General features: G+C 69.8%; 48 protein-coding genes, 2 pseudogenes and 1 riboswitch (1 of these 51 only partly in view). Of the genes and pseudogenes, 17 read left to right on the plus strand and 33 right to left on the minus strand.

The annotated features are described in order from the left end of the window. From QZW52_RS01685 to QZW52_RS01695, 3 genes are all read left to right on the plus strand, one after another. A partial coding sequence (locus QZW52_RS01685) for an NAD(+) synthase (RefSeq protein WP_293994451.1) occupies positions 1–1,403 on the plus strand: 1,403 nt, incomplete at its 5' end. A gap of 77 nt (positions 1,404–1,480) precedes the next feature. After that, complete coding sequence (locus QZW52_RS01690) at positions 1,481–4,282, plus strand: zinc-dependent metalloprotease (RefSeq protein ID WP_293994453.1); 2,802 nt, start codon at positions 1,481–1,483, stop codon at positions 4,280–4,282. A gap of 264 nt (positions 4,283–4,546) precedes the next feature. Then, a complete protein-coding gene (locus tag QZW52_RS01695) occupies positions 4,547–5,899 on the plus strand; it encodes a methyl-accepting chemotaxis protein (protein WP_293994455.1) in 1,353 nt (450 codons plus the stop codon). A 36-nt stretch (positions 5,900–5,935) separates the two neighbouring features. On the opposite strand, the gene QZW52_RS01700 is transcribed toward QZW52_RS01695, so the two are convergent. The 3 genes from QZW52_RS01700 to rarD are packed head-to-tail and all read right to left on the minus strand — an operon-like array spanning position 5,936 to position 10,077. Next, a complete protein-coding gene (locus QZW52_RS01700) occupies positions 5,936–7,780 on the minus strand; it encodes an aminopeptidase P family protein (RefSeq protein ID WP_293994457.1) in 1,845 nt (614 codons plus the stop codon). Positions 7,781–7,792: 12 nt separating this feature from the next. Next, complete coding sequence (locus tag QZW52_RS01705) at positions 7,793–9,208, minus strand: TAXI family TRAP transporter solute-binding subunit (protein ID WP_293994459.1); 1,416 nt, start codon at positions 9,206–9,208, stop codon at positions 7,793–7,795. Continuing rightward, positions 9,205–10,077, minus strand: coding sequence for an EamA family transporter RarD (rarD, locus tag QZW52_RS01710; protein WP_293994461.1), 873 nt, complete (start codon positions 10,075–10,077; stop codon positions 9,205–9,207). The genes QZW52_RS01705 and rarD overlap by 4 nt, the downstream gene beginning before the upstream one ends. A 136-nt stretch (positions 10,078–10,213) precedes the next feature. Here rarD and QZW52_RS01715 point away from each other — a divergent pair, with 136 nt between their 5' ends. Continuing rightward, positions 10,214–11,302 (plus strand): S1C family serine protease, encoded by a 1,089-nt coding sequence (locus QZW52_RS01715; protein ID WP_293994463.1) that lies wholly within the window; start codon positions 10,214–10,216, stop codon positions 11,300–11,302. A 3-nt stretch (positions 11,303–11,305) separates the two neighbouring features. Here the strand turns inward: QZW52_RS01715 and QZW52_RS01720 are convergent, their stop codons facing one another. The 19 genes from QZW52_RS01720 to QZW52_RS01810 all read right to left on the minus strand — a co-directional run bounded on the left by QZW52_RS01720 (position 11,306) and on the right by QZW52_RS01810 (position 27,288). After that, positions 11,306–11,593: a GNAT family N-acetyltransferase gene (locus tag QZW52_RS01720; RefSeq protein WP_293994465.1), complete on the minus strand. Its 288-nt coding sequence runs from the start codon at positions 11,591–11,593 to the stop codon at positions 11,306–11,308. Positions 11,594–11,604: 11 nt separating this feature from the next. Then, positions 11,605–12,603: a cell envelope integrity protein TolA gene (gene tolA, locus QZW52_RS01725; RefSeq protein WP_293994467.1), complete on the minus strand. Its 999-nt coding sequence runs from the start codon at positions 12,601–12,603 to the stop codon at positions 11,605–11,607. Between the two features lie 6 nt (positions 12,604–12,609). After that, entirely contained in the window at positions 12,610–13,071 is a 462-nt protein-coding gene (locus QZW52_RS01730) for an ExbD/TolR family protein (RefSeq protein WP_293994470.1), read from the minus strand. 1 nt (position 13,072) lies between these two features. Continuing rightward, positions 13,073–13,819 (minus strand): protein TolQ, encoded by a 747-nt coding sequence (tolQ, locus tag QZW52_RS01735; RefSeq protein ID WP_293994473.1) that lies wholly within the window; start codon positions 13,817–13,819, stop codon positions 13,073–13,075. Further along, complete coding sequence (gene ybgC, locus QZW52_RS01740) at positions 13,816–14,223, minus strand: tol-pal system-associated acyl-CoA thioesterase (protein WP_293994476.1); 408 nt, start codon at positions 14,221–14,223, stop codon at positions 13,816–13,818. Before ybgC ends, tolQ begins: the two co-directional genes overlap by 4 nt. 29 nt (positions 14,224–14,252) lie before the next feature. Then, positions 14,253–15,584, minus strand: a complete 1,332-nt coding sequence (locus QZW52_RS01745; protein ID WP_293994481.1) for a serine/threonine-protein kinase — start codon at positions 15,582–15,584, stop codon at positions 14,253–14,255. 31 nt (positions 15,585–15,615) lie between these two features. After that, a complete protein-coding gene (locus QZW52_RS01750) occupies positions 15,616–16,797 on the minus strand; it encodes a pyridoxal phosphate-dependent aminotransferase (RefSeq protein ID WP_434738253.1) in 1,182 nt (393 codons plus the stop codon). Positions 16,798–16,826: 29 nt separating this feature from the next. Next, positions 16,827–17,348: a transcription antitermination factor NusB gene (nusB, locus tag QZW52_RS01755; protein WP_293994487.1), complete on the minus strand. Its 522-nt coding sequence runs from the start codon at positions 17,346–17,348 to the stop codon at positions 16,827–16,829. Continuing rightward, positions 17,345–17,809 (minus strand): 6,7-dimethyl-8-ribityllumazine synthase, encoded by a 465-nt coding sequence (gene ribH, locus QZW52_RS01760; RefSeq protein ID WP_293994490.1) that lies wholly within the window; start codon positions 17,807–17,809, stop codon positions 17,345–17,347. The genes nusB and ribH overlap by 4 nt, the downstream gene beginning before the upstream one ends. A 15-nt stretch (positions 17,810–17,824) precedes the next feature. Next, the gene (gene ribBA, locus QZW52_RS01765) at positions 17,825–18,916 is read right to left on the minus strand and encodes a bifunctional 3,4-dihydroxy-2-butanone-4-phosphate synthase/GTP cyclohydrolase II (protein WP_293994493.1); all 1,092 of its coding nucleotides are present in this window, start codon (positions 18,914–18,916) and stop codon (positions 17,825–17,827) included. An 18-nt stretch (positions 18,917–18,934) separates the two neighbouring features. Beyond that, positions 18,935–20,083 (minus strand): bifunctional diaminohydroxyphosphoribosylaminopyrimidine deaminase/5-amino-6-(5-phosphoribosylamino)uracil reductase RibD, encoded by a 1,149-nt coding sequence (ribD, locus tag QZW52_RS01770; protein ID WP_293994496.1) that lies wholly within the window; start codon positions 20,081–20,083, stop codon positions 18,935–18,937. Positions 20,084–20,093: 10 nt separating this feature from the next. Then, positions 20,094–21,293 carry a type IV pilus modification PilV family protein gene (locus tag QZW52_RS01775; protein ID WP_293994498.1) on the minus strand — a complete coding sequence of 400 codons (1,200 nt, stop codon included), beginning with the start codon at positions 21,291–21,293 and terminating at the stop codon, positions 20,094–20,096. Continuing rightward, complete coding sequence (locus tag QZW52_RS01780; protein WP_293994499.1) at positions 21,290–22,549, minus strand: serine/threonine-protein kinase; 1,260 nt, start codon at positions 22,547–22,549, stop codon at positions 21,290–21,292. The genes QZW52_RS01775 and QZW52_RS01780 overlap by 4 nt, the downstream gene beginning before the upstream one ends. Next, the gene (locus QZW52_RS01785; protein WP_293994501.1) at positions 22,533–23,270 is read right to left on the minus strand and encodes a hypothetical protein; all 738 of its coding nucleotides are present in this window, start codon (positions 23,268–23,270) and stop codon (positions 22,533–22,535) included. Before QZW52_RS01785 ends, QZW52_RS01780 begins: the two co-directional genes overlap by 17 nt. Further along, complete coding sequence (locus QZW52_RS01790; protein WP_293994503.1) at positions 23,267–23,746, minus strand: type IV pilin protein; 480 nt, start codon at positions 23,744–23,746, stop codon at positions 23,267–23,269. The genes QZW52_RS01785 and QZW52_RS01790 overlap by 4 nt, the downstream gene beginning before the upstream one ends. Next, a complete protein-coding gene (locus tag QZW52_RS01795; protein WP_293994507.1) occupies positions 23,740–24,306 on the minus strand; it encodes a GspH/FimT family protein in 567 nt (188 codons plus the stop codon). The genes QZW52_RS01790 and QZW52_RS01795 overlap by 7 nt, the downstream gene beginning before the upstream one ends. Positions 24,307–24,412: 106 nt before the next feature. Then, complete coding sequence (nrdR, locus tag QZW52_RS01800; protein WP_293994510.1) at positions 24,413–24,862, minus strand: transcriptional regulator NrdR; 450 nt, start codon at positions 24,860–24,862, stop codon at positions 24,413–24,415. 28 nt (positions 24,863–24,890) lie between these two features. Further along, on the minus strand, positions 24,891–26,144 hold the full coding sequence (glyA, locus tag QZW52_RS01805) for a serine hydroxymethyltransferase (RefSeq protein WP_293994513.1): 1,254 nt from the start codon (positions 26,142–26,144) through the stop codon (positions 24,891–24,893). Positions 26,145–26,207: 63 nt separating this feature from the next. Next, a riboswitch (ZMP/ZTP riboswitch) is annotated at positions 26,208–26,342 on the minus strand. 7 nt (positions 26,343–26,349) lie between these two features. After that, positions 26,350–27,288, minus strand: coding sequence for a lytic transglycosylase domain-containing protein (locus tag QZW52_RS01810; RefSeq protein ID WP_293994516.1), 939 nt, complete (start codon positions 27,286–27,288; stop codon positions 26,350–26,352). Between the two features lie 257 nt (positions 27,289–27,545). Between QZW52_RS01810 and QZW52_RS01815 the strand changes: the two genes are divergently transcribed. Continuing rightward, a complete protein-coding gene (locus QZW52_RS01815) occupies positions 27,546–29,114 on the plus strand; it encodes a UbiD family decarboxylase (RefSeq protein WP_293994519.1) in 1,569 nt (522 codons plus the stop codon). Here QZW52_RS01815 and QZW52_RS01820 read toward each other — a convergent pair. Both QZW52_RS01820 and pdxH read right to left on the minus strand, forming a co-directional pair. Then, positions 29,101–29,889, minus strand: a complete 789-nt coding sequence (locus QZW52_RS01820) for a YdcF family protein (RefSeq protein ID WP_293994522.1) — start codon at positions 29,887–29,889, stop codon at positions 29,101–29,103. The two genes, QZW52_RS01815 and QZW52_RS01820, sit on opposite strands and share 14 nt — an antisense overlap. Before the next feature lie 92 nt (positions 29,890–29,981). Beyond that, on the minus strand, positions 29,982–30,620 hold the full coding sequence (gene pdxH / locus QZW52_RS01825) for a pyridoxamine 5'-phosphate oxidase (RefSeq protein ID WP_293994524.1): 639 nt from the start codon (positions 30,618–30,620) through the stop codon (positions 29,982–29,984). Between the two features lie 189 nt (positions 30,621–30,809). Between pdxH and QZW52_RS01830 the strand changes: the two genes are divergently transcribed. Next, entirely contained in the window at positions 30,810–31,466 is a 657-nt protein-coding gene (locus QZW52_RS01830) for a nucleotidyltransferase family protein (protein ID WP_293994527.1), read from the plus strand. On the opposite strand, the gene QZW52_RS01835 is transcribed toward QZW52_RS01830, so the two are convergent. Next, positions 31,407–32,063, minus strand: coding sequence for a gamma-glutamylcyclotransferase (locus QZW52_RS01835; RefSeq protein ID WP_293994530.1), 657 nt, complete (start codon positions 32,061–32,063; stop codon positions 31,407–31,409). The genes QZW52_RS01830 and QZW52_RS01835 overlap by 60 nt on opposite strands. 121 nt (positions 32,064–32,184) lie before the next feature. Here QZW52_RS01835 and QZW52_RS01840 point away from each other — a divergent pair, with 121 nt between their 5' ends. From QZW52_RS01840 to QZW52_RS01855, 4 genes are all read left to right on the plus strand, one after another. After that, on the plus strand, positions 32,185–32,709 hold the full coding sequence (locus tag QZW52_RS01840; protein ID WP_293994533.1) for an OmpA family protein: 525 nt from the start codon (positions 32,185–32,187) through the stop codon (positions 32,707–32,709). A 201-nt stretch (positions 32,710–32,910) separates the two neighbouring features. Beyond that, positions 32,911–34,728 (plus strand): phosphogluconate dehydratase, encoded by a 1,818-nt coding sequence (edd, locus tag QZW52_RS01845; protein ID WP_293994536.1) that lies wholly within the window; start codon positions 32,911–32,913, stop codon positions 34,726–34,728. A gap of 63 nt (positions 34,729–34,791) precedes the next feature. Continuing rightward, positions 34,792–35,415: a bifunctional 4-hydroxy-2-oxoglutarate aldolase/2-dehydro-3-deoxy-phosphogluconate aldolase gene (locus QZW52_RS01850; protein WP_293994538.1), complete on the plus strand. Its 624-nt coding sequence runs from the start codon at positions 34,792–34,794 to the stop codon at positions 35,413–35,415. Between the two features lie 80 nt (positions 35,416–35,495). Next, positions 35,496–36,437, plus strand: coding sequence for a cation diffusion facilitator family transporter (locus tag QZW52_RS01855; RefSeq protein ID WP_293994541.1), 942 nt, complete (start codon positions 35,496–35,498; stop codon positions 36,435–36,437). Between the two features lie 111 nt (positions 36,438–36,548). Here QZW52_RS01855 and QZW52_RS01860 read toward each other — a convergent pair whose 3' ends face one another. Beyond that, positions 36,549–37,139 carry a YiiX/YebB-like N1pC/P60 family cysteine hydrolase gene (locus QZW52_RS01860; RefSeq protein WP_293994543.1) on the minus strand — a complete coding sequence of 197 codons (591 nt, stop codon included), beginning with the start codon at positions 37,137–37,139 and terminating at the stop codon, positions 36,549–36,551. A gap of 203 nt (positions 37,140–37,342) precedes the next feature. Here QZW52_RS01860 and QZW52_RS01865 point away from each other — a divergent pair, with 203 nt between their 5' ends. The 4 genes from QZW52_RS01865 to QZW52_RS01880 are packed head-to-tail and all read left to right on the plus strand — an operon-like array spanning position 37,343 to position 40,233. Beyond that, positions 37,343–37,603: a PepSY domain-containing protein gene (locus QZW52_RS01865; RefSeq protein WP_293994546.1), complete on the plus strand. Its 261-nt coding sequence runs from the start codon at positions 37,343–37,345 to the stop codon at positions 37,601–37,603. Positions 37,604–37,620: 17 nt separating this feature from the next. After that, positions 37,621–38,172 (plus strand): cytochrome b/b6 domain-containing protein, encoded by a 552-nt coding sequence (locus tag QZW52_RS01870; RefSeq protein ID WP_293994549.1) that lies wholly within the window; start codon positions 37,621–37,623, stop codon positions 38,170–38,172. 28 nt (positions 38,173–38,200) lie between these two features. Then, a complete protein-coding gene (locus tag QZW52_RS01875) occupies positions 38,201–38,866 on the plus strand; it encodes a response regulator (RefSeq protein WP_293994552.1) in 666 nt (221 codons plus the stop codon). Beyond that, complete coding sequence (locus QZW52_RS01880; RefSeq protein ID WP_293994556.1) at positions 38,863–40,233, plus strand: sensor histidine kinase; 1,371 nt, start codon at positions 38,863–38,865, stop codon at positions 40,231–40,233. Before QZW52_RS01875 ends, QZW52_RS01880 begins: the two co-directional genes overlap by 4 nt. Here the strand turns inward: QZW52_RS01880 and QZW52_RS01885 are convergent. The 4 genes from QZW52_RS01885 to QZW52_RS01900 form a co-directional block, all read right to left on the minus strand. Next, positions 40,175–41,833: a hypothetical protein gene (locus tag QZW52_RS01885; RefSeq protein WP_293994558.1), complete on the minus strand. Its 1,659-nt coding sequence runs from the start codon at positions 41,831–41,833 to the stop codon at positions 40,175–40,177. The genes QZW52_RS01880 and QZW52_RS01885 overlap by 59 nt on opposite strands. A gap of 20 nt (positions 41,834–41,853) precedes the next feature. After that, positions 41,854–42,480 (minus strand): SCO family protein, encoded by a 627-nt coding sequence (locus QZW52_RS01890; protein ID WP_293994560.1) that lies wholly within the window; start codon positions 42,478–42,480, stop codon positions 41,854–41,856. Beyond that, positions 42,480–44,327: a multicopper oxidase family protein gene (locus QZW52_RS01895; protein WP_293994563.1), complete on the minus strand. Its 1,848-nt coding sequence runs from the start codon at positions 44,325–44,327 to the stop codon at positions 42,480–42,482. Before QZW52_RS01895 ends, QZW52_RS01890 begins: the two co-directional genes overlap by 1 nt. A 127-nt stretch (positions 44,328–44,454) precedes the next feature. Further along, complete coding sequence (locus QZW52_RS01900) at positions 44,455–45,312, minus strand: 23S rRNA (adenine(2030)-N(6))-methyltransferase RlmJ (protein ID WP_293994566.1); 858 nt, start codon at positions 45,310–45,312, stop codon at positions 44,455–44,457. An 86-nt stretch (positions 45,313–45,398) separates the two neighbouring features. On the opposite strand from QZW52_RS01900, the gene QZW52_RS01905 reads away from it, so the two are divergent. After that, positions 45,399–46,697 carry an acetyl-CoA hydrolase/transferase family protein gene (locus QZW52_RS01905; protein WP_293994568.1) on the plus strand — a complete coding sequence of 433 codons (1,299 nt, stop codon included), beginning with the start codon at positions 45,399–45,401 and terminating at the stop codon, positions 46,695–46,697. Between the two features lie 132 nt (positions 46,698–46,829). Continuing rightward, positions 46,830–49,027, plus strand: a pseudogene (gene katG, locus QZW52_RS01910) (catalase/peroxidase HPI). Between the two features lie 255 nt (positions 49,028–49,282). Here katG and QZW52_RS01915 read toward each other — a convergent pair. Beyond that, a pseudogene (locus tag QZW52_RS01915) lies at positions 49,283–49,450 on the minus strand (FitA-like ribbon-helix-helix domain-containing protein); the annotation flags it as partial. 82 nt (positions 49,451–49,532) lie between these two features. Beyond that, positions 49,533–53,816, minus strand: coding sequence for a DEAD/DEAH box helicase (locus QZW52_RS01920; protein WP_293994571.1), 4,284 nt, complete (start codon positions 53,814–53,816; stop codon positions 49,533–49,535). 361 nt (positions 53,817–54,177) lie between these two features. Between QZW52_RS01920 and QZW52_RS01925 the strand changes: the two genes are divergently transcribed. Further along, positions 54,178–55,173 carry a glycosyltransferase family 2 protein gene (locus QZW52_RS01925; RefSeq protein ID WP_293994573.1) on the plus strand — a complete coding sequence of 332 codons (996 nt, stop codon included), beginning with the start codon at positions 54,178–54,180 and terminating at the stop codon, positions 55,171–55,173. Positions 55,174–56,249: 1,076 nt separating this feature from the next. Here the strand turns inward: QZW52_RS01925 and QZW52_RS01930 are convergent. Continuing rightward, positions 56,250–56,724, minus strand: partial view of a transglutaminase TgpA family protein gene (locus tag QZW52_RS01930; protein WP_293994575.1) — the final stretch only. It continues 1,691 nt past the right edge of the window; only the last 475 of its 2,166 coding nucleotides appear in the window; the start codon falls outside the window, past its right edge; it ends in the stop codon at positions 56,250–56,252.

Below are 56,724 nucleotides of genomic sequence, written 5' to 3' on the forward strand. Positions count from 1 at the left end.
ACCGCCACGCCCTGGTGGCGCAGCAGTCGGCCCGCTGCATCGCCGCCTACCTCTACACCTCGTCCGGCCACGGCGAATCGACCACCGACCTCGCCTGGGACGGGCAGGCGCTGGTCTATGAAAACGGCTCCCTGCTGGCCGAGTCCGAGCGGTTCAAGCTCGACGCCCAGCTCGTCACCGCCGACATCGACCTCGAACGCCTGTCCCGCGAGCGCATGCGCCAGACCAGCTACGCCGCCACCGCCGCCCGCCACCGCGCCGAAGTGGCCGCGTTCCGCACCGTGCGTTTCGCGCTGAAGCGGCCGGACGATGCCGTGCTGCCCTTGAAACGCTGGGTGGACCGCTTCCCCTACGTGCCATCCGACCCGCGCAGCCGGGACGCCCGTTGCGAGGAGGTCTACCAGATCCAGGTGCAAGCCTTGGTGCAGCGGCTGCAGTCGTCGGGCGTGAAGAAGCTGGTGATCGGCGTGTCGGGCGGGCTGGACTCGACGCAGGCGCTGCTGGTCTGCGCGAAGACGATGGACCGGCTCGGCCTGCCGCGCAGCCACATCCTCGCCTACACGATGCCCGGTTACGCCACGAGCGGGCGCACGCTGGACCAGGCGCTGCGGCTGATGGCGTCGATCGGCTGCACGGCCGAGACGATCGACATCCGCCCGAGCTGCCAGCAGATGCTCGACGACATCAATCACCCCTTCGCTGACGGCCAGCCGCAGTACGACATCACCTTCGAGAACGTGCAGGCCGGCGAGCGCACCAGCCACCTGTTCCGCCTCGCCAACCACCACGGCGCGATGGTGGTGGGCACGGGCGACCTGAGCGAGATGGCGCTGGGCTGGTGTACCTACGGCGTGGGCGACCACATGTCGCACTACAACGTCAACGGGAGCGTGCCCAAGACGCTGATCAAGCACCTCGTGCGCTGGGTGGCGGCGCAGGGCGGCTTCGGGCCGGTGTGCAGCCAGGCGCTGATCGACGTGGTGGACACCGAGATCAGCCCGGAACTCGTGCCCGGCAGCGCGGACGGCCAGACGCAGCAGAGCACGGAGAGCAGCGTCGGCCCCTACGAGCTGCAGGATTTCCACCTCTACTACACGCTGCGCTTCGGCTTCGCGCCGTCGAAGGTGGCCTTCCTCGCGCTGCACACCTGGGGCGACGCGCAGACCGGGCGCTGGCCGGACGGCATCGGCGCACACAACGCCTACCCGCTGCCCGAGGTGAAGCGCCACCTGCGCACCTTCCTGTGGCGCTTCTTCAAGACGAGCCAGTTCAAGCGGTCGTGCGTGCCGAACGGGCCGAAGGTGGGTTCTGGTGGGTCGCTGTCGCCACGCGGGGACTGGCGGGCGCCGAGTGATGCAGAAGCCACGGTCTGGCTCGGCGATCTCGACCGCGTGCCCGGCTGAGGTTCGGCCCGCGGACACAATCTGCGGGTTCTGGTTTTCCGTGTTCACCTCTGTCGCCTTTGTCGCACTGGATCTGCATGTCGCCGCATTCCCTGATTTCCCTGGCGGCGGCATTGGCCGCGCTGACTGGCTGCGCCCACCAGGCTGCCGCCCCGACGACGACGGCCGCCGCCGCGCCGGCCCCTGCAGCGGCTGCGTCGGCGGTTCGCCCCGCCAGCGCCGCCAGCGCGCCAACCGGTGCAGCGCCGGCAGCCGGCGCCCCGACCGCCGCCGCCGCGCTGCCCCCCGTGGTCAACCCGCTGCCGCCGTTCGCGCTGCTGACCCGTGATGCCAAACGCTTCGGCGGGATGATCACCGCGTGGCAGAAGGACGAGAAAGTCTGGCTGGAGTTGTCGGAGCAGGATTTCAACGTGCCGTTCTTCCTGTCGCCGAAGATCGCGGGCGGCATCGGGGAGGGGAGCGTGCTCGGTGGTCTGATGGGCGGGCGCACAGGGGCCGGGCGGGCGCAGTGGGTCGAGTTCCGCCGCGTGCATGGGCAGGTCCAGCTCATCGCCCGCAACGCCCAGTACGTCGCCAAGGCCGGCACGCCCGAGGCCCGCGCCGTCGCCGCGGCGTTCTCGCCCAGCCTGCTCGCCAGCACCCCCGTCGCCAGCCAGCCGCACCCCGATCGCAAGACGGTGCTTATCGATGCCAACGCGCTGTTCATGGGCGACCTGCTCGGCATCGGCGCCCAACTGCAGCGCACCTACCGCCAGGGCTACGGACTCGACCCACGCAACTCCGCCATCACCTCGGTGCGCGCCCAGCCGGACTTACTGGTCGTGCAGGTGCAGAGCCATTTCGCCACCGCCTCGCTCAGCGAAGGCCAGCCCGGCATGCCCGTCAGCCCGAGCGTGCCGCAGACGCTGCCCGATGCCCGCAGCCTGTTCGTGCAACTGCACTACTCGCTGTCGCGCCTGCCCGACAAGCCGATGCCGCCCCGCGCCGCCGACGCCCGCATCGGCCATTTCCTCACCACCGTCGATGACTACAGCGACGACATCGCCCGCAGCCCGCGCCTGCGCCACATCCACCGCTGGCGCCTGGAGAAGAAAGACCCGGCCGCCACGTTGTCCGAGCCGGTCAAGCCGATCACCTACTGGATCGACCGCAGCGTGCCCGAACGCTACCGGGCGCCGATCACGGCCGGCATCCTGGAGTGGAACAAGGCGTTCGAGCCGCTCGGTTTCAAGGACGCCATCGCCGTCAAGGTGCAACCCGACGACGCGGGCTTCGACACGCTCGACACCGGCATCGCCTCGATCCGCTGGATGACCAACGCGAGCGCGATGTTCGGCGCGGTCGGCCCGGTGCATGTCGATCCCCGCAGCGGCGAGATCCTGGACGCCGACATCGCCATCGAGAGCCTGAGTTCGCGGGCCATCCGCACGCTGCAGTCGCAGATCCTGGCGCACCCCGGCGTGGACGACTGGCTGGCGCTGATGCAGGCGCGGGATGCGCAGCGCGAGCGGCCGGCGACGGCGGCGTTCGCCAAGCCGTTCAGCCTGACCGACCTCTGCCAGCACGCGGACCTGGCCGGCGAGCAGTTGAGCTACGCGCTGGACGTGCTGGCGCTGCGTGATGGCGCCGACCCGGCCGGTCCCGAGGCCCAGGCATTCGTTACCGCTTACCTCAAGGATGTGACGATGCACGAGGTCGGCCACACGCTCGGCCTGCGCCACAACTTCCGCGCCTCGCACGTCTACAGCGAGGCGCAGTTGTCCGACCCCGAGTTCACCCGCACCCACGCCCTGTCCGGCTCGGTGATGGACTACTCGGCGGTCAACCTGCCGGGGCGCGGCCAGCCAGCGGTGGCGCCGTTCCTGACCACGCTCGGCCCGTATGACCTGTGGGCGATCGAGTACGCCTACCGCCCGCTGCCCGCCGAGCAGGAAACCGCCGAGCTGGCGCGCATCGCCAACCGCAGCAGCGAGCCGGAACTCGCCTACGGCACCGACGAGGACAACCTGTTCGGCCTCGACCCGGAATCGCTGCAGGGCGACCTCGGCAGCGATCCGGTGGCCTTCGCCCGCAAGCGCATCGCCATCGCCCGCGACCTGCTGCGCCGGCTGGAAGCCCGGCCCGCCGCCGAGGCCGACTACGCGACGCTGCGCCGCGGCGTCAACTACGCGCTGCGCGACGTGGCCCGCGTCAGCGGCACGCTGCTGCGCCAGATCGGCGGCCTGCGCACGCTGCGCGACGCCCCCGGCACCGGCCGCGATCCGCTGACTCCCGTGTCCGCCGCACAGCAGCGCGCGGCACTCGACACGCTGGCCGCCGAGGTGCTGTCACCCGACAGCCTGAGCGTCTCGCCCGGCCTGCAGCGCCGACTCGGACCCGATTACCTGGACCGAGCCGATGCGCTGTTCGGCGGCAGTGCGGCGGTCGCCACCGACTTCACGCCACAGATCCAGCTCTCCGACCTGCAGCGCGGCGTGCTGGCGCAGCTCATGAGCGAAGGCGTGGCCTTGCGCCTGCTCGACGGGGCCACCAAGGTCAGCGATCCGGCGCAGAGCCTCACGCTGGCCGAGCTGAACCGGCGCATCGACGCCGAGGTCTGGGCCGATCTGGCGCCGGGCCGTGCTGACATTCCCGCCCTGCGCCGGGCGTTGCAGCGGGAGCACACGACACGCCTGATCGCCGGGCTGATGCAGCCCGCGCAGCTCGGTCGCGTGGAATTGCGCACGCTCCTGCGCCAGAGAGCGGAGCGTCTGCTGGCGCGGCTGCGCTCGGTACGTTATCGTTCCGATTGGTCGGCAGAGACGGCTTCGCACCTACAGGACAGCATCCAGATGCTGCGCGAAGCCCTGCAGGCCAAGGTGGTTCGACCGAATGTGTGAACAGTGAAGCGATCCGAGGTCGCCACGCGGGGCTTGCGACCTTGGATTGCAGGCCCCTGCGACCTCCAGATGCAGGTTCACTTTTGCACTATCCGGCGCCACAGGGCGCGTTCAGGGGCAGATTGCGGGATCTGACTCCCTCGCTCGCAGGCACACCATGCAAGCTCTTGCAGTTCGGTGTGAGTGTGACGAGACGTGATGTATTTCGCAAAACGTAGACCTTGAACAGAATCGGGGCATCGACCAGACCGGAGCCCGTCCCCGATGCTTTCCTTCCACCACACCCGCCGCCTGCTTGCCGAGCTGACCGTGGCGACCCGCCTGGGGCTCGGCTTCGGCGCCCTGATCGCCCTGATGCTGGTGCTGACGCTGTTTGGCGTCTACGCGCTCCAGGACAACCAGTTGCAACTGCTGCAACTGGGCAACGTGTCTGTGGCCCAGCTCACGCGGCTGCAATCCGATCAACAGCAGTGGACCCTGCTGCTCGGCTCGCTCGGGGCGCTGGCGCTGCTGGGCGGTTCGGTGGTGGCATGGACACTGGTGGACAGCGTCACGCACCCGCTGGACCGGGCGGTGGACATGGCCGAACGGCTCGCCGATGGCGAGGACCACGACCTGATCGACACGCACCAGCAAGACGAATTCGGGCACCTCCTTCGGGCGATGACCGACATCCGCCGCCGCTTGCAGACCGCCTCCCGCGACGCGGTACCGGTCTCGATCGAGGCGATGGCCAACGCCCCCGCGGCACCGGTCGATGGCTGGGCGGACACGGCAGGGGCGGTGGCGCTGGTCGATGGCGATCAGCCGCTGCAGGTTTCTGTCCGCACCGCGCAGGAGATGCTCGGCGTGGCCGTGACGGCGGCGCAGCGGGGTGGTGAAGTGGTGTCGCAGGTCGTGGCCAACATGGACGACATCCGCGCCTCCAGCCGCGAGATTTTCGAGATCATCGGCAAGATCGACAACATTGCCTTCCAGACCAACCTGCTGGCGCTGCACGCGGCGGTGGAAGCGGCCCAGGCCGGCGAGAAGGGCAAGGGCTTTGCGACGGTGGCCGGCGAGGTGCGGGCGCTGGCGGTGCGCGCGGCGAATGCGGCCAAGGAGATCAAGACGCTGGTCCACGCGTCGGCGGAGAAGGTCGAGTTCGGTGGCCAGCTCGCCCGCGACGCGGACCTGACGATGGACGCGATCGTCATCTCGGTGCAGCGCATGACCGACTGTCTGGAGCAACGCCGCCAGCACCCGCAGCTCGGTGGCAGCCCGCAGGCGTCGCTGCCCGAGCAGGACGTGGCTCTGCTGGACCGCCTGACCGCCAGCAACGCCACGATGGCCGCCGAGAGCGCCTCCACCGCCGAAGCTCTGCGCCTGCAGGCCGAGCGGCTGCAGAAGGTGGTCAGCGCCTTCCAGATGCTCCAGCAGACCCAGGAAGCCGCCTGGAACGCCCACCATGCCATCGCCAGCGCCCGCCAGCGCGCCAAGGGGGAGCAGCCCTCGCCAACACCGCCGTTCCCGTCCGCCGACTGGGGCACGCTGGACGAGAACCGCCAAGCCGCCCGCCTGCGCCGCCGCACGGACGACCGTGGCGACGGCAGCGGTGGTGATTCGACGACCTACTGACCGGCTGGCCCGGTCCTGCTGAACCGCCGAGCCCGCTCAGACGGGTGCAGTGCGGGCCACCAGCCAGTCCAGCGCCGCACCCGACAGCCGCGGCGCCAGACGGCGGCAGACCTCGGTGTGGTACTGGTTGAGCCACTGCCGCTCATCCTCGCGCAGCAGGCCGAAGTCGAGGCAGCGCGTGTCGATCGGGCACAGCGTCAGGGTCTCGAACGCCAAATACTCGCCAAACTCGTCGGGTTCGCCGACCGAGACAGTCAGCCCCAGGTTCTCGATGCGGATGCCCCAGCGGCCGTCGCGGTACAGCCCCGGCTCGATCGAGGTGATCATGCCCGGCCACATCGCCATCGAGGCGTCCGGGACCGCCCGCGAGATGCTCTGCGGCCCCTCATGCACGTTCAGGAAGTAGCCCACGCCGTGCCCGGTGCCGTGGCCGAAATCCAGACCGGCCTCCCACAGCGGGACGCGGGCCAGCGTGTCGAGGTGCGGCGACAGTGTGCCGGCGGGGAAGCGGGCGCGTGACAAGTTGATCGTGCCCTTGAGGACGCGGGTGTAGTCGGCCTTCTGCGCCGTGCTCGGGGTGCCGATCGGCCAGACGCGGGTGATGTCGGTGGTGCCGCCCAGGTACTGCGCGCCGGAGTCGATCAGCAGCAGTCCCTCCGCCACCAGCCCGTCCGGCGTCGAGATCCAGGCGAACGATTCAGGCGTCGCCCGGTAATGCGGCATTGCGCCGTTGGCGTTGAAGCCGGCGATGGTCGGGAAGCTCAGCGAGACGAAGCCCGGCTGGCGCGCCCGCTCTGCGCTCAGGCGTTCGTCGATGGTCAGCTCGCTGATGGCTTCATGGCCGAGTGCCGCTTCGAACCACGCATAGAACGCGCACATCGCTGCACCATCCGCTTCCATCGCCTCGCGCACGAAGGTGGCCTCGGCGGCGGTCTTGCGGCTCTTGGCCAAGGTGCTCGGGTTGATCGCCTCGACCACGCGCACGCCCGCCGGCACGGCCTGCCGCAAGCCCAGCGTGATGCGCTTCGGATCGACCAGCAGCGTGGCACCCGCCGGCAACCGGGCGAGCGCCGGGGCCGCGTCGGCGTAGTCGCCCAGTGCGACACCGTCCGCTGCCAGCCGGGCCTGGAGGTCCGCGTCGATCTTGCCGGCACCGACGAAGAGCGTGGCTTGCGGTGTCGTGGCGGTGGTGTCGATCAGGACGTGGGCGAGGAAGACCGGGTTGTAGTCCACGTCCGCGCCGCGCAGGTTGGTGAGCCACGCCACGTCGTCCACGGTGGAGACGAGGTGGTGCGTGGCGCCGACCCGCAGCATGGCGGCATGCACGGCGGCGAGCTTGTCGGCGCGGGACACGGCGGCGTGCGGCGCACGGTGTTCGTAGACCGCCGCGGTCGGCAGCCCCGAGCGATCCGGCCACGCTTCGTCGAGCACGTCCAGGTCGGTGCGCAGCACGGTGCCGCGGGCCGCCATCGCCTCGCCCAACTGCTTGGCCGCGGCCAGCCCCAGCACGGCCGCATCCACCGCCAGCACCTCGCCCGCCGCCAGCGTCTGGGCGAGCCAGTCGAGGTGGTGCGTCGCGGCGCCGGTCGGGATCTTCACCAGCTCGACCGTGGTGCCGGCGAGTTCGGCCTCGGCCTGCGTCCAGTAGCGGCTGTCGGCAAAGACGGCGGCGCGGGTCGGCGTGACCACCAGCGTGCCCATCGAGCCGGTGAAGCCCGAAAAGCGCACGCGGCCCTGCCAGCGTTCGGGCAGGTACTCGGACAGGTGCGGATCGGCGGACGGCACCAGCACGGCGGCCAGTCCGTGGTGGCGCAGGCGCTCGCGCAGCAGGGCGAGGCGTTCGGGGATCGGTGAGAGGGGGGCGATCGGGGCGTGCGTCATGGCGGTGTGGGTTCAGGTCGGAGAGGTCACGGGCGCATCCGGCGTGCCGGGCATCCCGTCGAGCCGCTGGCGCACCAGCGTGATGTGGCTGCGCAGCGAGTACAGCTCGTCCGCATACGACAGCGGTACCGGCAGGCGCTCGACCAGCTCCTCGATGCGGTCCAGGTCGCTGGTGAGCAGGGTGCGGCTGCGGGTGCGATCGGTGATGTGCTGCTCGATTTCGCGCAGGCTGCCGTACCAGCGGAAGATGCGCGAGCGGATGCGGAAGTTGTAGAGCGGCGGCACCACCCGGGACAGCGGGATCAGCACCGCGATGATCGACACCAGCACCACCCACATCCGGTCCACCAGATTCGCCATCCAGAAGCTCACATGGCGCTGCAGCACCGGCTCGCCGCTGGTGTAGAACCGATGGGCCTCGGGCGCCAGCGGGTAGTCGCCGCCCAGGCCCTTGGGGAACTCGCCCTTCGCCTGGAACCAGTTCGGCTCGCCGTGGATCTTGCGGGCGGCCTGCACCAGCAACTGCTGGAGGGCGGGATGCGTGTCATCGCGCACCACCAGCATCGCCGTCGCCGCCACCAGCCGCACGTCCTGCGCCGGCAGATCCTTCGCCAGATCGACCACGCCCCGCGGCAGCCCGACCGGCGTCACCTGCGGCACGCGCCGGGCATAGGCTTCCGCCTGCGCAAAATCCAGCAGCCGCACGCCCGGCGTGATCAGCAGCATCCGCACCATCGGCGACTCCGGCGCCGAGACCATCGCCATCGCGTCGATCTCGCCCGCCAGCAGCGCGACGACCGCAGGCGTCGTGGCCAGCCGGGTCAGCGGCATCGAGGCGGTGTCGAGTCCGTTGGCGTCCAGCAGCCGGCGCATCAGGTTGGTCACGCCGCTGCCGTCCTGCCCGACGTTGAGCCGCCAGCCGGCCATCTGCGACAGGCTGTCGAGCGTCTCGCGGCCGAGTTTGGCCTTGGCGGTGTCGTCGCGGTAGAACACCCAGACCGGCTCGCGGAACAGGCTGCCCAGGCTCAGCAGCTTGTCGTCCGGGGCTTCGTCGCTGAGCTGCACCTCGTCGGAGCCGCCTTGCACGAAGGCCGCGTCCACCTCGCCGCTCTTGAGCAACTGCAGGTTTTCCAGCGAACCTTGCGTTGGCCGGAGCACCACCTCGATGCCGTGCTTGTCGAGCGCCTGCTGGTAACGCTGTCCGAAGGCGGCGTAGGCCCCTTGCGCGGTGCCGGTGGCCAGGACCATGCGCCGCGGCGGGTTCGGGTCGAGCATCACGTAGGCCATCCACACCAGCCCGACCGCCAGCAGCAGCACCGGCCCGCCCGTGATGAGCATCTCCTTCAGCGAGATCAGGGCGGAGCGCACCCGCAGCAGCGCGGCGCTGGTGTGGCGGGTCAGGGGTTTGGGTCTGGACAGGGTGGTCATGGTGTCCTTCGGCTGCGCCACCAGAGTTCGGCGCTGAACAAGGCGCAAGCGGCCCAGATGATGGCAAATCCCTGTGCCCGCGCACCGGCAAAGGGTTCGTGGAACAGCCACACGCCCAGCGCGAGCTGGATCGTCGGCCCGATGTACTGCAGCATGCCCAGCAGGCTCAGCGGGATGCGCCGCGCTCCACCCGCGAACAGCAGCAGCGGCACGGCGGTCAGCGGCCCGGTGAGCAGCAGCAGGCCCTGCAGGTCGAGTGTCGCACCGGGGAAGGTCGCCTGTCCTTGCGTGATCGCCCAGCCGAGTCCCGCCAGCGCGACCGGCCCGAGCAGCAGCGTTTCCAGTGTCAGCCCTTCGAGGGCGCCCAGCGTGGCCGTCTTGCGCAGCAGGCCGTAGGTGGAAAAACTCGCGGCCAGCACCAGCGCGATCCACGGCGGCGTGCCCTGCGCCCAGGTCAGCCATGCCACGCCGAGTGCCGCCGTCGCCACCGCCAGCCACTGCACCGGCCGCAGCCGCTCCTTCAGCACCAGCGCGCCGGTCAGCACGTTGACCAGTGGCGTGATGAAGTAGCCCAGGCTCGCGTCCACCACGCGGCCGTGGCCGATCGCCCAGATGTAGACGTACCAGTTGGTGGCGATCAGCACCGACGACGCCAGGAACAGCCCGAGCACGCGGCGGTTGCGCAGCGCCGGCCCGAGCCACGCCCACTGCCGCCGCACGGTCAGCACGCCCAGCAGGAACACCAGCGACCACACGACCCGGTGCGCCAGCACTTCGAGCGCGACGACGCCGTGCAGCAGCCGGAAATACAGCGGGAACAGTCCCCAGATCACGTAGGCGAGCGACGCCTGCACGATGCCGCCGCGCATCAGAGGGAGTGGGGCGCCGAGGCCCGGACAGGTTTGGACATGGGCTGAGGATACTTCCTTGGGGTGGTGACAGAATGCAAGGGAATGGCCCATCACTGGACGCACCATGACGACCCATGCAAACAATCCGTCCGACATGAACCCGAGCCTTGGCCGGAGGAAGGCGCTGGAACGGGGGCTGTTGCTGGCGCTGACGCTGGCCTGCCCGCTGACGGCGTGTGGCCGGGAGGAGGTGTCGGCACCGCGCCCGGTGGCCACGCGGGGCGCGCTGCTGGCGGACGAGCAGGCGGTGGTGAACCTGTTCGAGCAGTCCGCGCCGTCGGTCGCCTACATCACCACCGAGACGGTGCAGCGCGGCAGTTTCGGGGGCGCCGAGGTCAGCCAGGGGGCGGGATCGGGCTTCGTCTGGGACAGCGCCGGCCACATCGTCACCAACTTCCACGTCGTCAAGGATGCCCGCAAGGTCTTCGTGCGGCTCGACGCCGGCAAGCCGATCGAGGCCGAGCCGATCGGCGGTGCAGCCGAGTACGACCTCGCCGTGCTGCGCCTGAAGGTGGTGCCGAAGAACCTGCGCCCGGTGCCGGTGGGCACGTCGCGCGACCTGCGCATCGGGCAGACGGTCTACGCGATCGGCAATCCCTTCGGCCTGCAGCGCACGCTGACCAAGGGCCTCGTCAGCGCGCTCGACCGCGAATTGCCGACGGCGAATTTCCGTGAAGTCGCGGGCGTGATCCAGACGGATGCGGCCATCAATCCGGGCAACTCGGGCGGGCCGCTGCTGGACAGCGCGGGGCGGCTGATCGGCGTGAACTCGGCGATCCGCTCGGCCAGCGGCAGCTCGTCGGGCATCGGGTTCGCGATTCCGGTGGATCTGGTGAACCGGGTGGTGCCGTCGCTCATCAACCGGGGCCACGCGCCGCTGCCGGGGATCGGGGTGACGCCGATCTCGCCGGACCAGGTGGCGCGGGCGGGGATCACGGGCGTGGTGCTGGGCGCAGTGGGGCGGGGAACACCGGCCGCGTCGGCCGGACTGGTGCCCTACAACCCGCAGACCGGCGACCTCGGGGATGTCATCGTCGGCGTCAACGGCAAGCCGGTGCAGACGCTGTCCACCTTCGTCGGCGAGCTGGAGCGGGCGGGGATCGACGCGACGGTGGAGCTGACGGTGCGGCGGGGGGACAGGGAGCGGGCGGTGCGGGTCAAGGTGATCGACCTGCGCGCCTGAACCTCAGCCGGCTTGCCGCACCGCCAGCTCGGGATGCCGGCGAATGAAGACGCGCACATACGAACACGAGGGACGCACCGCCAGTCCTTCCTCCGCGGCCCACCCCAGCGCCTCGCGCACCAGCGCCGCCGCGATGCCCCGCCCCTCCAGTGCCTGCGGCACTCCCGTGTGGTGGAAGTCCACCACCCCAGGGCTGTGCCGGTAGGCGGCCACGCAGAGCAGCCCGTCCACCGTGGTCTCGAAGCGGGAGGCGCAGGCGTTGTGAACCACCAGGATGGGTGCAGTGGTCATGTCGTCAGCCGTCATGGTTTCCAGGGGATGTCGATCTCTGATGGCACCCGGTTGTCGGTGTCACGGGGCAGGATGCCGGCTTTGTCGATCGCGTTGAGCACCGCCTGGTCCCAGTCGGCCTGACCGCTGGACTGGACCAGTTCGCGCGAAAGGATCGTCCCGTCGGGTGCCACCCGGACCCGCACGATGGTGGGTCGGGCGACGCTGACGGTGCGGTCCGGGTAGAACAGCTTGGGCAGAAGGTAGGCACGCAGGCGACCCGCGTAGCCGGCGGACTGGCCGGAGGACTGGGCGGCGGTGCCCGTGCCGCCGGGCGGTGTGGCAGGTCGGGCGGGTGTGGTCGCGCCAGCGTCACCGCCGTCACCGAGCTGCTTTTGCAGGCGCTTGAGGTTGTCTTCGCGGGCCTTGGCGGTCTTCTCCTGCTGGGCGGCTTCCTTGGCCTTCTCGGTGGCGGCGGCTTTCTCTGCGGCCTTGGCCTCGGCTTTTTCCGCTGCCTTGCGCTCGGCGGCTTTCTGATCGGCTTTGTCCTTGGCGGCTTGTTCTGCCCGCTCCGCTTTCTCTGCCTTCTCCGCCTTGTCGAGCTTGGCCTGCTTTTCCGCCTGTCTGTTGGCTTCCTCGGTGTCACGGCGGCGCTTGTCCGCCTTCTCGCGGGCAATGTCGGCGTCCCGTGGTGCCGGGGGTGGCTCGATCACCTTGGGTGTCGGGGCCGGTGGCGTGGGGACTTTGACCACTGGCGCGGGCGGCGGTGGTGGTGGCAGTGGTGGCGTCGGGGTGGCGGGCGCCCTGGGGACGGGGGCTGCCTGCTGCGGCACGGCCGACCACAGCTCGGCGCTGACCGTGGCGATTTCCTGGCGCTTCCACGCCACGCCAAACGCCAGCGCGGCGATCAGCCCGGCGTGTGCGATCAGTGCCACCGTGGTGCCCAGGCGCAGGCTGTCCGCCGAGGGCGGGTTGCGCACGGGGTCGTGCGGCGGTGGGGCGGGTGAGGGCGTCGGGCGGGCCATCGTCATCGCCGCTCAGGAGCCTGTCGTGCGAACCGCCAGCCCGACCCGCGCCACGCCAGCCTTCTGCAGCGTGTCCATGACCTTGACCACCGCCTCGTATTTCACGCCCTTGTCGGCGGAAATGACCACCGGCGTCTGCGCCGCACTGGCCGCATCGCCCTGCAGCGCCTGGATGCGCTTGGCGAGCTGCGGCAAGGCGATGCGCTCGCCTTCGGCGTCCGGGTTGCCGCTGTCGGCCTTGCCGTTGACCTTGATGCGCAGCAGCTCGCCCGCGTCCAACTGCACCTCGACGATGCGGTCCGGCTGGCGCTGGGCCTTGCCGACGGTGGGCAGGTCGATCACGCCCGGCGTCATCAGCGGCGCGCTCACCATGAAGATGATCAGCAGCACCAGCATCACGTCGATGAACGGCACCATGTTGATCTCGTTGATGGTGCGGCGGCGGCTGGCGCCGCGGTGGCTGACGGCGGGCATGTCAGAACCGCCCCGTCGCCGCACCGGGCACAGGCGCGGGCGCTTGTGCTGCAGCCCCGGCCGAGGGTGTCTGGTTCTGGTTCGCGTTGCGGGCCAGGATGTTGGAGAACTCTTCCATGAAGTTGTCCTGCTGCATGGCGATGCGGTCGATGTCGCGGGCGAAGCGGTTGTAGGCGATCACGGCGGGGATGGCGGAGAACAGGCCGATCGCGGTGGCCACCAGCGCCTCGGCGATGCCCGGTGCGACGGTGGACAGCGACACCTGCTGCAGGTTCGCCAGCCCGGTGAAGGCGTGCATGATCCCCCAGACCGTGCCGAACAGGCCCACATACGGCGACACCGAGCCGACGGTGGCGAGGAAGGACAGGTGCGACTCGACGACATCCAGCTCGCGCTGGCAGCTCGCCCGCATCGCCCGGCGTGCGCCGTCGAGCAGCGCGCCCGCGTCGCTCACCCGGCGTTCGCGCAGCTTGAGGAACTCGCGCATCCCTGCCGTGAAGATGCGCTCCATCGGGGCGGCGTGCTGGGCGTTGCGTTCGCTTTGCTGGTAGAGGTCGTTGACGTGGCGGCCGGACCAGAAGTCGCGCTCGAACTGGTCGTTGCCCTGACGGACCTTCTTCAGGCCGACGATCTTGCCGAAGATCACCGCCCAGCTCGCCAGCGACACGGCCAGCAGGATGGCCATCACGAGTTGCACCACCACGCTGGCGTGGAGGATCAGTTGCAGGATGTTGAGGTCCTGGTTCATGCGGTTCCGATCGTGTCGAGGAGGTGGGGGGGAATGCGGCGCGGGCGCAGCGTGTGCGCGTCCACGCAGCCGATGCGGATGCGGCCTTCGGCGAGCACGTCCGTGCCCCGCAGCGCCTGCTGGTCGAGCACGAGGCTGGCCTTGCCCGACTCGGCCAGCCGCACGGTGACCGTGACTTCATCGTCCAGACGCGCCGGGCGCAGGTAGCGCACTGCCGTGTCGCTGACGACGAACTGCAACCCGTCGTCGCGGCGCAGGGCTTCCTGCGACACGCCGAAGCTGCGCAGCCACTCGGTGCGGGCGCGCTCGAAGAACTTCAGGTAGTTGGCGTAGAACACGACGCCGCCGGCATCCGTGTCTTCCCAGTAGATGCGCAGGGGCCAGTGGAACAGCGTGTCGGCCATGTCGGTGTCGTGTCTCCGGTGCTCGGGTCTCAGTTCAGCCACAGCATGGCCACGACCAGCAGCAACAGCACCAGCACGCCCGCCAGCAGCGCGCTGAGCACCCAGCTCGGCCGCTCCTGGGCCAGCGGGGCCTCCTCGTAGGGTCCGGATGGCTCGGCAGGACGCACGGTGTCTGGCGCATCGGGAGCGGTCGTCAGCAGCACCGGGCCAGGAGCGGTGGCCGTGGCGGTGGTGATGGATGCGGCGCCGGGTGCCGCGGGTGTCTGCGTGGCCAGCCAGGCGCGCAGCGCGCGTGCGACCGTGCCGGCGGTGCGCTGGCGCTGTTCCGGGTCGATGCTGATGGCCTGCAGCGCGATGGCAGCGAGCGCAGCGGGCACGTCGGGCTGGTGCTCGCGCGGCGGCCGTGGGCGGGCGGCCCGCACGGCGGCGCGGATCTCCGCCAGCGAGGTGCCGCCATAGGGCCGCTGGCCGGTGAGCAGCTCGTAGAGGACGACGCCCAGCGAGTACACGTCGGTGCGCGCATCGCACTCGCGGCCCTCGAACTGCTCGGGCGCGGCGTAGAAGGGCGAACCGAGCGCCGGCCCGCCGATGGCCTCGGTCTGGTGCAGCAACTGCGCGATGCCGAAATCGAGCACCACCGGCCGCGTGCGCCCGACCATGAAGATGTTGGCCGGCTTGATGTCGCGGTGGACCACGCCCTTGCCATGCGCGTAGCTGAGCGCGTCCGCCACCCGGCGCACGATCAGCGCGGCCTGCTCCGGCGTCGGTCGCCAGCCCGAGCGCAGCATCTGCGACAAGTCCTTGCCGCGCAGCAGCTCCATGGCGATGTAGGCGCCGTCCGGGCTGACCCCGGCGTCGTGGACCGTGACGATGTGGGCGTGGCTGAGGCGGGCGGCGGCGCGGGCCTCGTCGAGCACGCGCTCGGTCAGGCGCGCGCGTTCGTGTTCCGGCACGGCCAGCGGCAAGGTCTTCACCGCCACGCGCCGCGCCAGCACGGTGTCGTAGGCCGCCCAGACCGTGCCGAGTCCGCCCGCACCCAGCGGGCGCTCCAGCACGTAGCGCCCCATCTCGCCACTGCCCGCCTCGGCCACCATGGCGGTGGCGTCACCCGGCCTGTGCAGGGCCGGCGGCGCCGCGGTGTGCAGCAGTTGGGTGGATTCGTCCGCGTGTACGGTGCGCCGGCGGGGCGCCGCGTGCAGGGCCTCGTCGATCTGCAGCTCGAACGGCAGGCTGTCGGGTGCATCAGGCCCGTCCGGTGCATCGGGCAAGTCGATCAGGTCGCCAGGACGGGTCGGCAGCCACAGGCCGAGGGATCCGGTGTCGTGGGGCGTGCGGGTCGGCGGGGACATCAGGCGGGTCATGGGCGGGAACGCTGGGCAGGCCCGCAGGCCGTCAGCGCCCGAGCACGCGCTGCAGGCGCCGCACGGCTTCGTGCAGATCGTCCACCGCGCTGGCGAAGGACAGCCGGGCGTAGCGGCCCGTCTCGGCGTGGCCGAAATCGCGGCCGGGCGTGAGGGCGATGTGGGCGCGCTCCATCATGTCGAAGCAGAACTGCCAACTGTCGGGCGCGTGGGCGGTCACGTCGAACCAGACGTAGAAGGCGCCGTCCGGCTGCACCGGCACCGCCAGCCCCAGGGCGTTCAGCGCGGGCACGATGAAATCCCGGCGGGCCTGCATCGACGCCCGGCGCGCTTCGCAGACGGCCAGCGTCTCGGGGGTGAAGCAGGCCAGCGCCGCCTGCTGCGCGATGGCGGAGGCGCAGATGTAGAGGTTCTGCGCCAGTTTCTCGACCGGTGCCACCAGGGCCTCGGGCAGCACCAGCCAGCCCAGTCGCCAGCCGGTCATGCCGAAGTACTTGGAGAAGCTGTTGACCACCAGCACGTCGTCCCCCAGCGCCAGCGCAGTGCGGGCGTCGCCGCCGAAGCTCAGGCCAAGGTAGATCTCGTCCACGATGGTGATGCCGCCGCGGGCACGCACCGCGGCGACGATCTCCGCCAGGGTGTCGGCGGGGACGGACGTGCCGGTCGGGTTGGACGGCGAGGCGAGCATCACGCCGCGGGTGTTCGGACCCCAGGCGGCGGCGACCGAGGCGGCGTCGAGCTGGAACCGCTGCGCCGCGGTGGTCGGGATCAGCCGGGCCGTGCCGCCTGCCGCGGTGACGAAGTGGCGGTTGCAGGGGTAGCACGGGTCCGGCATCAGGAACTCGTCCCCCGGCTCGACCAGCGCGGTACACAGCAGTTGCAGCGCCGCCGACGCGCCAGCCGTGACCACGATGCGCTCCGGGGCCACCGCGACACCCCAGCGGCTGGCGTACCAGTCCGACAGGGCTTGGCGCAGTGCGGGCAGACCGACGGCCGGGGTGTACTGCGTGCGGCCGGCGTCCAGGCACTGCTGCGCGGCGGCGACCACCGCGGGCGGCGCGGTCTCGTCCGGCTCGCCGATGTTGAGGTAGACCATCCGCTCGCCACCCTGCGCGGGGTCGCACGCCGGGGTGCGGGCGATGGCGTCGGCGGCCTTGGCGCACTCCATCACCCAGAACGGCTCGATGCCCGCCACGCGCTGCGCCAGCCGCAGCGGATCGGGCGTTGGCTGTGGCGGCAGGTTCATGCGGAGCGGGAGGCCGCGCGGGCCTGGCGTTGTGCGGCCACTTCGGTGGGGCGCAGATCCACGGCGGCCTTGTCCAGCACGCCGTTGACGTACTTGTGGCCATCGGTGCCGCCGAAGGACTTGGCCAGCTCGACCGCCTCGTTGATGGCGACGCGGTAGGGCACGTCCACGCAGTGCTGCAGCTCGTACAGGCCGATCATCAGCACACCGTGCTCGATGGGCGACAGCTCGGCGATCGGGCGGTCCAGGTGGGGCACCAGCAGGCTGTCGAGCGCGGGTGCCTGCTCGATGCAGCCTTGCAGCAGGGCATCGAACATGGCGCTGTCGCACTTGCTGAACTCGTCCTGCTCGCGCATGTGCGACCGCACGACGCTGATCTCGGCGCGGCTGATCTGCCACTCGTACAGCCCCTGCAGCGCCAGTTCACGGGAGCGCCGGCGGGCCGATTTGGGGCGTGCAGCGGGGCCTGATCCGGTCGTGCTGGGCGTGTCCGTGCGGGGTTTGGGGGTCGGGTTCAAGTCAGCTCTTCCAGCAAATTGGCCATTTCGACGGCGACACGGGCTGCGTCGCGGCCTTTTTCTTCGGTGCGTGCCCAAGCCTGGGCTTCGTTCTCGACCGTGAGGATGGCGTTGGCGATCGGCACGCCGTGGTCCAGCGACACGCGGGTCACGGCCGCGCCGCTCTCGTTGGCGACCAGCTCGAAGTGGTAGGTTTCGCCGCGGATGATGCAGCCCAGGGCGATCAGCGCGTCGTGGTCGTCCGATTCGGCCAGCGCCTGCAGCGCAACCGCGACTTCGAGCGCACCGGGCACGCCGACGTGGCGGATGTGCTTGCGCTCCACGCCCAGCAGCACCAGCTCGTTGACGCAGTGCTCGGCGAGCGCGTCGGTGATGGCGGCGTTGAAGCGGGCCTGGACAATCGCCACCCGGAGGTCGCTGCCGTCGAGGTGGGGTGTCGTGCCCTTGTCTGCGCCTTGCATGGTGTGTTCCTTGGGTTAACCCGCCACCGGCATGAACCCGGTGACTTCGAGTCCGTAGCCGACCATGCTGGGCATGCGGCGCTGGTTGCTGAGCAGCTTCATGCGGCGGATGCCGAGGTCACGCAGGATCTGGGCGCCCACGCCGTAGGTGCGCAGGTCCATCGACGTGCGTGGCGGCTCGCCGGTGGGCGGCAGGGCGACGCCGAGCAGGGCCTGCGCGTCCTGCGCCACGTTGAGCAGCACGGCCACACCGCGGCCGGACTCCTGCAGCGTGGTCAGCGCCTGCGGCAGCGACCACGAGTGGCGGGCGCGGCCGATGTCGAGCAGGTCCATCACCGACAGCGGTTCATGCACGCGCACCAGCACTTCATCTTCATCCGTCCAGGCACCGGCACTCAGCGCGAGGTGGACCTGTCCGGTGCGGTCGCGGTAGACACGGCTGTCGAAGGCGCCCCAGGGCGTTGTCAGCCGGTCCTGGTGCAGGCACTCGATCAGCGACTCGTTGCCGCTGCGGTAGGTGATCAGGTCGGCGATGGTGCCGATCTTGAGGTTGTGCTCGCGGGCGAATTCCTGCAGGTCGGGCAGGCGGGCCATCGTGCCGTCGTCCTTCATGATCTCGCAGATCACCGACGACGGCGACAACCCCGCCATGCGCGCCAGATCGCAGCCCGCTTCGGTGTGGCCGGCGCGCATGAGCACGCCGCCGTCCTGCGCCTGCAGCGGGAAGATGTGGCCGGGTTGCACGAGGTCGCGTGCCACGCTGTCACGGGCGACGGCCACCTGCACGGTGCGGGCACGGTCGGCGGCGGAGATGCCGGTCGTGACACCGGTGGCCGCCTCGATGGAGACGGTGAACGCGGTGCTGTGCTTGGTGCCGTTGCGGGCGGCCATGGGCGGCAGTTGCAGGTGCTCGCAGCGTTCTCGGGTGAGGGTCAGACAGATCAGCCCGCGTCCGTAGCGGGCCATGAAATTGATCGCTTCGGGCGTGACCAGATCGGAGGCGAAGACCAGATCGCCTTCGTTTTCGCGGTCTTCTTCGTCCACCAGGATGATCATGCGACCGGCCGCCAGCTCGGCGACCAGCTCGGGAATGGGTGAAATCGGCATCCTGCGATTGTAGGCGGCTCAGGCCGGCGAGCCGAACGCCGTTGCAGACCGTGCCATCAGTCGCACATCGGCACCGATGCGGGTGAGGTCGGTGAAGACCAGCGGCGCGGCGTCGGCGATCTGTGCCAGCGGCCCGAAGGCGGCCATGTCCCGGCCGGCGCCCAGCAGCCGGGGTGCGAGGTAGACGAGGAATTCATCGACCAGACCGGCGCGCACGAAGCTGCCATTGAGGTGCTGGCCGGCCTCGATGTGCAGCTCGTTCACGCCGCGCTGGCCGAGTGTGTCCAGCACGGCGGGCAGGTCGATCCAGCCGCCCGCATCGGTGTGGACGGGCTGCACGGTGACGTTCGGGCGCACCAGCGCCGCCGCCCGCGGGTTGTTCAGCGCCGTCGCAGCGCACACCAGCAGCACCTCGCCCGGCGGGTCCAGCAGCCGGGCGTTCGGCGGCGTGTCAAGCCGCGCATCGAGCACCACGCGCAAGGGCTGGCGCGCCGTGTGGACGAGCCGCACGTCCAGGCGCGGATCGTCCTCGCGCACGGTGCCGATGCCGGTCAGCACGGCCCCGGCGCGGCGGCGCCAGGCGTGGCCGTCGGCGCGGGCTTCGGCGCCGGTGATCCACTGGCTGGTGCCGTCGGGCAGGGCGGTGCGGCCATCCAGACTGGCCGCGATCTTCAGCCGCACCCACGGCCGCCCGCGCAGCATGCGCGAGAAAAACCCGATGTTCAGCTCACGGGCAGCGTCGGCCATCAGCCCATGGGCCACGGGGATGCCAGCCGCCTGCAGCCGCGCCAGCCCCTGTCCGGCCACCAGCGGATTCGGGTCCAGCACGGCGGCGACGACCCGGCCGACGCCCGCGGCGATCAGGGTGTCGGCGCACGGTGGCGTGCGGCCATGGTGGGCACAGGGTTCCAGGGTGACGTGGACGGTCGTGCCGCGCACGCTGTGGCCGTCGGCCTGGGCGGCGCGCAGGGCCATGACTTCGGCGTGCGGGCCGCCGGCCTGCTGGGTGTGGCCGGCGCCGAGGACGCGTCCGCGGCCATCGCTGATGACGCAGCCGACCCGCGGGTTGGGTTCTGTCAGTCCGATGGCCTGCTCGGCCCAGTGCAGTGCCTGGGCCATTGCCACCTGGTCGTGGGCCGAAAACGGGGAGCTGGGGGTGTCGCGCATGGCGCCATTGTCAGGGCTGGTGGGCGACGGTGCTGTCGTCCACGCCATGGCTGGCGCCGGCATCGACCGGACACCGCGCCGCCGCCCGGATCACCAGGAAGTTCTGGTTGCCCAGCGGCGTGGTCACCACGCTGTAGCTGGCGGGGTGTTCCGGGTTGTCGATGCGGCCATTGCCATCCTGGTCGGCGCTGTAGCGGCAGATGCGGAACCGTCCTGTGTTGCCCCCCGTGGCGCCCACCAGCAGCCAGCCCTGCGGGACCAGATCGAGCCGCCCCGACCAGCGCGGCACTCCGCCAGAGGCTGGCGCCACGGGCTGCACGACGCAGTGGTAGGCGATCGACGTCCTGGCCGTGGTGCCGGGTGGCACGCCGACAGGGCCGTCCTGCGCGCATTCCCAGGCCGGGCTGGGGTGGCCGGTGGTGGTGAGACCCAGGCGCAGCAGGGTGCCCATGGCCGCGCTGGCGGGTTGCTCCGCGTCGGTGCTGGTGAGGGTGTCGCGGTCGGTGGCGAAGCGGATGTGGCCGGCGAGCAGCAGGCCGCTCATGGCCTTGCAGGTGCCCAGGCTGCCGGCGTTCAGGGACTCGGCAGGCAGCCCCGCCACGCTGTCACAGCGGCCGATCACCTCGCCGGAGCGGCTGTCGAACAGCCAGACCAGCGCCTCGTCGGTGCGCGGCTTGAAGGCGTGGCGGCCGTCACCGAGGTCGCGGGCGGCGGCGGGAATGCGCAGGGAGCGTTCGGGGGTGCCGGGGCTGCTGGTGGCTGTCGCGCTGGAGAGGGGGGTGGTGCGGTTGAGCAGGGTGGCCGCGCCCAGCGCCGGGTCGATGGCTGTCAGCGCCGTGCCCAGGGTCAGCGCGTGGGCCGTGGTCTGGCGGTCCTCCCAGCGCACGGTGGTGGCCACGCTGTGCAGCCGCCCGGCCGTGTCGGTCTGCACGCGGCGTTCCAGCGTGTAGCGGGTGGGCGAGGAGGCGGTGTCGATCGGCACCGGTCCACGGTCGGCGATGCTGGCGTTGCCGGTGGTGCCGGTGGTGCCGCTGAGCCAGCGCAGTTGCTCCAGATCGCTGGCCGCGTGGCGGACGGCTTCGCTGCGCTGGCGGGACAGGTCGGTGCTGCGGCGCAGTTCCAGGTGCAGCCGCAGCAGCGAGGCCGTGCCCAGCCCGAACAGGGCCACGGCCACCAGCAGCTCGATCAGTGCCAGGCCGCGGCGGTTCATCGGGTATGGGGATCGAACCAGCTACCCGGCACGGGCACGAGCGCCCCGCCGAGCGCCCCGGCCCGCTCCAGCACGCCAGCATCCCGCACCACCTCGATCGGCCCGCGCAGCGTGGTGCGGTCCAGACTGACCAGGGCGCCGCGCAACAGGCTGCGCGGCCCGGCCGCCGCCGAGGTGTCCACGCGGCCCGCCACGGTCAGTCCGTGCAGCACCGCGTCCGGCCCGAGGCGCAGGACGCCCCGCACGACCAGCAGCAGCGGCGCCTCGGCCGTGCCCCACTGGCCTTGTGCCAGTGCCAGATCCCCGTCGAGCCAGAGCGCGCGTGCGCCGAGTCGCCACGCGCTGTCGAGGTCGCCGCCCGTGCAGCCGGCAGCACACGCCAGGGTCTGCCAAGACGGCAGGGCCTGCAGCGCCGCCAGATGCATTCCGAACAGGCGCCGCCAGAGGGCGTCGGCGCCTGCCGCCAGGGGCGGGTCTTGTGCCACGAGACCGGCGGCGGCGGGCTGACCGGGCGGGCCGAGCACTTGGGCCAGGGTGTCCAGGGTGATGGTGCTGCCGCTGTGGACCGTGGTGCCGCCGCTGGCGGGGTCGCTGTTGACGGTGCGGGCGCCGTCGGCCAGCGTGACCGCGCCCACGCTGGTCAGCGCCGCCAGCGGGGGCTGCACCACCTGCCCGAGTGTGGCCAGCGCCGTGGTGATGCGGTAGCGGCTGTCCGGCTCGGGCTGGGTGTCGCCGCCGCAGTCCGGGCCGGCGGTCGAGCAGCCCTCGGCGCTCAGGGTCCACAGGCCCGTGCGGGCACCGGGCTGGAGGGTCACGGCGAAGGCGGGGGCTTCGGCGGCGGCGCCGGTGGGTGGAACCTGGCCCGCGCCGCCGTCGGGACAGTGGCAGCGCCAGTCCGGACCCGTCGCGGTCTGCGCGCAGGCGGGTTGCAGCGGCAGCGCGGTGGCGAGGCTGCGGTCCCAGCGGCTGCGCAGCGCGGCAGGGCGTGTGGTGCTGTCCTGTGGCGCGGGCAGGCATTGCGCGTCCACTGCCCGTGGATCGTTCAGGTGTGACACGGCCCAGTCGAGTCCGGCGTGGGCCGCTTCCTGTGCCCGGACGGCGCGGACCATGCCGGCGCTGGCACGCTGCTCGAACAGGAGTGCGCGGTGGCTGTAGAGCAGGCTCAGGTGGGCGATCAGCAGCAGGGTCATCACCATGGCGAGCGTGCCGGTGCCCGAGGCGGCAGTGCGTGGGTGTGGCTCAGAGCGGACAGGCACCCGTGACCTCGTCGTTGCGCAGGCGCGCTTCGGTGGTGAGCTGGCGCTGGATGCGGCTGTCGCGGGCGTCCTGCGCATCGAGTTCGACCCGCACCCTGCGCTGTATCCGCTCGGGCGGGCAGCGGGCTTGCCCGTTGCAGGCCGTCAGCGCGCAGTGGCCCAGCAGACTCTGGCGGGTCTCGTCCAGCCGGATCGCCAGCCGCGTGACCCGCAGGAGCGCCGGGTCCGTGAGCGCCTGCCAGTGGTCGCGTTCGTCCGGGGCGATGGCGCTGCCGGACAGGCGCCATTCGAGGGTCTGCGTGGCGGTGTTCAGGCGCAGGCCGAACTTTTCCTGGTTGCTGTTCACACCGTCCTCGGTCAGGTCGCGGCTGTAGCTGTAGCCCAGCCAGGGCGCCGCGGCCGGGCCGTTCAGCACCGCGCCGCGGTAGGGGTTGGCGGTCAGCGCCACCGCGGGATGGGCCGCGTCCCACACGCCGCCCGACACGTCGGCCCAGTACCCGGCGCGGCGCACGTCCCGCGAGACCAGCTCCACCGCCGTGCGCAGGTCTTGCGTCAACCGGCTCTCCAGCAGCAAGCGGCGCTGCTCATCGACGTGTCCGGACACCAGGTGCAGCGCCACCGTGAGCAGCAGCAGGCCCAGCCCGATCGCCAGCATCAGCTCGACCAGACTCCAGCCCTGGTGTCGGGGTCGGGGTGGATGTCGGGGATGGTGGCGGGTCATGAGGTCCAGCATTGGCGGTTCTGCGCATCGGTGTTGCCGAGCTGGGCATCGGGTCCGGAGCGGTGGTGGAGCTGTCCGGCATCGAGGTCGAGCACCAACCACCGGCACGCAAGGTCGTCGGCCTGCGGACCACGGGCGATGGCCGTGACGCGGTAGCTGCGGTGGGCGCTGTCGGTCTGGACCGAGGTGGTCAGGTCGTAGTGGCCGGCCGGGCTGAGCACGGGCAGATCCAGCCCGTCCCGGCCGAGTCCGCTGGCGTAGAGCGGGTGCTGGGAGCGCCAGCGTTCCTGGGCCTGCTGGAGCTGGGCGAGGGGGGTGATGGCGTCGCTGCGCCGCAGCCGCCGGACCTGGGTCTGCCAGCCCGGCACGGCCAGGGTCGCCAGCATGGCCACGATGAGCATCGCGATGACCAGCTCGACGAGCGTCATGCCGGCGGTGGTGCCGTGGCGAGGGTGCGGCTGTGGCGTGTTCAGCATGGGCTGTAGCCCAGTACCTGTGGCCCTGGCGTGCAGGTCCGCACGCGGCCGAGGATGTTCACGATGTGGCGCAGGGCGCTGCTGCCGTCGGTGGTGGACACGTCGATGCTGCCGGTGGGGGTGAAGGTGCCGTGGCGCGGGTCGAGGCGCAGGCTGGCGACGTTCGATTGCAGCCGGACACGGCGGGCGGCGGGCACCAGCGCGGCGCGCAGCAGCTCGGTGCCGTCGGTGCAGACCACCTGCGGCTCGTCCCGCGCATCGGCGCTGCACTGGCAGGCATCGGCATCGCCGCTGTGGAGCAGGTAGCACATGCCCGCGCTGGTGTCCTGGAAGCTCAGGCGCAGGATGCGGTGGCGCACCACGGCGGCGCTGCGCAGCAGTTGCAGATCGGTCTGGAGTTGTGCCGAGACGCCGAGCAGGTGCTGGCGCAGCAGCCAACTGGAGAAGGTGAGGGCGGCGCTGTGCAGCACGACGGCCGTGAGCGCGAGGACGACCAGCAGCTCCACCAGCGTCAGTCCGTGGTGTCCGTGGTGTCTGTGCCTGCGTGTGGATCGTGTCATCGGCCTGCTCCGCGGTGGCTGTGGAGTTCAGGCTTCAGTCTAGGCAGTCACCTGCCACGGGCGCGTCCCTCTGAAGGGGGATGCGTGCCGGTATTTCGGGGGAGGCTCAGATTTCCCGGATGAGCTGGTTGAAGGCGTCCACGTCCTCGAAGCGCCGGTAGACCGACGCGAAGCGCACGTAGGCCACCTTGTCCAGCCGCTTGAGTTCGCGCATCACCAGCTCGCCGATGTGGGAGGTGGTGACTTCGGTTTCGCCGCTGGTGAACAGCGTGCTCTCGATCCGGGCGATGGCCGCTTCGATCAGGTCCACGCTCACGTTGCGCTTGCGCAGGGCCAGCATCATCGACGCCCGCAGCTTGGCGCGGTCGAACTCGATGCGGTTGCCGTTCTTCTTCACCACCGCGGGCATGGCCAGCTCGACCCGCTCGTAGGTGGTGAAACGCTTGTCGCAGGTGCTGGCGCTGCAGCGGCGGCGCCTGCGCATCGCGTCGCCTTCGTCCGAGGCGCGGGTTTCGACGACCGTGGTGTCCTGGTGACCGCAGTAGGGGCAGCGCATCGTCAGGACACCCGGCCGTGGTGCCGCATCAGCCGCGGTAGACCGGGAAGTCGCGGGTCAGCGCGGCAACCTGCTCGCGCACACGGGCCAGCACGGACTCGTCGTTCGGCGCTTCGAGCACGTCGGCGATCAGGTTGGCGGTCAGGACGGCCTGTTCTTCCTTGAAGCCGCGGGTGGTCATCGCGGGCGAACCCAGGCGGATGCCGCTGGTGACCATCGGCTTCTGCGGGTCGTTGGGGATGCCGTTCTTGTTGCAGGTCATGTGCGCTCGGCCCAGCAGCGCCTCGGCTTCCTTGCCGGTCAGGCCCATCGGGCGCAGATCGACCAGCATGACGTGGCTCTCGGTGCGGCCCGACACGATGCGCAGACCACGCTTGGTCAGCGTCTCGGCCATGGCGGCGGCGTTCTTGACCACCTGTTCCTGGTACGCCTTGAACGCGGGTTGCTGCGCTTCGAGGAAGGCCACCGCCTTGCCGGCGATGACGTGCATCAGCGGGCCGCCCTGGATGCCGGGGAAGATGGCCGAGTTGATCTTCTTGGCGATGTCATCGCCGCGCATCAGGATCAGGCCGCCACGCGGGCCGCGCAGGGTCTTGTGCGTCGTCGTCGTCACCACGTCGGCGTGGGGGACCGGGTTCGGGTAGACGCCGGCCGCGATCAGGCCGGCGTAGTGGGCCATGTCCACCATGAAATACGCGCCGACCGCCTTGGCGACCTTGGCGAACCGCTCGAAGTCGATGCGCAGCGCGAAGGCCGAAGCACCCGCGATGATCAGCTTCGGCTTGTGCTCGTGGGCCAGACGCTCCATCTGGTCGTAGTCGATGTCTTCCTGGGCGTCGAGGCCGTAGGAGACGACCTTGAACCACTTGCCGGACATGTTCAGCGGCATGCCATGCGTCAGATGGCCGCCTTCCGCGAGGCTCAGGCCCATGATGGTGTCGCCGGGCTGCAGCAGGCCGAAGAACACGGCCTGGTTGGCCTGCGAGCCTGAGTTCGGCTGCACGTTGGCGTGGTCGGCGCCGAAAAGCTGCTTGGCGCGGTCGATGGCGAGCTGCTCGACGACATCGACGTGTTCGCAGCCGCCGTAGTAACGCTTGCCGGGATAGCCTTCGGCGTACTTGTTGGTGAGCTGCGAGCCTTGCGCGGCCATGACGGCGGGCGAGGTGTAGTTCTCGCTGGCGATCAGCTCGATGTGCTCTTCCTGGCGGCGCACTTCGGCGTTGATGGCGGCCGTGATCTCGGGATCGATGGCGGCGAGGGTCTGGGTAGCGCGGTCAAACATGGGTAGGCAGTCCTGTCGGTGATGTCCGGCCCCGCCGACCTTGCTTCGCTGGGGAGGCAAGGCGGGGGCTGCCCAGGCGCACGGCAAAGAATCCGCGGCAAGCACCCCGATCCGGGCACTGCCGCGACCACGCTCCCCGGTGGTTGACCCACCTTGGACCTCCGTGGAAGCCCGTGAACGCCAGTTGCGTGGTGCGAGAAGTTTATCAGTAGCTCAGCGCGGCCACGCGGTCAGGTCGGGTCTGCAGCACCGGGTTGGCGCCGTTGCTGGCCGAGGGGCGGCCGCCCTGCGAGGTCGGCGTGTTCAGATTGGGTGCAGGTGCGTCCGCCGGCGCGGACACCGGCGGCACCGGCAAGCGCGCGGTCACGGGCACCGAGCGGCCCTTGATGAGCTGCTGCAGGAACTCCTGCTCCGACAGCACCTTGAAGGCATAGCCGCCGTCGTTGGCCTGATTGGCTGCACCGACGTAATGGCGCAGACCGCCCTCGACCGAACCGGCCTTGGCGATGCAGTCCTTGAGCACCTGCACGCCCACGCGCAGATTGGTCAGTGGATCGAATGCGGCGTGGTTGCCTCCGAAGGCCACGTACTTGTCGTCGTGGACACGGGTGAGCACCTGCATCAACCCCTGCGCGCCGACCGCGCTCTGGGCGAACGGGTTGAACGAGGACTCGATGGCGACGATGGCCAGGATCAGCGTCGGCTCCAGCCCGACCCGCTTGCCCAGCGACCACGACTCCTGCACCAGCCGGCTGACCGGTTCAGGCGCCACCTTGTAGCGGCGCGCCAGCCACTGCGCGACGGCCGCTTGCTGGCGGTTGAGTTCGCTCGGGTCGATGGCGGTGGCCCGGTCCACGGCCGAAAAATCACCCTGGGCGAGCAGGGTCGGTTCGTCCATCTGGGTCGATGCGGCCGAGCGGGCTTCCTGCCGCTCGACCAGCCAGTCCAGCGCACGCTCTTCCAGCAAGCCGCGCACGTCGGCACGACCGCCGATGACAAAGGTGACACTCAGGACAGCCAGCCCGATGACGGCCAGACTGTTGTGGCTGGCGGCCATCAGGCCGTTGCCGAGATCCGCGATGAACACCCGCACCGATTGCACGGTGGCGGACTGGACTCGCTCCCAGGATCGGGATACATGCATGTACATCCTCTTTCGATCACTGCTGACGCCGTGTGGCCAAGGGCCGGCGCCCAGATAATCCCCGTTGCACAACACCGGACAGCCCTCGTTCGAGTGGTTCTTGTCGGTGGGTCAACCCCCATGCAACGGGATCGAAGGGGGCGACTGCGCGGTTCGCGGCAGGCCACAAGCCCCCTGTGTTCGAAAACGGACGAATTCTAGAAGTCGTCCAAATAACCAGTCAACAATAAGAAACACAGTAATGAGACTGTAAATTTATGAAATACCGTGACCTGAGAGACTTCCTGGCCTTGTTAGAGCAACGTAAGGCCCTGCTCAAAGTGAAAAAATCGGTTGCAACCGAATTGGAGATGACCTGGCTGTCCGATCGCACTTTGCGCGCCGGCGGCCCCGCACTCCTGTTCGACAACGCGACGATCCGTGGGAAGGCATCGGCCATTCCAGTTGTGACCAATCTTTTCGGAACGCCGGAGCGCGTTGCCCTCGGCATGGGCGCCGAGCAGGTGTCTTCGTTACGTGAAATTGGTGAACTATTGGCGCGCCTCAAGGAGCCGGACCCCCCCAGAGGGCTGCAGGATGCCGGTAACTTGTTACGAATGGCCAAGACGGTGTGGGACATGAAGCCGTCGCTGGTGCGGCGTCCGGCATGCCATGAATTGATCATTTCGGGTGATGAGATCGATTTGGGACAACTGCCCATCCAGCACTGCTGGCCGGGTGATGTGGCGCCGCTGATCACCTGGGGATTGGTAGTAACCCGCGGTCCACAGTCGGTTCCACGTCCCCGGAAACGGCAAAATCTCGGCATCTACCGGCAACAGGTGATCGGACCGCGCCAAACCATCATGCGGTGGCTGGCCCACCGTGGAGGTGCGTTGGATTTTCGTGAATTCGCACACGCAAATCCCGGAATGCCCTTTCCGATGGCAGTGGTATTGGGTGCCGATCCAGCCACGATTCTGGGGGCCGTGACCCCGGTACCGGACAGCCTCTCCGAATACCAGTTCGCCGGATTGCTGCGCGGCGGTCGCACGGAGTTGGCCGAGAGCGGCGTCGGCGAGGGGGATCTGAAGCTCCAGGTGCCCGCTTTTGCCGAGATCGTGCTCGAAGGCCACATCCCGCCCGCTGCGCCCGGCTTCGAGGGCGTGAGCCAACAAGGCATTCCGCTGAAGGAAAAGGGTGGTTACCTGCATGCCCTCGAAGGGCCGTATGGCGACCACACCGGCTACTACAACGAGCAGGACTGGTTCCCGGTGTTCGAGATCAGCCGCATGACCACGCGCAAGGATCCGATCTACCACTCGACCTACACCGGCAAGCCGCCCGACGAGCCGGCCATCCTGGGGGTGGCCCTGAACGAGGTGTTCGTGCCGATCCTGCGCAAGCAGTTCCCGGAGATCACCGACTTCTACCTGCCACCCGAGGGCTGCAGCTACCGGATGGCGATCGTCAGCATCAAGAAGAGCTACCCTGGCCACGCCAAGCGGCTGATGTTCGGCATCTGGAGCTTTTTGCGCCAGTTCATGTACACCAAGTTCATCGTGGTGGTGGACGACGACGTGGACATCCGCAGTTGGCAGGAGGTGATCTGGGCGATCACGACGCGCATGGACCCGGTGCGCGACACGACGCTGGTCGAGAACACGCCCATCGACTACCTCGACTTCGCCTCGCCCGTGTCGGGGCTGGGCGGCAAGATGGGGCTGGACGCGACCAACAAGTGGCCGGGCGAAACCAGCCGCGAGTGGGGCCGCACCATCGAGATGGACCGGGCGGTGACACAGCGCATGGACGCGCTGTGGTCGGAGCTGTTCAAGACCCCGTGAGCAGCCCGAGCACCTCGTGCAGGGCGTTGTAGACCAGCACGAAGCCGTGCGGCGAGGGCATCCAGTCCAGCAGCGGCTGGTCGTCGCGGGTCACGGCGGCGACCGGTGCCGGGATGACCACCATGCCCTTGCCCGCGGCGTCCCGGAAGGCACGCATCGCCCGCGGCATGTGCGAGGCGTGGGTGACGAGCACGATGCGCTTGATGCCGGCGCTGTCCAGGATCGGCACCATCAGGTCGGCGTTTTCACGGGTGTCGCGCGAGCGCGATTCGGTCCAGCGCAGGCTGGTGCCGTAGTCGTCCTGCACGGTCTGCGCGGCGGTCTCGGCTTCCGAGCGTTCGCCGATCTGCGCCCAGCCGACGCCGCCGGCGTAGCCGAGCGGCTGTCCGGTGCGCCGGGCCAGCCAGACGCCGTAGCGCAGCCGGACCATGGCCTGCTGGGTGAGGCTGGACGTGCCGTATTCGGCGGCCAGACGGTGGCGGCCGGCGCCGAGCACGACGATGGCGGTGGGTGGCTGGTTCGGGCTGCGCGCCAGGGCGCGGACTTGCACGGCGCTCAGGGCCGGTGGTGGCCGCAGCACGCTGTCTTGCAGCCAGTGGGCCGTGCCGACACAGCACATCAGCCAGAGTCCGGCCGTGGACAGCACGGTCAGCACCCCCCCCAGGCGTGGCTGGCGCCGCATCAGCCACACGCTGAGCAGGATCAGCAGCAGCAGACTGGCCGGCGGCTGCACCAGCACGGACAACAAGGGTTTCCAGGACGGATCGAGCAACACGGTGGACAGGGGCGGGCGCCGGGTGGGTCGGGACGGCGCATTCTGCCCGAGTCGGTACCAATTTCCGCAGATTCCTGCGGTTGTCCACAGGTTCAGGGCGCCAGACGCTCGCGCAACCAGCTTCCGTCGCCATCCTGCCGGTAGACCAGCCTGTCGTGCAGGCGCGACTTGCGGCCTTGCCAGAATTCCCAGCGTTGCGGCACGAGCCGGTAGCCACCCCAGTGCGGCGGGCGCGGCGGGTGCAAGCCGTGCTGGGCGGCGGCGCGGGCCGCGTTGGCGACGAGCACGGTGCGCGAGGTGATGGGCTGGCTTTGTGGCGAGGCCCAGGCGCCCAGGCGCGAATCCAGCGGGCGCGAGGCATAGTAGGCATCGGATTCTTCGGCGGATACCTTCTCGACGCAACCCTCGATGCGGACCACCCGCTCCAGCTCGACCCAATGGAACTGCAGCGCCGCCCACGGGTGCAGCGCCAGCTCCTGTCCCTTGCGGCTGTCGTAGTTGGTGTACCAGACGAGTCCGCGCGCGTCGCAGCCCTTGATCAGCACGATGCGCGTGGATGGTCGTCCGTCGGCCCCGACGGTGGCCACCGTCATCGCGTTCGGTTCGGGCACACCGGCCTGGAGGGCCTGTTGCAGCCACAGCTCGAATTGCTGCAGAGGGGCGTGGGCGGCGCCGGACTCGTCGAGTTCCCCGGCTTCGTAGCTTTTGCGCAGATTGGCGATGTGGTCCATGCAGGCGAGTATAGGAATGTCCCGCGCTGTACCAGCTTGTCGCGCCATTTGCCACGCCATTTGTCGTGGATAGCGCTTGTCCTTAAGTGAAGGCACCAGTTCACTTCGGGCTCGATGTGGGTTCCCATGTGGCATGGATGCCACCACCACCATCACCACCGCCGCCAACCTCGATGCCAGGACCACGCCATGAGTCCGTACCGGAGCTTGCCCACCGTGGTGGTGCTGGCCGCTGGGGGCGGCGCACGTTTTCAAGGCGACGGCCCCAAGCTCGGACAGGCACTTGGCCCCGCCAGCGTGCTGGCACACACGCTCGACGCGGTGGTGTCGTCGGGCTTGGCGCTGGTGGTGGTGACGGTGGCGGCGCTGGTCGATGTGGCGCGCAGCGTCGTGGCCTCCCGCGACATCATCCTGTTGCCGCCCGTCGGCTCGGCCAGCCGGGAGCCGCTGGGCGTGGGGTTCTCGATCGCGGCGGGGGTCGGGGCGCGTCCGCATGTGCCGGGCTGGCTGGTCCTGCCGGGTGACATGCCGCTGGTGCAGCCGCAGACGCTGCGGGCCGTGGCGCGCGGGCTGGAGAGTGCGCCGATCGCCTATGCCCAGCACCGCGGGCGCCAGGGGTTTCCGGTCGGGCTGTCGGTGGAGCTGTACTCGGAGCTGATCCTGCTCAGCGGCGAGGAGGGGCTGCGGCGGCTGCTGGTGCGCTATCCCTCGAACGCGGTCGAGGTGTCCGATCCCGGTGTGCTGCAGGACATCAACACCACCGCCGATCTGGAGCACCTGCGGGCCTCAAGCACCGTCCTCGCCTGGCAGCAGTCCGTGTCGGCGCGCCAGGCCAACGAGGCGTGACACTTCGGCATCGCGGATCGACAGGGCCTGCAGGCACTGCGCCGTGCGGTCCAGGTACTCCACCGTGCGGCCGTAGCGGCCCTCGGCATTGCGGAAGATCGCGAGGTGGGCGGCATCGTCGAGCCGGCCGGTGTGGCTGGGGTGGGCCGGGTCGAGCGTGAAGGCCAGCGCCTCGACCGGGCCGCCCGGCGTGTGGCAGCACAGCCAGCGCGGGGTGTAGACGCCGTTGGGCATCTCGCGTTCCCAGAGCGCATCGAGCTGCGCCAGAGCCTCGTCCGGTCGTGCCCGGTGGACTTGCCCGACACAGGAGCCGCCCGGCAGCAGCGCGAACACCAGCCCCGGACAGTCGGCCGAGCCACGGTTGACCCGCGAGCGCATGCGCAGTGCCCGGTGCTGGCCCCACAGCCGGGCGGGGCGGATCTCGGCGGGTTCGAACTGCGGGCGCCACAGCAGCGAGCCGTAGGCATAGAGCCAGAACTGTCCACCCTGCTCCAGCCGCTCGGCGAGTTGCTGGCGCGTGGTCTGCAACAAGGCCAGCGACAAGGCGGAGCAGCCTGACACGGCCGTGGGCGAAAGCGGGGGCGGTGGGCTGTGCATGGGACAGTGTCGCCGCAGTGGTGCCGGTGCGACAAGCCGGGTGTCTCTCGGGTTGCACCAAGCCTCGCTTTGGTGCGCCCCCTTAAACTTGCGCACCTTTTAACGACGAGGAGGATTCTCCATGAGTGACGACGACCGCGACGACAGCCGCAAAGTGGGTCTTTGGGTGGTGTTTACCAGCGTGGCCGTGCTGCTGCTGGGCGTGCTGGGCTTTGCCGTGGTGCGTACCGTGAAAGGCTCTGCCGCACCGACGGCACAGACTGCAACGGCCGCTGCCAGTGCCGCCGACACCGCCGACGTGCTGGTGGACTACACCACCACCACTGCGGCGCTGGCCACCGCGTACTTCGAGTCCGGCTCGGCCGCACTGCAAGCCGATGCGGATCCGGCGCTGGCCGAAACCGTCAAGGCCCTCGCTGCCGATCCGGCCAAGCGCGTGCTGCTGTCGGGCTACCACGACGCCTCGGGCGACCCGGCCATGAACGCCGAGCTGGCCAAGCAGCGCGCCAAGGCCGTGCGCGCCGCCCTGCTGGTGGCGGGCATTCCGCTGAACCAGGTGCTGCTGCGCAAGCCGGAGAGCACCACGGGTACCGGCACCGAGCGGGAAGCACGTCGCGTCGAGATCCGCCTGATCGACGCTCCGTAAGCTTCGGCGCACGCCGCGGAGTTACCGGCCGGTTACGGCCGTGTGACCCCACCCGGACAGCCCGGCACGGTGGACATCCTCCACCGTGCCGGGCTGTTGTCCGTTCTGGACCCTGTCGGTGTCTGGCGATTGAGTTGACGCTGTAACTTAGTTACGCTTTAATCGTGTGTCAAGTTTCAAGACTTCAGATCGACTCCGCCCATGAAATCCCAGATCGCCGACATCACCACCCGCATCCGTGAACGCAGCCGCCCGCAGCGCGAGGCTTACCTTCGCCGGATGCGGGCGGCGGCGGCGCAGCCCCGCGGGGCGGATCGCATGGGGTGTGCCAACGTGGCGCATGCCTTTGCGGCACTGCCGGGTTCGGACAAGTTCCGCGTGGTGGCCGAGAAGGCGCCCAACCTCGGCATCATCACCGCCTACAACGACCTGCTGTCGGCGCACCAGCCCTACGAGAGCTACCCCGCGCTGATCCGCGACGAAGCCCACCGCCACGGCGCGACGGCGCAGGTCGCGGGCGGCGTGCCGGCGATGTGCGACGGCGTGACGCAGGGCTTCGCCGGCATGGAGCTGAGCCTGTTCTCGCGCGACACCATCGCCATGGCCACGGCGGTCGGCCTCGCGCACGACGTGTTCGACGCGGCGCTGCTGCTGGGCGTGTGCGACAAGATCGTGCCGGGGCTGCTGATCGGGGCGCTGCAGTTCGGGCACCTGCCGTGCGTGTTCGTGCCGGCCGGGCCGATGAGCACGGGCTTGTCCAACAGCGACAAGTCCAAGGTCCGCGAACAGTTCGCCCAAGGGCTGGTCGGCCGCGACAAGCTGCTCGAAGCCGAGTCCGCCGCCTACCACGGCGCCGGCACCTGCACCTTCTACGGCACTGCCAACTCCAACCAGATGCTGCTGGAGGCGATGGGGCTGCACGTCCCCGGCACCGCGTTCATCCATCCCCACGCCGGCCTGCGCGAGGCGCTCACCCGCGAAGCCGTGCGCACCGTGCTGTCGATCCGCAAGGGCCAGCGGTTCACGCCGATCGGCGAGCTGGTGGACGAACGCTGCATCGTCAACGCGATGGTGGCGCTGCTGGCCACGGGCGGCTCGACCAACCACCTGATCCACTGGGTCGCCGTCGCCCGCTCGGCGGGCATCGTGATCGACTGGACCGATTTTTCCGAGCTGTCGGCCTGCACGCCGCTGCTGTCGCGGGTCTACCCGAACGGCAAGGCGGACGTGAACCAGTTCCAGGCGGCGGGCGGGCCGGGCTTCGTGCTGCGCGAGCTGCTCGACAGCGGCTGTCTGCATGGTGACGTGCTGACGGTGGCCGCAGGGGGTATGGCGGCGTATGGCCGTGTCCCGGCGCAAGGAGCCGATGGCGCGCTGGTGTGGCACGACCTGCCCGCGACACCGATCGACGACAGCATCGTGCGCACGGCCGCCGCTCCCTTCGGGGCATCGGGTGGTCTGAAGCTGCTGGCCGGCAATCTCGGCCGCGGCGTGATGAAGGTCAGCGCCGTGCCCGAGGACCGCCACGTCATCGAAGCCCCCGCCATCGTGTTCGACAGCCAGGAAGCATTGCATGTCGCCTTCCGGGCGGGCGAGCTGGAGCGGGATTTCGTCGCCGTCGTGCGCTTCCAGGGACCGAAAGCCAACGGCATGCCCGAACTCCACAAGCTCACGCCGCCGCTGGCCGTGCAGCAGGACAAGGGCTTCCGCGTCGCGCTGGTCACGGACGGGCGGATGAGCGGCGCGTCGGGCAAGGTGCCGGCCGCCATCCACGTCAGCCCGGAAGTGCTGGCCGGCGGGCCGCTGGGCAAGGTGCGCACGGGGGATCTGGTGCGCGTCGATGCCGTGACCGGCGTGCTGGAGGCGCTGGTGCCGGCCGAGGAATGGGCGGCGCGGGCCACCGAAGCACGCCCCGATGCCTTGACCGACGACGCCGGACACGGCATGGGCCGCGAGCTGTTCGGCGGGATGCGCCGCAACGTGCTGACCGCCGAAGAAGGCGCCGTGACCTGGCTGTGAACGGCCTGTGCCTTGTGGCTTGTACCCCGTGATTTGACTGACCTTGCAACCCTGAGCCTGTCCATGAACACCCTCGAACTCGCCGCCTGCGGCCCCGTGATCCCCGTCATCGTCATCGACCGCGTGGAGGACGCCGTGCCGCTCGCCCGTGCGCTGGTCGCGGGCGGCGTGCGCGTGCTGGAGGTGACGCTGCGCACCCCGGCTGCGCTCGACTGCATCCGCGCCATGGTCGCCGCCGTGCCCGAAGCCATCGTCGGCGCCGGCACCGTGCGTTCGATCGCCGATGCGCAGGCGGCCAAGGACGCCGGCTGCCAGTTCGCCGTCAGCCCTGGCTACACGTCCGAGATCGGCCGTGCCTGCCTGGACATCGGCCTGCCGCTGCTGCCCGGTGTCTCCACCGCCAGCGAAGTCATGATGGCCAACGCCGATGGCTACCGCTTCCTGAAGCTGTTCCCGGCCACGGCGGTGGGCGGCATCAATTTGCTCAAGGCGTTCGCCAGCCCCTTCCACGACGTGGTGTTCTGTCCGACGGGCGGCATCACGCTGGAGACGGCGCCGCAGTTCCTCGCGCTGCCCAACGTCAAGGTCTGCGGCGGCTCGTGGCTGACGCCGGCCGACGCGGTCAAGTCCGGTGACTGGGCGCGCATCACCCGGCTGGCGGCCGAGGCGCAGGCGCTGCGCGGCTGAAGTTCTTGAGGCGGTGTTCATCTTGCGTCGTTACGATCGCAGGTTGATCGAGCTTCTGAGCGCCAAGCCGCCACCCCACCATGCAATTCACTGACAACACCGACGACCCCGAAGACACCGAATACTCCGCAGCGGAGCGGGCGGCGGCGGCGGCCCGCAGCACCTGGGTCAGCGTGGTCGTCAACCTGGTGCTGACCGTGCTGCAGATCGCGGCGGGCATCCTGTCGAAATCCCAGGGACTCATCGCCGACGGCATCCACTCGCTGTCCGATCTGGTCGCCGATTTCGTCGTGCTCGTGGCCAACCGCCAGAGCCAGCGCGACGCCGACGAGAGCCACCCCTACGGCCACCAGCGGGTCGAGAACGCGGCCTCGCTGGTGCTGGGCACGCTGCTGCTGGCGGTGGGGCTGGGCATGGTCTGGTCGGCGTTCCAGAAGCTGCAGTCGCCGGAAACGGTGGCGCCGGTCGAGGTCATCGCGCTGTGGGTGGCGGGCGCGGCGCTGGTCGCCAAGGAATCGCTGTTCCGCTACATGCTGGCGGTGGCCAAGCGGGTCAAGTCGAGCCTGCTGGTGGCCAATGCGTGGCACGCGCGCTCGGACGCCGCCTCGTCACTGGTGGTCGGCATCGGCATCACCGGCAACCTGCTGGGCTACCCCATCTTCGACCCGATCGCCGCGCTGATCGTCGGTTTCATGGTGGCGCGCATGGGCTGGTCCTTCGCCTGGGAGGCGATGCACGACCTGATGGACCGTGCCGTCGATGAGGAGGAACTCGCCGCCATCCGCCGCACGCTGGTCGAGACACCGGGGGTGAGCGGGGTCCACGACATCCGCACCCGCAAGATGGGCGACATGATCGTGGTGGACGCCCACATCGAGGTGGACGCGACGCTGACGGTCGAGCAAGGCCACGACATCGCCGTCGAGGCACGCCACCGCGTCCTGCAGCTCCACCGCGTGCTCAACCTGATGACGCACGTCGATCCGTGGCACCGCCCGGACCTCGACCACGCCCGAGACTGACCTGCGGCACGGCGCGGTGCTTCTGGTCAGATCCGCAGCGTGGGCGTGGGAAAGCCAAGCTCCGGGTAGCGGTTGCGCACCGAGGCGCTCGCCCAGACCCGCTGCAGGTGGTCATTGAGGAAATCGTCCGGCGGGATGGCCGATGGCCAGCGCGGTGAACTCCTCGCGCGGGCTGGCCTCGCCCGACGCCAGCCGCTCGCGCAGGCTGTGTTCTTCCGGCGAAAGCAGGGTGGGGTCGATGGGCGAGGGCGCCGCATCCGGCCGCAGCGCGATCTGCCGAGGCAGGCGCAGCACCACGAGCTGGTCGCAGCGGCTGAAGGTCAGGATGTCCTCGATGAACACGCCCTCGGCCATGGCGTGGACCACCATCTGCGCGCCGGTGTGGAACAGCGCGGACCGGGCCTCGTCGCGGGCGCTGCGGCTGCGCTGGCGGGTGCCGACCAGGGCACGGTCGTCTTCGTGGACCGCGCCGCAGTACAGGCCCGCGTGCGAGAACTTGCCGGGGATGAACTTGCCGTCGAGGTAGTTCGCATACGCGCGCAGCAGGATGTCGCCGGGCTGGAGCACATCGATCAGTGCCCGCACATCGTCGCCCTTGACCTGGTAGGAGCCGGGGTCGTAGACGAGGAAGAAGGGGAAGCGGAAGACCTTGATGTCGCCGAACACGGTCAGGAACCATTCGGACAGTTGTTGCAGCGCCATGGCGGTGGTTCCCCTTTGGTGTGTGCCGGTGTGTACCAGTGTGTGCAATGTTGCCGGTCGCGAATGGTACCGGTGGGTGCGGCCTCTTTTTCATGCCGGCTTCACGCTCGCTTCATGTCGGCTGGGTTCAATGCCTGTGTCGGTACCCCATTGGGTACCGGCAGATTCTCTTGATCCCACCACGCAACGCCCTCAGGAACCCCATGCACAAGATCCTCGCACTCGTCGCTTCCCTGCTGACCGCCACGGCCACGCTGGCCGCTGACCCGACCTGCACCTCGCCCAAGGACAAGTGGATGAGCCAGGCCGACTTCAAGGCCAAGGTGGCCGCCGAAGGCTTCAAGGTCAAGACCTTCAAAGTGACCAAGGGCAACTGCTACGAGATCTACGGCACCGACAAGGCCGGCAAGAAGGTCGAGATCCACTACGATCCGGCCACCGCCACCCCGGTCGCGTTCCAGTGAACCGCTGCTGCTGACCCATGTCTCTGCCCCCACCGACGCTGTCCAGCGACCCGACCGCTGTCCGGGTCTGGGATCCCTTCGTGCGGATCTTCCATTGGAGTCTGGTCGCCTGCGTCCTGACGAACTACTTCGCCATCGACGACGGCAAGGACATCCACCAGTGGGTGGGCTACACCGCCAGCGCCCTGGTGACGCTGCGGATCGTGTGGGGGTTCATCGGCACGCGCCACGCCCGGTTTGCCGACTTCTTTCCCACCCCAAGCCGCCTGCGGGCGCACTTTGCCGCCCTGCGCGAAGGCCGCCGCGAGCACCATGTCGGCCACAACCCGCTAGGCGCACTGATGATGCTGGCGCTGATGGCCGTGGTGCTCGGTCTCGGGCTGACGGGGTTCTTGCAGACCACCGACACCTTCTGGGGTGAGGAGTGGCTGCAGTCCTTGCACGCGTGGCTGGGTTCGGCGCTCATCGCGCTGGCGGGTCTGCACGCGGTGGCAGCCATCGCCATGGGCCGCATCGAGCGCACCAACCTTGTGGCCGCCATGGTCACGGGCGTCAAGCGCCGCACCTGAACCGCACCGCATCCACCAGACCACTGCCGTGCGCTTGCTGCTGCTGGAAGACGACCCGATGCTGGGTGAAGGCTTGCGCGATTACCTGCGCGCCGAGGGCCATGTGGTGGACTGGTGCGTCTGTCTGGGCGAGGCGGCGGTGCAGGTGCGCGAGCCCTACGACGCCTGGCTGATCGACTGGCAACTGCCCGATGGCAGTGGTCTCGACTGGCTGCGCCGCCTGCGCCAGCGCGGCCTGACCACCCCCGCCCTGATGCTGACGGCCCGCGATCTGCTCAGCGACCGCGTGCAGGGGCTGGACGCCGGGGCCGACGACTACCTGGTCAAGCCCTTCGAGCCGGAAGAGCTGGCGGCGCGGCTGCGCGCCGTGTGCCGCCGCACGGCCGGCACGGGCGGCGAGCGCATCGACTTCGGTGCGGTCCAGGTCGATCTCACCGCCAAGGCGGTCTGGGTGGGGCCCATCCGCGTCGAGCTGACGGCGCGCGAGTGGGCGCTGCTGGAGGCGCTGGTGCTGCGCGCCGGGCGCCTCGTCTCGCGCAACGATCTGGACGCGCTGGTGATCGGGCAGGACGCCGAGGTCAGCAGCAATGTGCTGGAGGTCCACATCTCCAACCTGCGCCGCAAGCTGGGCCGCAACTTCATCGAAACCGTGCGCGGCCTGGGCTACCGGGTCGCGGTCGCGTCACCCGCATGAAGTGGGGCACGCAGACACCCGTCTCGATCCGGCGGCGGATGCTGGCGGCGCTGCTCTGGACCTCGGTGGTCTGGGGGCTGGTGGCGCCGCTGATGGTGGTGCTGACCATCCGCCACGAGATCAACGAGCTGCTGGACGACACCCTGCGCGCCTCGGCCGAGGCGTTGTCGGGTGTGGTGCAGGTGCCGCTGCTCCCCCCTTCGGCCACGCCGGCACCGCCCGGCGGCCTCACGATCAGTCCTGCGGCGGGTTACGTGCGCGGGCGCTTCGCCTGGCAACTGGTGGACCCCGCCGGCGCGGTGTTGCTGCATTCGCCGCTGGCACCCCCCGAACCTTTTCTGCAGGTGTCCCGCACCGGGCTGTCGAACGCCGACTCCGGCTGGCGCGTGCTGGGGGTGGCGGTGGGCGGGCAGGGGCAGATCCTCTACGTCGCGCAGTCGCTGGAGGAACGGTCGGAGGCGCTGCGCGACGCGGCGATCAGCACGATGCTGGCCTCGCTCACGGTGTGGGCGGTCTGTGGGGTCGGGCTGCTGCGCCGGATGCGGGCCGAACTCGCGCACATCGACCGACTCGTGGCCGATGTGCAGCACCACGACCCGATGGACCCCACCCAGTCCTTGCCGCCCGTCACGCGCGAAGAGCTGCGTCCCATCCGCGACGCCATCGACGACCTTGGTGCCCGGCTGGCGGTGCGCGTGCGCAACGAGCGGGCCTTCACCGCCCATGCCGCCCATGCCCTGCGCACGCCGCTGGCGGGCATGGACGCCCAGCTCGCGGTGGCGCTGCGTGAATGCGCCCCCGAACAGCAGCCCCGCCTGCAGCGCGTGCGCGACGCTGCGGGCCGGTTCGCGCGGGTGGTCAGTGCGCTGCTGACGCTGTTCCGCAGTGGGTCGGCGCTGCACCGCCAGCCGGTCGATGTGGCCGCGATGGTGGCGCGGATGCCGATCGCGGGGCTGGAGGTGCGCCTGTCCGACCCGGGGAGTGCCCCCTGGCCGCACGCCGACCCCGACCTGCTGGCCGCTGCACTCGCCAACCTGTTCGACAACGCGCTGCGCCACGGCGCCCGCAGCGTGGTCGTGGCGGTGGCGGCCGACCACCTGCAGGTGTGCGACGACGGACCCGGTCTCGACGACGCCCGGCGCCACGCCCTCCAGTCGGCGCTCGACCGCGAGGACTACGCCGCCTTCACCGGGCTGGGGTTGATCCTGTCGGACCTGATCGCGCGCGTGCATGGAGGCCGTGTGTACCTGGGCTGCAGTCCGCAAGGCGGATTGTGCGTGGCGTTGACGCTGGCGGTGCCCGAGGCGGTCAGTCCGGCACGAACCATGTCCCGATCGGCTGCAGCCGCGCCCCCGGCGGCGCGCTGAACCGCATCAGCCAGGTGCCCTGCGAACCCAGCCGCCGGCCGGGGCCGAGCGTGAAGCGGGGGTAGGCGGTGGTGGTGGCCGCTTCCTCCGCGCTTTCGAGCAGCTCGACCAGATAGGCGCGGCTGACCCGCTGCCCCATGCGCCGCAGGGCGTGGGCCGCCACTTCGCAGGCCGAGTAGGTGTGGCCCTGCAGCCGCAGCAAGGCCGCACTGCGCGCCAGTGGCAGAGGTTGCTGCGGCTGCCCAGGTTGACCAGGTGGCTGCAGGCTGTCCAGCCCCTTGCTGACGTTGGCTGCGATGCGCGGCAGGTGGCGCTCCGCCGGGTCGTAGGGCCAGGTGATCTGGGCCAGCGCACGCCAGCCGGGCGCCAGTGCCTGCGCCTCCAGCTCGATCAGCTCGCCCGACACCAGCACCTGCGCCAGTCCGGGCGGTGGCGGGTGGCGGGTGCTCCAGCGTTGCAGTGCCGCCGCGGGCAGCCACAGCGCCAAGGCATCGCGTGGCCCCAACCCGGCCAGCCAAGCCGGGTGCGTGTCGGGTGGGTGCAGCACGATCTCGGTCTCTGCCGCTGCGCCGCCGCGCAGCCGCTCGGTGAGCCGCCGTGTGCCGATGCGGGCGGACTCGCTCTGCGGATCGGCGACGAGGTGGAGGCTGCGCCAGCCGCCGCGGGGCGCTTGCTCGGCCAGGCGGTCGGCCATGGTGGCCGCGTCCAGGCTGGCGCCGCGGGAAAAATGGAAGGTCCAGTGCGACGGCTGCAGGTCATCGACCGCGGCGGTGTTGGGCAGCACGCACGGCATCGCTTCGCGCTCGCAGTGCTGCTGCACGGCTTGCCACGCACCGCGGCCGTGCGCGCCCGTCGTGCCCGAGACGATGGCGAAAACCGGTTGGGCGCGCTGCAGGGCGGCGAGTTCGTCGGGCCAGTGCTGGGGCTGGCTGCTGAGGGTCCAGCGGTGCAGCACCCATGTCGGGGCGGCCTCGGCGTCGCTGGTGGGCCGGGGACTGCGCTGCGCCAGACACTGCGCGAGCAGCTCCGGGCCGGCCTGTTGGACAGCGGGGGTGGCCGCGCCGGTCTCGATGGTCGCCAGGTGCAAGGTGTTGCCCTGCAGCCCCGGAGCGGTGCCGATTTGCAGCGACGTGGTGTAGGCCGCCAGCGCGCGCACTTCGTCCGACTGCAGCCGGTAGCGCGGCATCAGGGTGTCCAGGGTGCGTCCATCGGGAGCGAGTCCCTCGTTCAGGGCGCGCTGTAGCGTGTCCAGCGTGTAGGCGGGGCGCGATTCGCTGGTCGGCGTCTGGCGTGTCAACCGGGCGAAGACCCGCGCCACACGCGGCCTCGCCTGCTGGCCAGGGGCGAAGAGCACGCCACCGGCGATCGGGGGCACGGCGGTGCTGCCCTCGGCGCCTCCCATGCCGCTGGCGCGGTGGCACTGGATGCAGGCCGCTTCGCGGCCTTCCAGCACCACGCCGCTGCGCTCGGCCCGCACGGGGCGGCGGTCGGCGCGCAAGCCGGCGCGGTAGAGCCGTGCGCCCAGGGCGAGGCTGGCGGGGTCTTGTGCCGCGGCCCGGGGTGGCCACGCCAGCGCCGTGCCCACCAGCAGCAGGGCCATGCAGGACGTTGCCCGGCGCCTCATGGCGGCGGTGCGAACGCCGTGCGGATCAGCTCGTCGGGTGTGGCGTACCCGTCCAGCCGAACCCACTGCCGACTGGCCCTGGGCCGCACGAAGGTCACGGGGGTGTGTCCCATCTTGTCAGGCCGGTAGACGTTGAAGGCGCGCTGCACGGCGTCCACGGACTCGGCGCTGCCGGTGTGGAACCGCCACTGGCTGCCCGCGCCGAACCGCGCCGCGTACTGGCGCAGCCGCGCAGGGGTGTCGTGCTCCGGGTCGATGGACACGGAGACCATCTGCACCTGCCCGCGCCGCGGGCCGAGCCGCTCCTGCACGGCGGCGAAGGTCTGTGACAGTGGCGGACAGACGGTGGTGCAACTGGTGAAGATGAAGTTGAGCAGCACGGGGCGCTGCGCATCGAGGCTGCTGGCCAGGTCGGATTCGCCACCGTCGTGCGCGCGCAGCCGCACCGCCGGCAGCCGCACCGCCAGCAGGCTGCGCACGGCGGCCGTGGGCACCGACACCGGGGTCTGGCACACGTCGTCCATGCCGGGCGCCGGGCTGGGGCGCGCGCTGGCCGCCAGTGCCGGCCCGAGCGCAAGCCACAACACGGCGGCGGCCGTGGTGGTGGTGGCGGCCCGGTCCATCAGGCGACGACGAAGCGCCGCATCATCTCGTGGTCTTCGTGCGAGAGGATGTGGCAGTGCCAGACGAACTCGCCCGGTCGGTCGAAGCGCACCAGAATGCGCGTGATTTCGCCGGGATACGCGACCACGGTGTCCTTGCGTCCGGCCTCGTGGGGATCGGCGGGACGGGCCGGGCCGAGCGTGGTCACGCGGGTCAGCCAGCCGCCGAGGGTGCTGCCCCCCGCGCCCATGGGTTTCGGCACCACCACACCGTCGAAGGGCTGCCGGTTGAGCACGCGGAAAGTGGTCTGGTGCAGGTGGATGGGGTGGGCGTCCACGGTGGTGTTGTGCAGCTCCCAGACCTCGGTGCTGCCGAGCGGGATGTTCTCCGTGACCGGGTCCGAGTAGAAGAAGGTGCCGTGGGCGGGGCTGGTGGGGTTGCCTGCGGCGGGGTTGATGGTGCCCAGCAGGGTCTGCAGCCGGTTGTAGGCATCGACGCCTTCGAGCAGCAGCAGCTTGCGCACCCGCGCGCCGGTGGTGTTCAGCGCCGGCAGCGGGCCATGCACGGGCCGCAAGGTGCTGGGCAGGACGGTGTCCGGGCGCTGCGCATTGAGCGCGAGTGCCACGGGGAAGGCCATGATCTGCCCCGCCGACGCGGGATCGACCGGAAAGCCGAAGGGGAAAGGGGTCGGCGCCGCATTGGTCAGCGTGACCCGCTGCCCGGCCAGCCCCTTGAAGCTCACCACCACGTCGGCCCGTTCGCCCGGCGCGAGCAAGAGGTGCGTCAGTGCGACCGGGGCGTTCATCAAGCCCAGCTCGGTGCCCACCTGGTGGAAAGGCAGGGTGTTGCCGTCGCCACGCCGGAACTGCAGGTCATAGAAGCGCGAGTCCGAACTGTTGAGCAGCCGCAGCCGGTAAGCGCGTGGCTCGACCGCCTGTTGCGGCCAGGGCACGCCGTTGACGAGGATGAAGTCGCCGAAGAACTCGGGCAGGTGCGTGGTGCGCGGTGCGCTCGGGTTGAAGGGGTCGGTCGAAGGGTAGAAGAGCTTGCCGCCGCTGTCGAACATCCGGTCCTGGATGGCCAGCGGCAACTCGTAGGGGCTGGCGGGCAACTGGTTGCGCTGCACCAGCGCGTCTTCATTGGCGTCGCGGATGAAGTAGTGCCCGGCCAGCCCCATGAACACGTTCAGCCGCGTGACGCCGAGCGCGTGGTCGTGGTACCAGAGGTGGGCGGCCTCTTGCTGGTGCTGGTAGGTGTAGGCGGTGCTCCAGAGGCGTCCGCCGAAGTCGGGCTGGCTGTCCAGGTTGCGGTCGGCGGTGGCCCAGGCGTCGGGCAGACCGTCGTGCTGGCTGGGCTGATCGCCGCCGTGGCGGTGGGCCACCAGCGGCACGGGCGCCAGGCCGCCGAGGTTGCCGGGGTTGGCCCACATCAGCGTGGTGTCCAGTGGCAGGCGGTACGCCGCCGGGCGCAGGCCCGTCCCCAGCTCGTTGACGTAGGTGACGCTGATCTGGCTGCCGCTGCGCACCGAGAACGAGCGACCGGGCGAGGTGGGCGGCTGGTTCTGGGTGGCGTAGCCCCAGAGCAGGGTGATGAGTTTTTGCCCCGTGGGCGACACCAGCCCGATCTGGCCGGCGAACTCGCGCACCCGCAGCACGTAGGCGCTGCCACCGGGTGTGGTGGCCTCGAAGGCGTTGAGCGGTGCGCTCGGGTTGGGCAGCGGCTGGACGAACTTGGGGTGTGTGCTGCCCTGCAGCCGCTGCACCCCCGGAAACAGCGCCGCGGCGCGTGGCTGATCGGGCTGCAGTGCTGCTGTCCCGCTGAGTCCGACCCATGCCCACTGCTTCAGGGCGGTGCGTCTGCTGATCATGCTGGTCCCTCGTTGATCCTCGAAGAGGCGAGCAACCAGTGTGAATTTCGTGAACTATTGGGTCAATTGGTGAAGTTTGATGTCGCCATGGATGCGACGATTTCTTTAATTCCGGGTTCAGGAAAAACTATTTCGAACGCTTTTCAAGAATGAAATTGGCTCCGGCGTACTGCCCCAGGGTCTCGGTGAGCACCGGCATCACCTCCTGCAGCACCGTGTGCAGCACGAACGGCGGGTTGATCACCAGCATCCCGCTGCCCAGCATCCCGAAGCCGCTCTGGTCCGGCTCGGCCACCGACAGGCGGACATGGACCCAGCCGCGCTTGGCCTGCGCGTCGGCGGCGGCCTTGAGGCGGTCGGTCATTTCCTTGGGTTCGAGCCGCTGCAGTTGCGGGTACCACACCAGGATCACGGCCTCGGGGAAGCGCGTCAGCGCATCGCGCACGGCGGCGACCACCTTGGCGTAGTCGGTCTTGATCTCGTAGCTCGGGTCGATCAGCACCACGCCGCGGCGCGAGGGCGGCGGCATCTCGGCCTTCAGCCCTGCAAAGCCGTCCGAGTTCATCACCGCCGTCTCGCGCCGGCCTTCCAGCGCGGTCTGCAGCAGCGGGAAGTCGGTGGAATGCAGCTCGTACAGGCGCATCCGGTCGTCGGCGCGCAGCAGCATCTGCGCCAGCGCGGGCGAGCCGGGGTAGCGCGTCAGGCGGTCGGGCTGCGGGTTGAAGCGGCGCACCAGCGCGAGGTAGTCGTTCAGCGCGGCGGGGAGGTTCTTCTGGCCGAACAGGCGGCCCACGCCGTCGTCGTACTCGGCGTGCTTGCGGGCGTGGTTGCTGTCGAGGCCGTAGCCGCCCGCGCCGGCGTGCGTATCGACCAAGGTGTAAGGTTTGTCCTTTTCCGCCATGTAGCGCAACACCTGCGTGAAGACGAGGTGCTTGAGGACATCGGCGTGGTTGCCGGCATGGAAGGCGTGTCGGTAGGCGAGCATGGTGGGATTGTCGCCGCTGGCGGGCGGGGCTTCCTAGAATGCGTGATCCCTTTCACTGTTCGTCCCTTCACCGCCCCGGAGTGTCCATGCCCGTTGCCCAGTCCCTCTACCGCCAGAAACTCGTCAGCGCCGCCGAGGCCGCCACCCGCGTGCGCGACGGCGACACGGTGCTCGTGGCCTCCGCGGTGGGCGAGCCGCCGACGCTGCTGCAGGCCCTCGCTGCCCGCCGCACGGCGTTGAATGGCGTGACGCTGAGCCAGTTGCTGCCGCTGTCGCCGCAGGGCTACATGGCCGCCGACAGCGCGCCGCACCTCCGCCACCGCTCGCTGTTCCTGAGCGCGGCGGTGCGGGCCGGGTTCAAGGCGGGCTGGGCGGACCTGGTGCCGTGTCACTTCTCGGAGATTCCGCGGCTGGTGCGGCGGGGGGAACAACGCTGTGAGGTGGTCATGTCGATGGCCTCGCCGATGGACGAACACGGTTACTTCTCCGTCAGCCTCAGTCCCGATTTCACGATGGCGGCGATCGAGCGCGCCCGCGACGTGGTGCTGGAGGTCAACCCGAACGTGCCCTTCGCCTTCGGGAACTGCCATGTCCACGTCTCGCAGGTCAGCGCGCTGATCGAGTCGGAGGCACCGCTGCGGGAGGTCGGTCTGCCGGCGGTCAACGACATCCAGCGCACGATCGGGCTGCATGTGGCGGAGCTGGTGAAGGATGGCGACACGCTGCAGCTCGGCTACGGCAGCATCCCGGATGCGGTGGTGATGCAGCTCGGCGGCAAGAAGGACCTGGGCATCCACACCGAGATGATCGGCGACGGGCTGATCTCGCTGCTGGCGTCGGGGGCGGTGACGTGCTGGCGCAAGAATTTCATGCCGGGCAAGATCGTCGCGACGTTCGGCATGGGCACGCGCCGGCTCTACGACGCGATGCACCGCAACCCGATGCTGGAGATGCACCCGGTCGATTTCACCAACGACCCCGCCATCGCCGGGCAGAACGACAACTTGGTGGCGATCAACGCGACGCTGCAGGTGGACCTGTTCGGCCAGTGCGGCTCGGAAAGCCTGGGGCCGAACCCCTACTCGGGCACTGGCGGGCAGACCGACTTCATCCGCGCGGCGAACCGCTCGAATGGCGGGCGCGGGATCATCGTGCTGCCGTCCACCGCGAAGGGCGACACCATCTCGCGCATCGCGCCGACGCTGACGCCGGGGACGCTGGTGTCCACCAGCAAGAACGACGTGAACTACGTGGTGACGGAGTACGGCGTGGCGCAACTGCGGGGCAAGAGCCTGCGGGAGCGGGCGCGGGAGTTGATCGCGGTGGCGCATCCAGCCTTCCGCGAGGAACTGACCCACGCGGCGCGGGCGATGGCGCTGGCCTGAGCCACGCGCCAACCGAAACCGCTATCAGGGGAATTGCCAAAGCCAAATGGATAGAGAACGGCCTGAAACCTACAGTGGCCTGCAGCGACCTCACCCGTCATTTGTCACCCACCACCCTCGAAGGAGAGATGCATGACCACTGACTCCCAGTGCCCGTTCCATGTCCAAAAGCCCGCGACCGCTTCCACGCCGTCGAACACGAACACCAACTGGTGGCCCCACCAGCTCAAGCTCAACCTGCTGCACCAGCATTCCCGGAAATCTGATCCGATGGGCGCGGCCTTCAACTACGCCGAGGGCTTCAAACGCCTGGATCTGGACGCTGTCGTGCAGGACCTCCACGCCCTGATGACCGACTCGCAGGCGTGGTGGCCTGCCGATTTCGGCCACTACGGCCCGCTGTTCGTCCGCATGGCCTGGCACAGCGCCGGCACCTACCGCACGCAGGATGGCCGGGGTGGCGCTGGCACGGGCAACCAGCGGTTTGCGCCGCTCAACAGTTGGCCGGACAACGTCAACCTCGACAAGGCACGCCGGCTGCTCTGGCCGATCAAGCAGAAGTACGGCCGCCAACTCTCGTGGGCCGACCTGATGATCCTGGCTGGCAACGTGGCGCTGGAGTCGATGGGGTTCAAGACCTTCGGTTTTGCCGGCGGGCGCGAGGACATCTGGGAACCGGAAGAGGACATCTACTGGGGCGCCGAGAAAACGTGGCTAGCCGACCAGCGCCACACCGGCGACCGTGACCTGGAGAACCCGCTCGCCGCCGTGCAGATGGGCCTGATCTACGTGAACCCGGAAGGCCCGAACGGGAACCCTGATCCGCTGGCCGCCGCCCGCGACATCCGCGAGACCTTCGCCCGCATGGCGATGGACGACGAGGAAACGGTGGCGCTCATCGCTGGCGGTCACACTTTCGGCAAGACCCACGGCGCAGGCGACACGCAACACGTCGGTCCCGAGCCGGAAGCCGCCGGCATCGAGGCGCAGGGCTTCGGCTGGGCCAGCACCTTCGGCAGCGGCAAGGGGGGCGACACGGTCAGCAGTGGTCTCGAAGTCACCTGGACCACGACGCGCCCACCCGCTGGAGCAACAACTTCTTCGAGAACCTGTTCGGCTTCGAGTGGGCGCTGACGAAGAGTCCCGCTGGCGCACACCAGTGGACGCCGCAGCAGGGCGCGGGCGCCGGCACCGTGCCGGACGCGCACGACCCTGCCAAGCGCCACGCCCCGGCCATGCTGACCACGGACCTGTCGCTGCGCGTCGATCCGGCCTATGCGGCCATCTCGCGGCGCTTTCTGGCGCATCCGGAGCAGTTCGCGGACGCCTTTGCCCGTGCGTGGTTCAAGCTGACGCACCGCGACATGGGGCCGGTGTCACGCTACCTCGGCCCGCTGGTGCCGAAGGACGTGCTGCTGTGGCAAGACCCGGTGCCCGCCGTGGACCACGCGCTGATCGACGCGCAGGACATTGCCCACCTGAAGGCGCAGGTGCTGGCCAGCGGGCTGTCCACCGCGCAACTCGTCACGACGGCCTGGGCCTCGGCGGCCACCTTCCGTGGCAGCGACAAGCGTGGTGGTGCCAACGGGGCACGCATTCGCCTGGCGCCACAGAAGGACTGGGCGGTCAACCAACCGGCTGAGCTGGCGCAGGTTCTGCAAGTACTGGCGTCTGTCCAGGGGGCCTTCAATGGCGCGCAGACCGGCGGCAAGCAGGTTTCGCTGGCCGACCTGATCGTGCTGGGCGGCTGTGCGGCGGTCGAGGCGGCGGCGAAGCAGGCCGGCCACGACGCGGCCGTGCCCTTCGCGCCGGGCCGCACCGACGCCACGCAGGCGCAGACCGACGTGGCCGCGTTCGCCGTGCTGGAGCCGGTGGCCGACGGGTTCCGCAACCACGCGCAACCGGGGCTGGAAGGCTCGGTGGCCGAGCGGCTGGTGGACAAGGCCCAGTTGCTGACCTTGACGGTGCCCGAGATGGCGGTGCTGATCGGCGGTCTGCGTGTACTGGAGGCCAACGCCGGCCACACCCCGCACGGCGTGTTCACCCAGCGCTCCGGGATGCTGACCAACGACTTCTTCGTTCACCTGCTCGACATGGGCACGGCGTGGCAGCCTTCGGCCACGACCGGCGGCGTGCTGGAAGGGCGCGACCGGGCCACGGGGGCGCTGAAGTGGACCGGTACTGTGGTGGACCTGGTCTTTGGCTCGAACGCCCAGCTTCGGGCGGTCGTGGAGGTCTATGCCAGCCACGACGCGCAAGCGGTGTTCGTGCGCGACTTCGTGGCGGCCTGGGACAAGGTGATGAACCTGGACCGCTTCGATCTGGCGTGAGCCAGTGACCCTGCGCGGGCGAACACGGCCGCCAGGGTTTCACCACGGATCGGTGGTCACCACAGTCACCGATCGTCCCAAGGATTGATGACGGTCAGCCCCGCCGCTGGCCACCACCAACCCATTGGCCATGGCGACCGCGGCAATGCAGGCGTCCGCGGTTGCGATGCTGCGCCCGGCACACAGCGGCAGCACCTGCTTCTCCAGATGCTCATGCAGTTGAGTGCGGCACTTACCCGCCGGCATCAGCGCCACGCCGATCTCAGCCAGCAGCGAACCCAGCTTGACCCGGCCCTGCGGTTTCACGGCGGCTTCCAGGATGTCGCGCATCTCGGCCTCGATGCTGCGGCCGTGCTGCGCGGCCCGCACGCGGATGGCGCGATGCCCCTCGTCGGGCACATTCCGGATGGTCACGGAAGTCATCTTGCAGCTCCTGGGATTGATGGCGATGCCTGCATGATGCGATTTTCAAGCAGCTTCGCAAACAGATCGACCGCCTCCCGCGTTACCTGCCGTCCTGCATCAACGCCATCAACTCCTCCGCCCGCAACACGCCCGCGACTTCGCTGCCTTCGAGCACGCTGTCCGCCAGCTCACGCTTGTCCTGGTGCAGCGCCACGATCTTCTCTTCCAGCGTCCCCGCCCGCACCAGCCGGTAGACCGTCACCGGCCGCTGCTGCCCGATCCGGTGGGCGCGTCCGCTGGCCTGGTCCTCGGCGGCCGGGTTCCACCACGGATCGGCGATCACCACGTAATCCGCCACCGTCAGGTTCAGTCCGAACCCACCCGCCTTCAGGCTGATCAGGAAGAAGTCGCCATCTCCGCCCTGGAACGCTGCGACCCGCTTCGTCCGCTCCAGCGACGGCGTGGACCCGTCGAGGTACTGATAGCGCAGCCCAGCGGCGTCCAGCGGTTCCTTCAGCAGCGCCAGGAAATCGACGAACTGGCTGAACACCAGCGCCTTGTGGCCGTTGGCGGCGAGTTCGGCCGCCAGTTCCCCGAACGCCTTCACCTTGGCGCCGACCAGCTTGATCTCCGGCGTCACCAGCCGCGGATCACACGCCGCCCGCCGCAGTTTCGTGAGCTGCGCGAGGATGTTCAGGTGCGACTGCCCCGGCTTGTCGCCCTCCATCGCCTTCTCGGCGTCGCGCAGGGCTTGCCGGCGCAAGGCTTCGTAGTGCGCGTGTTCGGTCGCATCGGCGTCCACCAGCATCGTCAGCTCCGTGCGCGGCGGCAGGTCGTCGAGCACCTGCGCCTTGGTGCGGCGCAGGATGAACGGCGCGATCAGCTTGCGCAGCGTGCGCTGTGCCCCGCGATGCCGGTCGCGCTCGATCGGCACGGCAAAGCGCAGGTTGAACGTGCTCGCCGTCCCCAGCAGCCCCGGATTGCACACCCGCATGATCGACCACAGCTCCGACAGCCGGTTCTCGATCGGCGTGCCCGACAGCGCCAGCCGGAAATCCGCGCCCAGCTCATGCACCGCCTGGCTGCGCTTGGCGGTGGCGTTCTTGATCGCCTGCGCCTCGTCGAGCACCAGCGTGTGCCACTGCCGCGCCGCGAAGGCCGCGCCGTTGAGCTGCTGCAACTGGTAGGACACGAGCACGACATCCTGCGGCCCGAGGTCGGCCAGCAGCGCATCGCGGTCCCCCTGTGCATCGCCTTCCGCATACGGCCGCAGCCGCAGCGACGGCGCGAACCGGCGTGCCTCCGCCTGCCAGTTGCCGATCAGCGAGGTCGGCGCGATCACCAGCGCCGGCCCGCCCGCCGCCCGCGCCAGCAGCACCGCCAGCGCCTGCAGCGTCTTGCCCAGCCCCATGTCGTCGGCGAGGACCGCACCCAGCCCTGTCTCGGCCAGCCGCATCGCCCATTGGTAGCCTTCCTCCTGGTACGGCCGCAGCGTGGCTTGCAAGGTGCGCGGCAACACCGGCTCGAACTGCTGCGCCTCCACCAGCCGGTCGATCCGCTCGCGGAACGCCTTGTCGCTGTCCAGGTCTGCGCCCTTGAGCGTCGTATCCAGCCACGCGGCGGCCACCGGCGTCACACGCGCAGCGTCGGTGCGGTGGATCTCGGCGACGCTGGCGAGTTCGTCCAGCCGGCTGCGCAGCTCCTCCGTCAGCGCCAGATAACGCCCTTCGCCCATCGGGATGAAGCGGCTCTTCTCGCTTGCGCTCCAGTCCAGCAACCGACCCAGGCTGACCACCAACTGCTCGTTGAGCGTCACGCCCCCCTGCAAAGCCAGCCACTCCGAGCCGGACTTGACGCTGACCTTGAGCGCCCCGAGGCCCACGCTGTCCACCCGGATCGCCTTGCCCTTGGGCCAGTCCAGCGCCATCACCGCGTTGAGCGTGTGCAGCCGCTCCAGCAGCGCCAGCGCCTGGTCCGGTTGCTCGACCAGCCACGCGGCCGGCGCATCCTTCAGGGGCGGCGACAGCATCGGGCAGGCATCTACCGTCGTCTCCAGGTGCGAGCGTTCGGCGTTGAGGTCACGCTGGACACCGAGCGTCTCGTCACCGACCTTGGCGATCATCCGCGCCCGACCGCTCCCGGGATTGACCCGCGGCCCGTCCGTCCCGAACGGCATCACCACCAGCCGCAGCGCCACCCCATCCCCCTCCGGCGTCAGCTCGGCCCGCAGGCGCGATTCGGCTGGCACGTCACGCGCCGCGGCGGTCGTGTCGCTGTGGACCTGGAACTGCGCGCCCAGGCTGCGCAACACCTCGTCCAATTGCGCCGACGCCGCTTTCGGCACCTCCAGCCCGGCGCCGATGAGCTGCGCTGCCCGCGTCTGCGCGGCGTTCAGCCGGACAAGCCGGGCGTGCTGCGGCCCGTCGCGCAGGATGGTGAGCACGCGCAGCGCGTCGGCTTCCTTCTGGTCGGCGGCACTCGTGATCCAGAGCTGCGGCTCCTGGCGCTCGGCCTTGGGGTCGGTCCAGCGCGGCGGCGGCTGCAGCGCCACACGCAGCCGGTCGCCGAGATCGGTCACGTCCAGCACCGGCGGCGCCTCCGTCAGCGCCACGGCCACGTCTGGCGTGTCGTCGAATTCCACCAGCGGATGCCCGACCAGCGCCACCGCCGCCGCCGCCAGATCGAAGCGCAGGCTGCGGTCCCGTGCGTTGACGCGCAGCGTGCGGGCGACCACGGCGTCGTGCGTGGGCAGCGTTTCGGCCTTCGACAGCTTGGACAGCGACGCCGCCTTGGGCTTGTTCCAGCCGCGCAGGCCGCGTTTTTGCTCCATCGGCGTGATGTCGCTGAGGGCGCCGAAGTCGTTGACAGTCATCACCCAGACCAGCCGGGTTTCGGCGGCGATGACCGTGGTGCCGGCGCCATCCCCCGTGCCACCACCCGCGATGGCGGCGAGGGCGGACAGCGCATTGCGCCAGCCTTCCCCTTCGGCCGGGGTCGCGACAAAAAAGGTGGGCGGCGCCGGGCGGGCCTGGACCACGGCGACGGCGGCGTCGAGCTGGGCGTGCAGGTCGTGCAGGCCGATGCTGTGCAGGCGTTCGCCGAGCACCTGCACGGCTTCGATGTGGTGGGCGTTGAGCGGTTCTGCCTCCGGGCGGTCCTTCAGCCAGGCGCGCACCAACCAGCGGCTGATGTCGAGCTGGTCGATGTGGAGGGCGCTGGTGCGGGGCGTGAAGGCTTGCAGGTCGCGCCGCGCGTCGCCCAGCTTCATTTGCAGGGCCAGCGCGAACACGCCCCAGGACGATTCCATCATCGGCTGGCGCTTGCCGCCTTCGGCCAGACAGAACTTGAGCGCCTTCTGCAGCGCGGCAGGCGTGCCCTGGGCCATCAGCGCCAGGGGGTAGGCCCAGGCGATTGGCATCGGCAGCAGCCCCTTGCGCTTGCCCGACAGCAGGCGCAGCGCCTCCAGCACGGTCTCCATCGCCTCGATGCAGCCTGCCCAGTCGCCACGGCGGAACTGGCGCACGGCGTCGAATGCCTCCGCCATCGCGCGCCAGATGACGATGGTGCTCGCGAGTTCCGGCTGTCCGGTCGGATCGACCAGCGCCTGGAGCACGGTGGCCATGTCGTCGAAGCGGCCCGCGAGCATCAGGTATTCCGCCTGGGCGAGCGACAGCCCGCTGAGGCGCACGGCCCGGTCCAGCGCGGGGTCGGTCTGCGCGCGCTGGCGCAGGGTGTCGGCCATGGCCTGCAGCGGCAGCGCACCGGGGTTGGCCCACCGCTGGACGAGCAGGTCGAAGTGTTCGCGCAGTGTCCTGGCCTGCAGGCACGGATGCATCCGTGCAAACAAGTCGCCGTCGAGCACGTCATGCAGCGACCGCTCCAGCACCGCCTCCCACTCCATGCCCCAGCGGCAGGCCAGCCGCAGCCGCTCCAGTTGGTCTGGCGCCTGCCCGCTGAAGACCGCCAGCCGCGTGACGGCGCAGGCGAGTTCCATGTTCTCGAAGTACCAGTGGGTGGTGCCGAACTGGGCGGCACTGCGGCTGCTGTCGGCGTTCAGCAAGGCGTCGCGCAGGGTATCCGGAGTGTTCCGTTGCAGCAGTGCCAGATACGTGGCGCTGTGGTGCGCCGGGTGGACACGCCAGTGGCCGGGGCGCTGCGGGTGTTCGGCGAGCTGGCCGTCGGCGGTCAGCGCCACCACCGCCTCGCGTACCTGCTCGCCGGTGTAGCGTTTGCCGTCCCGGTTGGACCACGCCAGTGCGGCCAGCAGCGTGTGGACCCAGGTCCGGGTGCGGTAGGACATGCCCAGTGCGAAGGCATGGAGGACATCGCGCTGCTCGCCGGCGGCGCCGCCTGGGGCGGTGGGTGTGGAGTCGGTGGAAGGCATGGCGGCGGATTCTGCCTCGTTTGGGGGGTGTGACACCCGGCTTGCGGGATACCGTTTTCTGCCGAACGGTCTGGTCGGGGCGCAGCGGGGCTGTTGGTCGCCCGCTGCATGGGGTGGACCTTGGAACGCTATATTTCCAGCCACCTGAATATGGGGGGTTTCAGCGATTTTGTCGATAAATTGGCTGTACGCAGACCTGTCCATCGCCAATACAGGGGGAACACCCAACCATGGGGCTTTGCTGTGGTACCCAAAACGACCACCCGCCGAGCGTGATGTATTCCAAGTTGTTTTTTCAGATTCGCGCTAACAATTGCTTTCATGCGGGTCAGTCCAGAATAAATCTGGCATGGGGAAAACAATGAACACAGCGTATACAGCGCATACCGCCGACACCGTGCGCAATGGCGCGGTGGTGTCGATCGTGCTGCCGGTGCAGGGCACGGACGCGGCACTGGACCGGGTCGTGCAGAGCGTGCGGGCGCAGACCGAGCAGGACTGGCAGTTGTACCTGGTCGAGCCAGCCGGCGCGCGTGGCCGTGCCAGCCGCTGGGCGGCGCACGACGGGCGCATCCAGGTGCTGCGCCAGGAGGGGTGTGGTGGCCGCGCTGCGGCGCTGCGCCTGGGCTTGCAGCACTGTCTGGGTACCTACACCGTGTTCCTCGATGCCGAGCATGTCTGGGCGCCATATTTCCTGGCGCTGACGCGGGCCTTCCTGGATGCCTTCACGCTCGAAGACCTCGTGTGCATGGCGTCGGTCACGCCTGCGGGCCAGCCGGCGGCTGTTTATCGCCGGGCCGATGTGCGGGGGCATGGCCGTCTGGACGCCGTGCTGGACCCGTCGGCGCTGCGTGGCTTGCCGGACGCGGTGGCCGGGGCGCTGTGGCAACAGGGCGAGCTGGCCCGGCACCTGCGCTGGGGCGAATACACGCGGCTGGCCGTGACGTTGCTGCGCACGGAGGAGGCCGAGCGGCTGCTCCCGGCGTTGTACGAGGACACCGAGGCGCTGGAGTACCGCCTGCAGGCCCGGCTGGCCGCCCGCAGTGCGGTGAATGTGCTGGCGCTGCCCGGCGCGGTGTTCCATGCGGCGGGGGTCTCGCCCGAGGTGGCGCGCCAGCGCGAGATCGATGCGCTGGCGGTGTTCGACGAGGTCCATGGCCGGCAGTGGGAAACCGACCCGGAAGTGGCCCGCCTGCGCCGCGAGCGGCTGGCACGCATCGACCAGCGTGCGCCGCTGGGTGCCCTGGGCGCCCTGGGTGCGGTGGTGGCACGGTGTCTGGGCTGGTCGCGCCAGGACCGGCCCGCCCGCGCGCTCCCCGCGGACCTCGGTGGTCCGCAGGTCGGGCACCCCCACTGATGCCTCCATTGATACCCACCATTGATTCAGGCGCCTTGAAACAAGGGGGTTATGGTCGATCTGGACCATTGGCGTTCGAATTGAAGTCCGAATATGTGACGTATTTTTGATGGTATTTCTGTGCTTGGTTTGATAATCAAATTCATAAGGTGTCGATTGGATTTGAAAGTACAGCGTGAATAATTGCCAGCTTGCCCCGGTCTGTTTGTTTGTGTATGCCCGTGAAGCATTGACGCGCCGGACGGTGGAATCTTTGCTGGCCAATCCGGAGGCCAGCGCGAGCGAGCTGCATGTGTTCTGCGACGGACCCCGGCCCGACGCCGATGCACGGACCCGCGCACAGGTGCAGGCCGTGCGCGACTACGTCCGCGGCATCACCGGCTTCGCCCGCGTCGTGCTGCACGAGTCCGCGGTGAACCTGGGGCTGTCGCGCTCGGTCATTGGCGGCGTCAGCGAGATGCTGCGCACGCACGAGCGGGTGATCGTGCTGGAGGACGATCTGGTGCTGTCCAGCGGTTTTCTGCGTTTCATGCACCAGGCGCTGCAGACCTACGCCGACGTGCCGCAGGTGCTGAGCGTGTCCGGTTACGCCCACCCGATCCACCACCGGCCAGGCCCGGAGCCGGCGCAGGACGCCACCTTCGGCCTGCGCGCCAGCTCCTGGGGCTGGGCGATCTGGCGCGACCGCTGGGAGCAGATCGACTGGGCGGTGACGGACTACCCGCGCTTTCGCTGGAACCTTGCCCAGCGCCTGCGCTTCAACCGCGGTGGCAGCGACCTGTCGCACATGCTCGACCGCCAGATGGCCGGCAAGATCGACTCCTGGGCCATCCGCCTGTGTTTCCACCAGTTCCGGCACGGGCTGGTGGACGTGTTCCCGCGGCAGTCGCTGGTCGAGAACATCGGCTTCGGCGAGGGGGCGGCGCATTGCCGGCACGATGTGCGACCCCCGCACGCCGTGTGCCCCTCCGAGCCGCCGGCGGTTTTTCGACTGCCGACCGAGGTGTGTACGGACCCGGACGTGCTGCGGCAGTTCCGTGGCTTCAACAGCCTGTCCGCGCGGGCGCTGCGCACGCTCAAGCGTTGGTGGCTGGACGGTTTGGCTGGATGCGGGGCAGCCGGGCGGCCGCCCGCTGTGCCACACGCCACAGCGGTTGCAGCGCCACGCGCGGCGCGCCCGCATCCCCTGGTGCGGCATAGCGCCACCGGCTGAGGGTGTCCAGCGCCGCGGCCAGACGGTCGAACTCGGCGGCGGCTGTGGCCGACAGACCACCCGCACCCACACCCGCACCCGTATCGCACTGCGACCGCAGATGGACCAGCAGGCCCGCCGTGGCCAGGTGCGCCGGCACCGTGTAGCCACGCTGGCGCAGGATCTGCTGCAGGCGCGCATGTCCGCGCAGCCAAGGATCACGCCGACGCGGCGGTGACCGCCACGCCACCCAACCCGCGCCGACGCCCACCAAGGCCGCGAATCCACCAGCCAGCCAGCGCCCCAGGGTGTGCAGCGCGACGCCTTCGCCGAGCAGGCCGGCGAGGAGATCCTGCTGG

Origin of the sequence: Sphaerotilus sp. (genome assembly GCF_013299175.1) — a bacterium.
Lineage (GTDB): Bacteria > Pseudomonadota > Gammaproteobacteria > Burkholderiales > Burkholderiaceae_C > Sphaerotilus.

Bases quoted from the DNA above. Each gene is read 5' to 3' on its own strand.
- QZW52_RS01690 (WP_293994453.1), top strand. From the start codon at position 1,481: ATGTCGCCGCATTCCCTGATTTCCCTGGCGGCGGCATTGGCCGCGCTG.
- QZW52_RS01695 (WP_293994455.1), top strand. From the start codon at position 4,547: ATGCTTTCCTTCCACCACACCCGCCGCCTGCTTGCCGAGCTGACCGTG.
- QZW52_RS01700 (WP_293994457.1), bottom strand. From the start codon at position 7,780: ATGACGCACGCCCCGATCGCCCCCCTCTCACCGATCCCCGAACGCCTC.
- QZW52_RS01705 (WP_293994459.1), bottom strand. From the start codon at position 9,208: ATGACCACCCTGTCCAGACCCAAACCCCTGACCCGCCACACCAGCGCC.
- rarD (WP_293994461.1), bottom strand. From the start codon at position 10,077: ATGCGCGGCGGCATCGTGCAGGCGTCGCTCGCCTACGTGATCTGGGGA.
- QZW52_RS01715 (WP_293994463.1), top strand. From the start codon at position 10,214: ATGAACCCGAGCCTTGGCCGGAGGAAGGCGCTGGAACGGGGGCTGTTG.
- QZW52_RS01720 (WP_293994465.1), bottom strand. From the start codon at position 11,593: ATGACCACTGCACCCATCCTGGTGGTTCACAACGCCTGCGCCTCCCGC.
- tolA (WP_293994467.1), bottom strand. From the start codon at position 12,603: ATGACGATGGCCCGCCCGACGCCCTCACCCGCCCCACCGCCGCACGAC.
- QZW52_RS01730 (WP_293994470.1), bottom strand. From the start codon at position 13,071: ATGCCCGCCGTCAGCCACCGCGGCGCCAGCCGCCGCCGCACCATCAAC.
- tolQ (WP_293994473.1), bottom strand. From the start codon at position 13,819: ATGAACCAGGACCTCAACATCCTGCAACTGATCCTCCACGCCAGCGTG.
- ybgC (WP_293994476.1), bottom strand. From the start codon at position 14,223: ATGGCCGACACGCTGTTCCACTGGCCCCTGCGCATCTACTGGGAAGAC.
- QZW52_RS01745 (WP_293994481.1), bottom strand. From the start codon at position 15,584: ATGACCCGCCTGATGTCCCCGCCGACCCGCACGCCCCACGACACCGGA.
- ribH (WP_293994490.1), bottom strand. From the start codon at position 17,809: ATGCAAGGCGCAGACAAGGGCACGACACCCCACCTCGACGGCAGCGAC.
- ribBA (WP_293994493.1), bottom strand. From the start codon at position 18,916: ATGCCGATTTCACCCATTCCCGAGCTGGTCGCCGAGCTGGCGGCCGGT.
- ribD (WP_293994496.1), bottom strand. From the start codon at position 20,083: ATGCGCGACACCCCCAGCTCCCCGTTTTCGGCCCACGACCAGGTGGCA.
- QZW52_RS01775 (WP_293994498.1), bottom strand. From the start codon at position 21,293: ATGAACCGCCGCGGCCTGGCACTGATCGAGCTGCTGGTGGCCGTGGCC.
- QZW52_RS01785 (WP_293994501.1), bottom strand. From the start codon at position 23,270: ATGACCCGCCACCATCCCCGACATCCACCCCGACCCCGACACCAGGGC.
- QZW52_RS01790 (WP_293994503.1), bottom strand. From the start codon at position 23,746: ATGCTGAACACGCCACAGCCGCACCCTCGCCACGGCACCACCGCCGGC.
- QZW52_RS01795 (WP_293994507.1), bottom strand. From the start codon at position 24,306: ATGACACGATCCACACGCAGGCACAGACACCACGGACACCACGGACTG.
- nrdR (WP_293994510.1), bottom strand. From the start codon at position 24,862: ATGCGCTGCCCCTACTGCGGTCACCAGGACACCACGGTCGTCGAAACC.
- glyA (WP_293994513.1), bottom strand. From the start codon at position 26,144: ATGTTTGACCGCGCTACCCAGACCCTCGCCGCCATCGATCCCGAGATC.
- QZW52_RS01810 (WP_293994516.1), bottom strand. From the start codon at position 27,288: ATGCATGTATCCCGATCCTGGGAGCGAGTCCAGTCCGCCACCGTGCAA.
- QZW52_RS01815 (WP_293994519.1), top strand. From the start codon at position 27,546: ATGAAATACCGTGACCTGAGAGACTTCCTGGCCTTGTTAGAGCAACGT.
- pdxH (WP_293994524.1), bottom strand. From the start codon at position 30,620: ATGGACCACATCGCCAATCTGCGCAAAAGCTACGAAGCCGGGGAACTC.
- QZW52_RS01830 (WP_293994527.1), top strand. From the start codon at position 30,810: ATGAGTCCGTACCGGAGCTTGCCCACCGTGGTGGTGCTGGCCGCTGGG.
- QZW52_RS01835 (WP_293994530.1), bottom strand. From the start codon at position 32,063: ATGCACAGCCCACCGCCCCCGCTTTCGCCCACGGCCGTGTCAGGCTGC.
- QZW52_RS01840 (WP_293994533.1), top strand. From the start codon at position 32,185: ATGAGTGACGACGACCGCGACGACAGCCGCAAAGTGGGTCTTTGGGTG.
- edd (WP_293994536.1), top strand. From the start codon at position 32,911: ATGAAATCCCAGATCGCCGACATCACCACCCGCATCCGTGAACGCAGC.
- QZW52_RS01850 (WP_293994538.1), top strand. From the start codon at position 34,792: ATGAACACCCTCGAACTCGCCGCCTGCGGCCCCGTGATCCCCGTCATC.
- QZW52_RS01855 (WP_293994541.1), top strand. From the start codon at position 35,496: ATGCAATTCACTGACAACACCGACGACCCCGAAGACACCGAATACTCC.
- QZW52_RS01860 (WP_293994543.1), bottom strand. From the start codon at position 37,139: ATGGCGCTGCAACAACTGTCCGAATGGTTCCTGACCGTGTTCGGCGAC.
- QZW52_RS01865 (WP_293994546.1), top strand. From the start codon at position 37,343: ATGCACAAGATCCTCGCACTCGTCGCTTCCCTGCTGACCGCCACGGCC.
- QZW52_RS01870 (WP_293994549.1), top strand. From the start codon at position 37,621: ATGTCTCTGCCCCCACCGACGCTGTCCAGCGACCCGACCGCTGTCCGG.
- QZW52_RS01880 (WP_293994556.1), top strand. From the start codon at position 38,863: ATGAAGTGGGGCACGCAGACACCCGTCTCGATCCGGCGGCGGATGCTG.
- QZW52_RS01885 (WP_293994558.1), bottom strand. From the start codon at position 41,833: ATGGCCCTGCTGCTGGTGGGCACGGCGCTGGCGTGGCCACCCCGGGCC.
- QZW52_RS01890 (WP_293994560.1), bottom strand. From the start codon at position 42,480: ATGGACCGGGCCGCCACCACCACCACGGCCGCCGCCGTGTTGTGGCTT.
- QZW52_RS01895 (WP_293994563.1), bottom strand. From the start codon at position 44,327: ATGATCAGCAGACGCACCGCCCTGAAGCAGTGGGCATGGGTCGGACTC.
- QZW52_RS01900 (WP_293994566.1), bottom strand. From the start codon at position 45,312: ATGCTCGCCTACCGACACGCCTTCCATGCCGGCAACCACGCCGATGTC.
- QZW52_RS01905 (WP_293994568.1), top strand. From the start codon at position 45,399: ATGCCCGTTGCCCAGTCCCTCTACCGCCAGAAACTCGTCAGCGCCGCC.
- QZW52_RS01920 (WP_293994571.1), bottom strand. From the start codon at position 53,816: ATGCCTTCCACCGACTCCACACCCACCGCCCCAGGCGGCGCCGCCGGC.
- QZW52_RS01925 (WP_293994573.1), top strand. From the start codon at position 54,178: ATGAACACAGCGTATACAGCGCATACCGCCGACACCGTGCGCAATGGC.